The 56,321-nt window shown below is 67.7% G+C and carries 51 protein-coding genes and 1 tRNA gene (2 of these 52 cut by a window edge); 33 read left to right on the top strand and 19 right to left on the bottom strand.

Annotated elements, in window-relative coordinates:
* The 7 genes from BSY19_RS21810 to BSY19_RS21780 all read left to right on the top strand — a co-directional run.
* Positions 1-620: the 3' portion of a lytic murein transglycosylase gene (locus BSY19_RS21810; protein WP_069055984.1), read on the top strand. 565 nt of this gene lie to the left of the window's left edge; only the last 620 of its 1,185 coding nucleotides appear in the window; its start codon lies beyond the left edge, outside the window; its stop codon occupies positions 618-620.
* A 93-nt stretch (positions 621-713) separates the two neighbouring features.
* Positions 714-1,103, top strand: coding sequence for a RidA family protein (locus BSY19_RS21805; protein WP_069057300.1), 390 nt, complete (start codon positions 714-716; stop codon positions 1,101-1,103).
* A gap of 85 nt (positions 1,104-1,188) precedes the next feature.
* The gene (leuB, locus tag BSY19_RS21800; RefSeq protein WP_069055983.1) at positions 1,189-2,298 is read left to right on the top strand and encodes a 3-isopropylmalate dehydrogenase; all 1,110 of its coding nucleotides are present in this window, start codon (positions 1,189-1,191) and stop codon (positions 2,296-2,298) included.
* A gap of 105 nt (positions 2,299-2,403) precedes the next feature.
* On the top strand, positions 2,404-5,310 hold the full coding sequence (locus BSY19_RS21795; protein ID WP_069055982.1) for a tetratricopeptide repeat protein: 2,907 nt from the start codon (positions 2,404-2,406) through the stop codon (positions 5,308-5,310).
* 64 nt (positions 5,311-5,374) lie between these two features.
* A complete protein-coding gene (msrP, locus tag BSY19_RS21790; protein ID WP_069055981.1) occupies positions 5,375-6,331 on the top strand; it encodes a protein-methionine-sulfoxide reductase catalytic subunit MsrP in 957 nt (318 codons plus the stop codon).
* A gap of 40 nt (positions 6,332-6,371) precedes the next feature.
* Positions 6,372-6,944, top strand: a complete 573-nt coding sequence (locus tag BSY19_RS21785) for a methylated-DNA--[protein]-cysteine S-methyltransferase (RefSeq protein WP_069055980.1) — start codon at positions 6,372-6,374, stop codon at positions 6,942-6,944.
* A 70-nt stretch (positions 6,945-7,014) separates the two neighbouring features.
* Complete coding sequence (locus tag BSY19_RS21780) at positions 7,015-7,569, top strand: NADPH-dependent FMN reductase (protein WP_069055979.1); 555 nt, start codon at positions 7,015-7,017, stop codon at positions 7,567-7,569.
* Positions 7,570-8,023: 454 nt separating this feature from the next.
* Here the strand turns inward: BSY19_RS21780 and BSY19_RS21775 are convergent, their stop codons facing one another.
* From BSY19_RS21775 to BSY19_RS21765, 3 genes are all read right to left on the bottom strand, one after another.
* Positions 8,024-8,914, bottom strand: coding sequence for a LysR family transcriptional regulator (locus tag BSY19_RS21775; RefSeq protein WP_069055978.1), 891 nt, complete (start codon positions 8,912-8,914; stop codon positions 8,024-8,026).
* A gap of 143 nt (positions 8,915-9,057) precedes the next feature.
* Entirely contained in the window at positions 9,058-10,023 is a 966-nt protein-coding gene (gene trxB, locus BSY19_RS21770) for a thioredoxin-disulfide reductase (protein WP_069055977.1), read from the bottom strand.
* A 72-nt stretch (positions 10,024-10,095) separates the two neighbouring features.
* On the bottom strand, positions 10,096-11,079 hold the full coding sequence (locus BSY19_RS21765; protein WP_069055976.1) for a mitochondrial fission ELM1 family protein: 984 nt from the start codon (positions 11,077-11,079) through the stop codon (positions 10,096-10,098).
* A gap of 100 nt (positions 11,080-11,179) precedes the next feature.
* On the opposite strand from BSY19_RS21765, the gene BSY19_RS21760 reads away from it, so the two are divergent.
* Entirely contained in the window at positions 11,180-11,644 is a 465-nt protein-coding gene (locus tag BSY19_RS21760) for an Lrp/AsnC family transcriptional regulator (protein ID WP_069055975.1), read from the top strand.
* A 22-nt stretch (positions 11,645-11,666) separates the two neighbouring features.
* Here the strand turns inward: BSY19_RS21760 and BSY19_RS21755 are convergent, their stop codons facing one another.
* From BSY19_RS21755 to carB, 3 genes are all read right to left on the bottom strand, one after another.
* Complete coding sequence (locus BSY19_RS21755; protein ID WP_069055974.1) at positions 11,667-12,161, bottom strand: hypothetical protein; 495 nt, start codon at positions 12,159-12,161, stop codon at positions 11,667-11,669.
* 95 nt (positions 12,162-12,256) lie between these two features.
* Positions 12,257-12,733, bottom strand: a complete 477-nt coding sequence (gene greA / locus BSY19_RS21750) for a transcription elongation factor GreA (protein ID WP_069055973.1) — start codon at positions 12,731-12,733, stop codon at positions 12,257-12,259.
* 100 nt (positions 12,734-12,833) lie between these two features.
* Positions 12,834-16,196, bottom strand: a complete 3,363-nt coding sequence (gene carB, locus BSY19_RS21745) for a carbamoyl-phosphate synthase large subunit (protein WP_069055972.1) — start codon at positions 16,194-16,196, stop codon at positions 12,834-12,836.
* A 277-nt stretch (positions 16,197-16,473) separates the two neighbouring features.
* On the opposite strand from carB, the gene BSY19_RS21740 reads away from it, so the two are divergent.
* On the top strand, positions 16,474-17,781 hold the full coding sequence (locus tag BSY19_RS21740) for a hypothetical protein (RefSeq protein WP_069055971.1): 1,308 nt from the start codon (positions 16,474-16,476) through the stop codon (positions 17,779-17,781).
* Between the two features lie 164 nt (positions 17,782-17,945).
* Here the strand turns inward: BSY19_RS21740 and BSY19_RS21735 are convergent, their stop codons facing one another.
* Positions 17,946-19,415, bottom strand: coding sequence for a putative bifunctional diguanylate cyclase/phosphodiesterase (locus BSY19_RS21735; protein ID WP_150129689.1), 1,470 nt, complete (start codon positions 19,413-19,415; stop codon positions 17,946-17,948).
* A gap of 226 nt (positions 19,416-19,641) precedes the next feature.
* On the opposite strand from BSY19_RS21735, the gene BSY19_RS21730 reads away from it, so the two are divergent.
* Complete coding sequence (locus BSY19_RS21730) at positions 19,642-20,046, top strand: GtrA family protein (RefSeq protein WP_069055969.1); 405 nt, start codon at positions 19,642-19,644, stop codon at positions 20,044-20,046.
* Between the two features lie 274 nt (positions 20,047-20,320).
* Positions 20,321-21,067: a carbonic anhydrase gene (locus tag BSY19_RS21725; RefSeq protein WP_069055968.1), complete on the top strand. Its 747-nt coding sequence runs from the start codon at positions 20,321-20,323 to the stop codon at positions 21,065-21,067.
* Between the two features lie 86 nt (positions 21,068-21,153).
* On the opposite strand, the gene BSY19_RS21720 is transcribed toward BSY19_RS21725, so the two are convergent.
* From BSY19_RS21720 to BSY19_RS21700, 5 genes are all read right to left on the bottom strand, one after another.
* Entirely contained in the window at positions 21,154-22,512 is a 1,359-nt protein-coding gene (locus BSY19_RS21720) for a sensor histidine kinase (RefSeq protein WP_069055967.1), read from the bottom strand.
* The gene (locus BSY19_RS21715; protein ID WP_069055966.1) at positions 22,512-23,183 is read right to left on the bottom strand and encodes a response regulator transcription factor; all 672 of its coding nucleotides are present in this window, start codon (positions 23,181-23,183) and stop codon (positions 22,512-22,514) included. The genes BSY19_RS21720 and BSY19_RS21715 overlap by 1 nt, the downstream gene beginning before the upstream one ends.
* A gap of 311 nt (positions 23,184-23,494) precedes the next feature.
* On the bottom strand, positions 23,495-24,187 hold the full coding sequence (locus BSY19_RS21710) for a class I SAM-dependent methyltransferase (RefSeq protein WP_069055965.1): 693 nt from the start codon (positions 24,185-24,187) through the stop codon (positions 23,495-23,497).
* Positions 24,188-24,278: 91 nt separating this feature from the next.
* Positions 24,279-24,503: a hypothetical protein gene (locus tag BSY19_RS21705; protein WP_069055964.1), complete on the bottom strand. Its 225-nt coding sequence runs from the start codon at positions 24,501-24,503 to the stop codon at positions 24,279-24,281.
* 115 nt (positions 24,504-24,618) lie between these two features.
* Complete coding sequence (locus BSY19_RS21700; RefSeq protein WP_069055963.1) at positions 24,619-24,882, bottom strand: PilZ domain-containing protein; 264 nt, start codon at positions 24,880-24,882, stop codon at positions 24,619-24,621.
* A gap of 180 nt (positions 24,883-25,062) precedes the next feature.
* On the opposite strand from BSY19_RS21700, the gene BSY19_RS21695 reads away from it, so the two are divergent.
* Positions 25,063-26,277, top strand: coding sequence for a cyclopropane-fatty-acyl-phospholipid synthase family protein (locus BSY19_RS21695; protein WP_335622310.1), 1,215 nt, complete (start codon positions 25,063-25,065; stop codon positions 26,275-26,277).
* A gap of 7 nt (positions 26,278-26,284) precedes the next feature.
* On the opposite strand, the gene BSY19_RS21690 is transcribed toward BSY19_RS21695, so the two are convergent.
* The 5 genes from BSY19_RS21690 to carA form a co-directional block, all read right to left on the bottom strand.
* A complete protein-coding gene (locus BSY19_RS21690) occupies positions 26,285-26,803 on the bottom strand; it encodes a GNAT family N-acetyltransferase (RefSeq protein ID WP_069055961.1) in 519 nt (172 codons plus the stop codon).
* Positions 26,804-26,849: 46 nt separating this feature from the next.
* The gene (locus tag BSY19_RS21685; RefSeq protein ID WP_069055960.1) at positions 26,850-27,278 is read right to left on the bottom strand and encodes a group III truncated hemoglobin; all 429 of its coding nucleotides are present in this window, start codon (positions 27,276-27,278) and stop codon (positions 26,850-26,852) included.
* A gap of 244 nt (positions 27,279-27,522) precedes the next feature.
* Complete coding sequence (locus BSY19_RS21680) at positions 27,523-29,145, bottom strand: ABC-F family ATP-binding cassette domain-containing protein (RefSeq protein WP_069055959.1); 1,623 nt, start codon at positions 29,143-29,145, stop codon at positions 27,523-27,525.
* Complete coding sequence (locus tag BSY19_RS21675) at positions 29,142-30,011, bottom strand: prephenate dehydrogenase (RefSeq protein ID WP_069055958.1); 870 nt, start codon at positions 30,009-30,011, stop codon at positions 29,142-29,144. Before BSY19_RS21675 ends, BSY19_RS21680 begins: the two co-directional genes overlap by 4 nt.
* Positions 30,012-30,253: 242 nt before the next feature.
* Positions 30,254-31,462 (bottom strand): glutamine-hydrolyzing carbamoyl-phosphate synthase small subunit, encoded by a 1,209-nt coding sequence (gene carA / locus BSY19_RS21670; RefSeq protein WP_069055957.1) that lies wholly within the window; start codon positions 31,460-31,462, stop codon positions 30,254-30,256.
* Between the two features lie 154 nt (positions 31,463-31,616).
* On the opposite strand from carA, the gene BSY19_RS21665 reads away from it, so the two are divergent.
* From BSY19_RS21665 to rpoD, 3 genes are all read left to right on the top strand, one after another.
* Positions 31,617-32,078 carry a GatB/YqeY domain-containing protein gene (locus BSY19_RS21665; RefSeq protein ID WP_069055956.1) on the top strand — a complete coding sequence of 154 codons (462 nt, stop codon included), beginning with the start codon at positions 31,617-31,619 and terminating at the stop codon, positions 32,076-32,078.
* Positions 32,079-32,386: 308 nt separating this feature from the next.
* Positions 32,387-34,294: a DNA primase gene (gene dnaG, locus BSY19_RS21660; protein ID WP_069055955.1), complete on the top strand. Its 1,908-nt coding sequence runs from the start codon at positions 32,387-32,389 to the stop codon at positions 34,292-34,294.
* 200 nt (positions 34,295-34,494) lie between these two features.
* A complete protein-coding gene (gene rpoD / locus BSY19_RS21655) occupies positions 34,495-36,522 on the top strand; it encodes an RNA polymerase sigma factor RpoD (protein WP_069055954.1) in 2,028 nt (675 codons plus the stop codon).
* 54 nt (positions 36,523-36,576) lie between these two features.
* On the opposite strand, the gene BSY19_RS21650 is transcribed toward rpoD, so the two are convergent.
* Complete coding sequence (locus tag BSY19_RS21650) at positions 36,577-37,059, bottom strand: SRPBCC family protein (RefSeq protein WP_069055953.1); 483 nt, start codon at positions 37,057-37,059, stop codon at positions 36,577-36,579.
* Positions 37,056-37,400 carry an ArsR/SmtB family transcription factor gene (locus tag BSY19_RS21645; RefSeq protein ID WP_069055952.1) on the bottom strand — a complete coding sequence of 115 codons (345 nt, stop codon included), beginning with the start codon at positions 37,398-37,400 and terminating at the stop codon, positions 37,056-37,058. Before BSY19_RS21645 ends, BSY19_RS21650 begins: the two co-directional genes overlap by 4 nt.
* 136 nt (positions 37,401-37,536) lie before the next feature.
* Here BSY19_RS21645 and BSY19_RS21640 point away from each other — a divergent pair, with 136 nt between their 5' ends.
* The 18 genes from BSY19_RS21640 to BSY19_RS21555 form a co-directional block, all read left to right on the top strand.
* Positions 37,537-38,148 carry a LysE family translocator gene (locus BSY19_RS21640; protein WP_069055951.1) on the top strand — a complete coding sequence of 204 codons (612 nt, stop codon included), beginning with the start codon at positions 37,537-37,539 and terminating at the stop codon, positions 38,146-38,148.
* Between the two features lie 5 nt (positions 38,149-38,153).
* Positions 38,154-38,576: a secondary thiamine-phosphate synthase enzyme YjbQ gene (locus BSY19_RS21635; RefSeq protein WP_069055950.1), complete on the top strand. Its 423-nt coding sequence runs from the start codon at positions 38,154-38,156 to the stop codon at positions 38,574-38,576.
* Between the two features lie 90 nt (positions 38,577-38,666).
* Entirely contained in the window at positions 38,667-38,954 is a 288-nt protein-coding gene (locus tag BSY19_RS21630; RefSeq protein ID WP_069055949.1) for an HlyU family transcriptional regulator, read from the top strand.
* 97 nt (positions 38,955-39,051) lie between these two features.
* A complete protein-coding gene (locus BSY19_RS21625; RefSeq protein ID WP_069055948.1) occupies positions 39,052-39,627 on the top strand; it encodes a type 1 glutamine amidotransferase domain-containing protein in 576 nt (191 codons plus the stop codon).
* 201 nt (positions 39,628-39,828) lie between these two features.
* Complete coding sequence (locus tag BSY19_RS21620) at positions 39,829-41,070, top strand: MFS transporter (protein WP_069055947.1); 1,242 nt, start codon at positions 39,829-39,831, stop codon at positions 41,068-41,070.
* Between the two features lie 83 nt (positions 41,071-41,153).
* Positions 41,154-42,179, top strand: a complete 1,026-nt coding sequence (locus BSY19_RS21615; RefSeq protein ID WP_069055946.1) for a methionine synthase — start codon at positions 41,154-41,156, stop codon at positions 42,177-42,179.
* Positions 42,180-42,270: 91 nt separating this feature from the next.
* Positions 42,271-42,678, top strand: a complete 408-nt coding sequence (locus tag BSY19_RS21610; RefSeq protein WP_069055945.1) for an acyl-CoA thioesterase — start codon at positions 42,271-42,273, stop codon at positions 42,676-42,678.
* Between the two features lie 333 nt (positions 42,679-43,011).
* Positions 43,012-44,178, top strand: coding sequence for an ABC transporter substrate-binding protein (locus BSY19_RS21605; protein ID WP_069055944.1), 1,167 nt, complete (start codon positions 43,012-43,014; stop codon positions 44,176-44,178).
* A gap of 34 nt (positions 44,179-44,212) precedes the next feature.
* Positions 44,213-46,618 carry a methyl-accepting chemotaxis protein gene (locus BSY19_RS21600; protein ID WP_069055943.1) on the top strand — a complete coding sequence of 802 codons (2,406 nt, stop codon included), beginning with the start codon at positions 44,213-44,215 and terminating at the stop codon, positions 46,616-46,618.
* Between the two features lie 507 nt (positions 46,619-47,125).
* The gene (locus tag BSY19_RS21595) at positions 47,126-49,531 is read left to right on the top strand and encodes a methyl-accepting chemotaxis protein (RefSeq protein ID WP_069055942.1); all 2,406 of its coding nucleotides are present in this window, start codon (positions 47,126-47,128) and stop codon (positions 49,529-49,531) included.
* Between the two features lie 127 nt (positions 49,532-49,658).
* Positions 49,659-49,734, top strand: a tRNA-Ile gene (locus BSY19_RS21590).
* Positions 49,735-49,790: 56 nt separating this feature from the next.
* Positions 49,791-50,546, top strand: a complete 756-nt coding sequence (locus tag BSY19_RS21585; protein WP_069055941.1) for an SDR family NAD(P)-dependent oxidoreductase — start codon at positions 49,791-49,793, stop codon at positions 50,544-50,546.
* Between the two features lie 105 nt (positions 50,547-50,651).
* The gene (gene hemN, locus BSY19_RS21580; RefSeq protein ID WP_069055940.1) at positions 50,652-52,001 is read left to right on the top strand and encodes an oxygen-independent coproporphyrinogen III oxidase; all 1,350 of its coding nucleotides are present in this window, start codon (positions 50,652-50,654) and stop codon (positions 51,999-52,001) included.
* A gap of 91 nt (positions 52,002-52,092) precedes the next feature.
* The gene (locus BSY19_RS21575) at positions 52,093-52,812 is read left to right on the top strand and encodes a cupin domain-containing protein (RefSeq protein WP_069055939.1); all 720 of its coding nucleotides are present in this window, start codon (positions 52,093-52,095) and stop codon (positions 52,810-52,812) included.
* Complete coding sequence (locus BSY19_RS21570; RefSeq protein ID WP_083247759.1) at positions 52,812-53,672, top strand: GNAT family N-acetyltransferase; 861 nt, start codon at positions 52,812-52,814, stop codon at positions 53,670-53,672. The genes BSY19_RS21575 and BSY19_RS21570 overlap by 1 nt, the downstream gene beginning before the upstream one ends.
* A 10-nt stretch (positions 53,673-53,682) precedes the next feature.
* Positions 53,683-54,609 carry a 2-hydroxyacid dehydrogenase gene (locus tag BSY19_RS21565; RefSeq protein ID WP_069055938.1) on the top strand — a complete coding sequence of 309 codons (927 nt, stop codon included), beginning with the start codon at positions 53,683-53,685 and terminating at the stop codon, positions 54,607-54,609.
* 166 nt (positions 54,610-54,775) lie between these two features.
* Positions 54,776-55,210 (top strand): helix-turn-helix transcriptional regulator, encoded by a 435-nt coding sequence (locus BSY19_RS21560; RefSeq protein WP_210184391.1) that lies wholly within the window; start codon positions 54,776-54,778, stop codon positions 55,208-55,210.
* Positions 55,211-55,252: 42 nt separating this feature from the next.
* Positions 55,253-56,321, top strand: the 5' portion of a protein-coding gene (locus tag BSY19_RS21555) for an aminotransferase class III-fold pyridoxal phosphate-dependent enzyme (RefSeq protein WP_069055937.1). It continues 326 nt past the right edge of the window; 1,069 of the gene's 1,395 nt are visible here — the first part of the coding sequence; its start codon is at positions 55,253-55,255; the stop codon falls past the right edge of the window.

Raw genomic sequence — 56,321 nt, 5'->3', positions numbered from 1 at the left:
TGCGGCTCGCGGTGGACGGCGACGGCGACGGCCGGCGCGACCTCGTCGACTCGATTCCCGACGCGCTGCATTCCACCGCCAACTTCATGGACAAGGCGGGCTGGGTCACCGGCGCGACCTGGGGCTACGAGGTGCGGGTGCCATCAGGCTATTCCGGCCCGACGGGGCGCAACCCGAAGCAGCCTGTGTCGTCCTGGGCGGCGCGCGGCATCGTCAAGTTCGACGGGTCCCCGCTCAACGGCACCGGCAATGCCGGGCTCCTGATGCCGGCGGGGCGCAACGGCCCGGCCTTCCTCGTCTTCAAGAATTACGATGCGGCTTTCAGCTACAATGGCGCGGATTCCTACGCGCTGGCGATCTCGCTCCTCTCCGATCGGCTGCGCGGCCGGCCGGGCGTGCAGGGGCAATGGCCGACGGACGACCTGCCGCTGTCGCGCGAGCAGCGCCGCGAACTGCAGCGGCTCCTGATCGCGCGCGGCTACAATGTCGGCGAGCCGGACGGCGCCGTCGGCTCGCTGACGCGCGCCGCGATCCGGGAGGTCGAGGCCAAGATCGGCATGCCGCAGACCGGACGGCCGGGCGAGAAGGTGCTGCGCGCGCTGAAGAGCGGGCGGGTTTAGCTCCGGCGTCATGCTCGGGCTTGACCCGAGCATCTCCTGCACGGGATTCTCGGGTCTGCGCTTCGCTTCGCCCGAGAATGACGGAAAATCATGATGACCCGCCGCCTGATCTCCACCGGCTCGCCCTTCGAGACCGCCTTCGGCTATTCGCGCGCGGTGATCGATGGCGACCTCGTCTTCGTCTCCGGCACCACCGGCTATGACTACGTCACCATGACCCTGCCGGAGGATGCGGCCGAGCAGGCACGCAACATCTTCCGCACACTGGAGGCGGTGCTGAAGGAGGCCGGCGCCTCGCTCGCCGGCGTGGTGCGGGCGCAGTATTTCGTCACCGACCGGGCCTATTGCGAGCCGGTGCTCGCCGTCTGCGGCGAGGTCTTCCGCGAGGTGCGGCCGGCGGCGGGCATCTATGTCGTGGCCGGGCTGCTGAAGCCCGAGATGAAGGTCGAGATCGAGGTGACCGCGCGGCTGGCGCGGCCCTGACATCGCGTCCGCGCCGCTTGCATGCGGGGGACGTGCGCCCTAATCAGCCGCCATTGCAGGTTCAAGAAACGGCGAGGCGACGACCATGGCGACCCACAAGCTCCTGATGCTTCCCGGCGACGGCATCGGCCCCGAGGTGATGGGGCAGGTCGAGACGATCGTCTCCTGGTTCGGCAAGCAGGGGCTCGCCTCCTTCGAGATCGAGAAGGGCCTCGTCGGAGGCTCCGCCTATGACGCCCACAAGCAGGCGATCTCGGAAGGCGACATGAAGCTCGCCCAGCAGGCGGACGCCGTGCTCTTCGGCGCCGTCGGCGGCCCGAAATGGGCGGATGTGCCCTATCAGCACCGGCCGGAAGCCGGGCTGCTGCGCCTGCGCAAGGATCTCGGCCTGTTCGCCAACCTGCGCCCGGCGATCTGCTATCCGGCGCTGGCCTCGGCCTCCTCGCTGAAGCCCGAGGTGGTCGAGGGGCTCGACATCCTGATCGTGCGCGAGCTCACCGGCGGCGTGTATTTTGGCGAGCCGAAGGAAATCGTGACGCTGGAGGACGGCTCCAAGCGCGGCGTCGACACGCAGCTCTACACGACGCCCGAGATCGACCGGATCTGCCGCGTCGCCTTCGAGCTGGCGCGGACGCGCCGCAACAAGGTCTCCTCGGCCGAGAAGCACAACGTCATGAAGACCGGCGTGCTCTGGAAGCAGACGGTGACCGCGCTGCACGCCAAGGACTATGCGGATGTCGAGCTCGAGCATGTGCTCGCCGACAACTGCGCCATGCAGCTGGTGCGCTGGCCCAAGCAGTACGACGTCATCGTCACCGACAACCTCTTCGGCGACATCCTCTCGGATGTGGCGGCGATGCTGACCGGCTCGCTGGGCATGCTTCCTTCCGCCTCGCTCGGCGCCGAGGATCCGGCCACCGGCAAGCGCAAGGCGCTCTACGAGCCCGTCCACGGCTCGGCGCCGGACATCGCCGGCAAGGGTCTGGCCAACCCGATCGCGATGATCGGCTCCTTTGCGATGGCGCTGCGCTACTCCTTCGGCGCGATCGAGGCCGCCGACCGTCTCGAAGGCGCGATCGCCGACGTGCTGGGTTCCGGCACCCGCACCAAGGACATCGCCGCGCCCGGCGCCAACGCCGTCTCGACCAGCGAGATGGGCCAGGCGATCGTCAAGGCGCTGGAGGCGCGCGGCTGAGGGCGCCTCCTCTGACGACGGTCTTGCAAACCGCTTCCAGCCGCTCGACATTAACCTTGGGTTGTGCGGCTGGGGCGATGGGGCGTGGCGGGGCTTGAATTTGGAGTGCTGACGAAGCTCGCGGGCATCGCGCTCGCGGCCGGCGGTATCGTCACTGGCGGGCTCGGCAATGCCGGGTTCAAGGACATCTCCGATCTCGGCGGCAAGATTGCCGAGGCTTTCGGTGGGCCGTCGGCGGCCGGGCCATTTTCTGCCTTTGCACGCAGAATCGCCCATCAGGTCGAACAAGCCATCGACGAGCGCGCACGCTCGCCGCGCAATCGCGATCCCGCCATCGTCCAGCAGAACCTCGATCATGCGCTGCAGTGCTTTGCGGCCGGTCTCGACCGGATGCTGGTTTCGCCCGGAGACTTCGCGCGCGGCGACTTGGCCGCAGACAAGATCGCCGATTATCTCGTCGCGTCGCTCGCGCGCTTCGAACCCTGCTTTCGCGAGGGGGACGAGAACCGCGAGGCGCGGCCGCTGGCGCGTGAGATCTTCTTTCGCGCGGTCGAAACGGCGCTCTCTGACAAAGCGTTTTTGGCCAGTCTCGGTGGCGCGGTCGATCGGGAGTTGCTGAGGCGCACGACCGGGTTATCTGTTGAGATTGCCGTTCTCGGCGACAAGATCGACCGGGCGGCCGACGAATCCCGCGCGGCGCATGGCGTATCACAGGCGATGCTGGCCGAGGTTCTGGCGAGGCTGCCGGACCCCTCCGCCATCAAGGCTGAGGCCTTGAGATCGATCGTCGAGGCTTTGCAGATCGCGCATGTTCCGCAGGCTGAATGGCCGGCAAAGGCACTCGAGGCCATTGAAGGCCTGCTCGCCAAGCAGCACGAACCCGTTGTGCCCACCAACCAGGGCGCGGATGTCGACGCCACGATCCGTCAGGCGCGTGATGTCGCGCCCGATGTGCAAAGAGCCGTCGGCATATTGCGCGAGGGACGCGCGCATCTGCGCGAGGAGCGGCTGGCGCGCCAGCGCGCTGAGGCTGCGCTTCTCAAGGAGGAAGCGGATTTCCTGTCGCTGACCTATCGCCATACCGAAGCAATCGAGGCGTTGGCGGAAGCAATCAGGCTCGACCCGGACGATCCGTGGCTGTGCTTCCAATGCGGCGATAGTTACCTTTTGATCGGCAGCACGCAGGCGGCCCTGTCCCGTTATCGCGCGGGCGGTGAGGCCGCAGAACGCACTGGCGACGAGCGCGACCTCTCGGTTTCCTATAACAAGATCGGCGACGTTCAGGTGGCGCAGGGGGATCTCGCCGGGGCGCTAACGAGCTTTTGCAAGGGGCTGGAGATTGCCGAGCGGCTGTCCGCGTCCGATTTGGGCAACGCCGTCTGGCGGCGCGACCTCTCGGTCTCGTTCGACAGGATCGGCGACGTGCAGGTTGCGCAGGGTGACCTCACCGGGGCGCTGGCGAATATTCGGGCGGGGCTGACGATCACGCAGGCCCTGTCGGACTCCGATCCCGGCAACGCCGTCTGGCGGCGCGATCTCTCGGTTTCCTACATCAAGATCGGCGACGTGCAGATTGCGCAGGGTGACCTCGCCGGGGCGCTGGCGAATTATCGGGCGGGGCTCACGATTCGGCAGGCCCTGTCGGACTCCGATCCCGGCAACGTCGGCTGGCGGCGCGATCTCTCGGTCTCGTTCGAGAAGATCGGCGACGTGCAGTTTGCGCAGGGTGACCTCACCGGGGCGCTGGCGAGTTATCGGGCGGGGCTGACGATCGCGCAGGCCCTGTCGGGCGCCGATCCCGGCAACGCCGTCTGGCGGCGCGATCTCTCGGTTTCCTACATCAAGGTCGGCGACGTGCAGATTGCGCAGGGTGACCTCGCCGGGGCGCTGGCGAATTATCGGGCGGGGCTCACGATTCGGCAGGCCCTGTCGGACTCCGATCCCGGCAACGTCGGCTGGCGGCGCGATCTCTCGGTCTCGTTCGACAAGATCGGCGACGTGCAGTTTGCGCAGGGTGACCTCACCGGGGCGCTGGCGAGTTATCGGGCGGGGCTGACGATCGCGCAGGCCCTGTCGGGCGCCGATCCCGGCAACGCCGGCTGGCGGCGCGATCTCTCGGTCTCGTTCGACAAGATCGGCGACGTGCAGTTTGCGCAGGGTGACCTCACCGGGGCGCTGGCGAGTTATCGGGCGGGGCTGACGATCGCGCAGGCCCTGTCGGGCGCCGATCCCGGCAACGCCGGCTGGCGGCGCGATCTCTCGGTCTCGTTCGACAAAATCGGCAACGTGCAGGTTGCGCAGGGTGACCTCACCGGGGCGCTGGCGAATTATCGGGCGGGCCTCACGATTCGGCAGGCCCTGTCGGACTTCGATCCCGGCAACGTCGGCTGGCGGCGCGATCTCTCGGTCTCGTTCGACAAAATCGGCAACGTGCAGGTTGCGCAGGGTGACCTCACCGGGGCGCTGGCGAATTATCGGGCGGGGCTCACGATCGCGCAGGCCCTGTCGGGCGCCGATCCCGGCAACGCCGGCTGGCGGCGCGATCTCTCGGTCTCGTTCGACAAAATCGGCAACGTGCAGGTTGCGCAGGGTGACCTCACCGGGGCGCTGGCGAATTATCGGGCGGGGCTCACGATCGCGCAGGCCCTGTCGGGCGCCGATCCCGGCAACGCCGGCTGGCGGCGCGATCTCTCGGTCTCGTTCGACAAAATCGGCAACGTGCAGGTTGCGCAGGGTGACCTCACCGGGGCGCTGGCGAATTATCGGGCGGGCCTCACGATTCGGCAGGCCCTGTCGGACGCCGATCCCAGCAATGCCGGCTGGCAGCGCGACCTGATTGTCAGCCATGCGAAATTGGCGCAGGCTGGCGATGACCCGCGTCGGAATTGGGCAGCCGCCCACGCCATCGCGCTTCGTCTGGCCGAAGAAGGCCGCCTCGCGCCGCGCGATACAGGAATGGTCGAGGTGACTCGCCAGCAGCGTGACCTCGCCTTCAACCTCTCCCCCTCGTGAATTGCGTGCGGCGTCCGGCCGTGCGCTAGAGTGGCGGCATCCGAAACGGAGCGATGCCGGTCCGATGCTGATCAAGAACCGTCCGAGCTGGGAAATCCCCGAGAGCGAGGCGACGCCGGAATCGGTGTTCTTCAACCGCCGCGCCTTCATGGCGGGCGGAGCCGGGCTGATCGCGGGGGCGGCGCTTCCCGGCGCGGCCGCGGGCCAGGGCGCCGATCCGACGCTCGATCTCTACCCCGCCAAGCGCAACGCCGCCTATACGCTCGACCGGGCGGTGACCGACGAGGCGCTGGCGTCGACCTACAACAATTTCTACGAATTCGGCACGTCCAAGGACATCGTTGCTGCGTCGAAGCGGCTGGTCAGCCGGCCCTGGACGATCGCGATCGACGGGATGGTCGAGAAGCCCTTCGAGATCGGCTTCGACGATCTCGTGCGCAAGCTGCCGCTGGAAGAGCGGCTCTACCGCTTCCGCTGCGTCGAGAGCTGGTCGATGGCGGTGCCGTGGACGGGCATCCCGCTCAAGGCTTTCGTCGACTACGTCAAGCCGCTGTCGGGGGCGAAGTACATCCGCTTCGAGACCTTCCTCAACCCGCGCATGGCGCCGGGCCAGTCGGCCCGCTGGTATCCCTGGCCCTATACCGAGGGGCTGACGCTGGCCGAGGCGACGAACGAGCTGCCGCTCCTGGTGACGGGCATCTACGGGAAGCCGATTCCCACCCAGCATGGCGCGCCGGTGCGGCTGATCGTGCCGTGGAAATACGGGTTCAAGTCGGTGAAATCGATCACCAAGATCAGCTTCGTGGCGGAGCGGCCCAAGACGTTCTGGGAGGGGCTGCAGCCCGCCGAATACGGCTTCTGGGCGAATGTGAACCCGGCCGTGCCGCATCCGCGCTGGACCCAGGCGAGCGAGCAGCTGCTCGGCTCGCGCGACCGCCGGCCGACGCTGCTCTACAACGGTTATGAGGAGCAGGTCGCCGGGCTCTACAAGGGGCTGGATGGCGAGAAGCTGTTCATGTGAGCGGGTGACGGCGCGGCCGGCGATGGCCTAGGATCGCGCCATGCCGTCCTTCTGCCTCTTCCCGACGCCGATCGGCCGCTGCGCCCTGGTCTGGCGTGGCGAGCGCATCATCGGCGCGCAGCTCCCCGAGCCCGACGAGGACACGGCCCGCCGGCGGCTGGCGCGGCGGTTCCCGCAGGCCAGCGAAGCCACGCCGCCCGCCTTTGTCGAGGCCGCCATCACGGACATCGTGGCGCTGCTGGCGGGCGAGGCGCGCGATCTCTCGCATCTGCCTGTCGATCTCGATGCGGTGCCGGCCTTCGAGCGGCGCGTCTACGAGGTCGCCCTGAGCATTCCGCCCGGCGAGACGATGACCTATGGCGCGGTTGCGGCCCGGCTCGGCCAGCCCGGCGCGGCGCGGGCCGTCGGGGTCGCGCTCGGCCGCAACCCGGTGCCGATCATCGTGCCCTGCCACCGGGTGCTCGCCGCCGGCGGCCGGACCGGCGGCTTCTCGGCCGAGGGGGGCGTCGAGACGAAGCTGCGCCTCCTGACCATCGAGAGGGCGCGCACGGATGCCTTTCCCGGTCTCTTCGGGGCCCTGCCGCTGGTCGCGCGGCCCTCGCGGGCCGAGTGAACGCGGTGAGGCCCCTGCGCGTTGCCTTGCCTGAGACCCTTTCCGAACCCCAACCCCAGGATCCCCCTTCATGGCCCCGTTCAAGCTCGCCATCGTCGTCGGCAGCAACCGCAAGGCGTCGATCAACCGCAAACTGGCGCAGGGGCTGGCGACGCTGGGCGAAGGGGCCTTCGTGGCGAGCTTCGCGCAAATCGACGACCTGCCGATGTACAATCAGGACCTCGAGGCCGAGGCCTGGCCTGCGAGTGCGACGCGGCTGAAGGAGGCGATCGCGGAGGCCGATGCGGTGCTGGTGGTGACGCCGGAGCACAACCGCTCGATCCCCGCCGTGCTGAAGAACGCGATCGACTGGGCCTCGCGGCCCTCGGGCAAGGGCGTCTGGGGCGGCAAGCCCGCCGCCATCATCGGCACCAGCCCCGGAGGCGTCGGCACCGCCTGCGCCCAGCAGCATCTGCGCGACATCCTGGGCAACCAGGGCGCGCTGGTGATGGGCGGACAGATGTTCATCACCTGGAAGGAAGGCCTGGTCGACGAGGCCGGCACCGTCACGGTCGAGGCGACGCGCGGCTTCCTGCAGGGCTTCATGGACAGGTTCGCCGGGCTGGTCGGGAAGCTGGCGGCCTGACGTCACCACTGAGGGCGCCCCGCGTCGCGCCGCAGCCAAAAAAAGGGCCGGCGTCCCGCGAGGGAGCCGGCCTTTAAAGTTTGAAACATCCGGCTCAAACGCCAAACATCTCAGAGGGGAACGGCTGAAACGAACTCGATGCCGGGAGGAGATAGCAGAGCCCGTTCCGAACAACCGTGTCTGCTATATCGGTCGCCATATGCCTTTTCGCAATGCAGCATAGGTTGGGTCCGCCATGCGCAAATTGCATGAACCGAAGTCATATGGCGCAATTTGAACCTAAATCATTGATAAATATGCGCACAGCGCAGTTGCGGTGTCGCGCCGCCGCAAGCATTCGGAAGTGATTTTCTGCGGCGCAGCATAAAATCGCGGCAGCCGGCGGCCAGTAATGAAGGCGCCGGGCGTTGCAGATGCCCGGCGCGGTGCGAATCAGCAGGTGGCGAGGCGCCGGTCAGTAGGTCCAGCGCTGGGCCTTCTGGATCAGGAAGTCGCGGAAGACCTGGACGCGGGCGACCGACTTCATCTCCTCGGGATAGACGAGATAGCTCTCGAGCTGAGGCATCTCGGTCTCGCGCATCAACTGCACCAGCGGCGAGCCCGTCTCGATCAGGTAATCGGGCAGGACGGCGATGCCGGCGCCGGAATCGACGGCCCGCTTCATCGCGGTGATGTTGTTGACGGTGAGATGGATCGGACGCGGGTTGCGCTGGTCGCGACCCAGCGAACCGAGCCAGTGCACGGCCGTCAGATAGGACGGAGAGGTGCCGCCGAAGGAGAGGATGCGGTGGTTGTCCAGATCCTCATGAGTCTTGGGCTCGCCGAAGCGCTTCACATAGGCCGGCGAGCCATAGACGTGGAAGTGGACGGTGAAGAGCTTGCGCTGGATCAGGTCCGGCTGCTGCGGCTGGCGCAGGCGGATGGCGATGTCGGCCTCGCGCATCGACAGGTCGAGTTCCTCGTCAGTGAGGATGAGATCGACCTTGATGTCGGGGTACAAGTCGAGGAACTCGGCCAGCCGCGGGGTCAGCCAATGGCCGCCGAGGCCGCGGGTGGCCGTGACCTTGAGCTCGCCGGAGGGGTGCTCGCGGGTTTCCGAGAGCTGAGCCCGCGTCCGCTCGAGGCGCTGCGTCATCTCGCGTGCCGCGCGCCACAGCAGTTCACCCTGCTCGGTCAGGATCAGACCGCGGGTGTGGCGGTGGAACAGCGGCGCGCGCAACTCGCGCTCCAGAGCGCCGATCTGCCGGCTGACGGCGGATTGGCTCAGGCCGAGAACATCGCCAGCTTTGGTGAAGCTGCCGGACTCGGCGACGGTATAAAAAATCCTGATGCGGTCCCAATCCACCGCGCTTCCCCCGTTATGCGTTGAGCGCATGTTGGAGGCTAAAATCCTTGAACGTCAACGCCCGTGTCGCATTACGGCGTTCTTTTCACACTGAATTTGGTTACAAAGGCGATCAATTTTCGTGATGAATGGCGGCGGGCTGCCTATTCAGCCGCCCTGAGTTGTTCAAGCTCGGCCGCCTGCAACCAGCGCTCGGCATCGAGAGCGGCCATGCAGCCCATGCCGGCGGCGGTCACCGCCTGGCGATAATGCTCGTCGGTGACGTCGCCGGCGGCGAAGACGCCCGCGATATTGGTGCGGCTGGTGCCGGGCTCGACGTCGAGATAGCCGGTCTCGTTCATGGCGAGCTGGCCGGCGAAGAGCTCGGTCGCCGGCTTGTGGCCGATGGCGATGAAGACGCCGTCGGCCTTCAGGTCGCGCTCCGCGCCGGTCTTCAGGTTGCGCAGCCGCAGATGGGTCACGTTGGGGGGCTGCGTCCCGCCGCAGATCTCCGCCACCTCGGAATCCCAGACGACCTCGACCTTCGGATGCTTGAACAGCCGATCCTGCATCACCTTCTCGGCGCGCAGCGAATCGCGACGGTGGACCAGCGTGACCTTGCTGGCGAGGTTGGCGAGATAGAGCGCCTCCTCGACCGCGGTGTTGCCGCCGCCGACGACCGCAACCTCCTTGTTGCGGAAGAAGAAACCGTCGCAGGTGGCGCAGGCCGAGACGCCGAAGCCCTGAAAGGCCTGTTCGGAAGGCAGGCCGAGCCACTTCGCCTGGGCACCGGTGGCGATAATCAGCGCATCGCAGGAATAGGTCGCGTCGCCGTCGCCCCAGAGGCGGAAGGGACGCTGCGAGAGGTCGACGCGGGCGATGTGGTCGGAGACCATGCGCGTGCCCATGTGCTCGGCCTGGGCGCGCATCTGCTCCATCAGCCACGGCCCCTGGATGACGTCGGCGAAGCCGGGATAGTTCTCGACGTCGGTCGTGATCATCAGCTGGCCGCCGGCCTGCATCCCGGAGATCAGCACCGGCTCCAGCATGGCGCGGGCAGCGTAGATCGCGGCGGTGTAGCCGGCAGGGCCTGAACCGACGATCATCACGCGGGCATGGGTGTGGGCCATGGTGGTTTCCTCTCGCTTTCCCTCCCGACATACGCCGCCGGATCGACGATGCAAGCGCACGGGCTTTCAAGATCAGGCGAGGCGCAGCTGCTGCCTGTGCATAAGCCAGCGCTGGCGGACGGCGTCGGCGATCACCTGGGTGGAATCGACCGGCGCATAGCGCTCACCCTCCAGCCGCCCCTCGAAGTGATGGACCATGCCCTGCCGCTTCAGCGACTCGAGGAACTTCGCCAGCTTGCCGTGCCCGCCATGCGGCTCGAACACCAGGATCGGGGCGCCGCTGGCGGTCGCCTCGCCGATCATGTTGGTCGAATCCGCCGTCGTGACGATGGCGTCGGCATGGGCGAGGAGCGCGACATAGGGGTTCTCGCCGCTGCCGTCCCACCACCAGCCACCATGACGGGCGAAGACCGCGGCGACGGCGGCGTCGAGCGCCGGCGAGGTGCGGCGCGAGCGCGAGCCCATCAAAGCGACGCCCGAGCGCGCGAGCGCCTCGAGCCCCTCGGCAAAGCGGGCGATGTCCTCGGGTCTGAAGCGGTGATGGCGGCTGTCGCCGCCGACGAGGACCGCGGCGCGCGGCGCGGGCAGGGCGGCGATGGCGGCGGGCGGGGCGCGGCGCGCCGCCTCCAGGCGCTGCGGCGCCAGTCCGTGCGGGGAGGTCGTCGTCACCAGGACGTTCTCGCCGCGCAGGCGGTCATGCTCGGCGACCCAGAGGAAATCGGCCGAGCCCGCGCCGGTGCGCGGATCCTTGAGGATGACGGTGAAGGTGGCGCCGTTCGAGGCCTTCTTCACCGCCCGGACATAGGCGATCGCCCGGCGCCCCGAGGCGATGATGATGTCCGGGAACGGCGGGCGGATCGGGCTGCCGGGCCGGTCGGGGGCCTCGCGCGGATCGATCGGGCCGCGCGGCATCAGCCAGGCGAAGGGTTTTCGCGGCGCGATCCGCCGGATCTCGGGGGTGACGCCCAGCCGCTCGGCGACGCCCAGGCACTGGACCTCGTCGCCGGCCTTGCCATCGGTCAGGACCCAGACGATCGGTGTGGGGTCGGCTTGCAAGGCAGGCTCCTGCGGTGGCTCGCCGGCTTCGGCACGGCACGTGCCTTGTATCGCCAAGACGCTGCGTCTACACCAGCGCAACCTTGATCCGGGACCCCTCGTGCGCTCCAAACTCGACGATATCGACCTGGCGATCCTGCGCGAATTGCAGGGGGACGGGCGGATGACCAATGTCGAGCTGGCGAGCCGGGTCGGCATTTCGCCGCCGCCCTGCCTGCGCCGCGTGCGGGCGCTCGAGGAAGCAGGGCTGATCACGGGGTACCGGGCCCAGCTCGACGAGGGCAAGCTCGGTTTCGAGGTGGTCTGCTTTGCCTTCGTTCATCTGGCGAGCCAGGCCGAGGCCGATCTCGAGGTCTTCCAGGCGCGAATCCGGGGCTGGGCCGCAGTGCGCGAGTGCTGGAAGCTCTCCGGCGACATCGATTTCATGCTGAAATGCGTCGCGCCGGACCTGAAGGCCTTCCAGGATTTCGTCGGCGAGCTGACGGGCATGCCCAATGTCCGCAACGTCCGCACCGCGCTGGCGCTCGACCGGGTCAAGGACGAGCCGATCGTGCCGTTCGGGTGAGGCGCAACGTCAGGAACCCGGCTCAGCCGCCGAGATAGCGCCTGATCCAGAGCGCGTTGTTCTCGATCAGCGCGGCGACGCGGCGCTGGTCGACATCGGGCCGGTACCAGGCGCCGCCCGAGTCCGAGCCGATCGTGGACAGGATCGTCCATTGGCCGAGGACCTCGCCGCGCGGGCCGGTCAGGACGTAGTCGGCATCGAAATTGTCCATGCTGGCGCCGCCGGCGCCCGGCTTGCCGCCACCACCGCCGCCGGCCCAGCTCGCCAGCCAGACGCCCTTGACGGTAACGGTGAGAACCGGTCCGCCCCGGCGGATCATCGGGGCGAGCGTGGTCGCGAGCTGGCGCTCGAGGTCACGCTTGATCTCCTGCGATCGCGGCCCCCAGCCCTGCGCCGCAAGGCGGGCGGTGTCGACGCGGATCGCGCCGACGGTGCGGGCCTGCGCCAGCGCCGGGCCGGCCGTGGCCAGCATCGCACCGGCCATGGCCTGAAGGATCAACGAGCGGCGGGTGGTCATGGCTGATGCTCCCAGGGGATCGCGATCCATGTGGTGTCGCGAGCCGGCCACGCCAAGGATCCGGGCGTGCGCCGCCGGCGTCGAAGCGGTCGCGCCTAGCGGAAGACGACGCTGACGACCTCGTAGGACTTGCCGCCGCCGGGCGTGTTGACCTGAACGGAATCGCCGACCTTCTTGCCGATCAGCGCGCGCGCGATCGGCGAGCCGATCGAGACCTTGCCGGACTTCACGTCCGATTCGGGCTCGCCGACGATCTGGTAGCTCTTCTCTTCCTCGGTATCGTCGTCGATCAGCTTGACGGTGGCGCCGAACTTGATGGTGTCGCTGCCGGCGAGCTTCGAGACGTCGATGATGTCGGCCCGCCCGATCAGGGATTCAAGCTCCTGGATGCGGCCCTCGTTGAGAGCCTGGGCTTCCTTGGCGGCGTGATACTCGGCGTTCTCCGAGAGATCGCCATGGGCGCGGGCCTCCGAGATCGCTGCGATGATGCGCTGGCGCTGGACCTGCTGGCGGTCCTTGAGTTCGGCCTCCAGAGCGGCGAAGCCGCCGGGGGTCATCGGAACCTTTTCCATCGTCTCGTCCCATCATCCGAAAGCAGATGCCCGCCGGCGGCTGCTTCGCCGCCCGCGCCCTGCTCGTCGTTGTCTCTAGAACCTCGTCTGCGCGCCGCCTTCAGGCTGCGTGCACGAAGTAGGATTGCAGCGACCTCACTTCGAGATCGCCGCTGCAGTAGGCCTTGATGCCTTCCGCCGCCGCGATCGCTCCGGCCAAGGTGGTATAATAGGGCACCTTGTGCAAGAGGGCCGTTCGGCGGAGCGAGCGGGAATCCGCCAGCGCCTGCGGGCCGTCGGTGGTGTTGAAGACGAGTTGGATTTCGCCGTTCTTGATCGCGTCGACGACGTGCGGGCGGCCTTCCAGAACCTTGTTGATCTTGGCGGCCGGGATGCCCTCCTCCTGGAGCAGGCGCAGGGTGCCGCCGGTCGCCAGAACGCGGAAGCCGAGATCGGCCAGCATGCGGACGCTCTCGACGATGCGCGGCTTGTCCTCGTCGCGCACCGAGACGAAGACCGTGCCCTTGACCGGCACCTTCGAGCCGGCGCCGAGCTGGCTCTTGGCGAAGGCGATGTCGAAGGAGCGGTCCAGCCCGATGACCTCGCCGGTCGAGCGCATCTCCGGCCCGAGCAGCACGTCGACGCCGGGGAAGCGGGCGAAGGGGAACACCGCTTCCTTTACGCCGACATGGCCGAGCGTCTGCGCCTTCAGGCCGAAGCTGGCGAGGCTCTCGCCGGCCATGATGCGGGCGGCGATCTTGGCGACGGGGATGCCGACGACCTTGGCGACGAAGGGCACCGTGCGCGAGGCGCGCGGGTTGACCTCGAGCACGTAGATCTCGCCGTCCTTGATCGCGTACTGGACGTTCATCAGCCCGCCGACATCGAGCGCGAGCGCCATGGCGCGGGTCTGGCGCTCCAGCTCGGCGATGGTCTCGGGGCTCAGCGAGCGCGGCGGCAGCGAGCAGGCCGAATCGCCGGAATGGATGCCGGCCTCCTCGATATGCTCCATGATGCCGGCGATGAAGGCATCCTTGCCGTCGGCCAGGCAATCGACATCAACCTCGATCGCGTCCGACAGATAGCGGTCGAACAGAAGCGGGTTCTTGCCCAGCACCGTGTTGATCTGGCCGGTCTTGTCGTTGGGGTACTTGGCCTTGACCTCGGAGGGGATCAGCGACGGCAGGGTGCCGAGCAGGTAATCCTCGAAGGTCGCCTCGTCGCGGACGATCGCCATGGCGCGGCCGCCGAGCACGTAGGACGGGCGCACGACGAAGGGCAGGCCGAGCTCGGCCACGATCATGCGGGCCTGCTCGACGGAGTAGGCGATGCCGTTCTTGGGCTGCTTGAGCTGCAGCTTGTCGAGCAGGCGCTTGAAGCGGTCGCGATCCTCGGCGAGGTCGATCGCGTCGGGCGAGGTGCCGAGGATCGGGATGCCGGCCTCTTCGAGCGCGTTCGCCAGCTTCAGCGGGGTCTGCCCGCCGAACTGGACGATGACGCCGTGCAGCGTGCCGTTCTGCTTCTCCGTCTCGAGGATCTCGAGCACGTCCTCGGCGGTCAGCGGCTCGAAATAGAGCCGGTCCGAGGTGTCGTAGTCGGTCGAGACCGTCTCCGGGTTGCAGTTGACCATGATGGTCTCGTAGCCCGCATCCTTCAGCGCATAGCAGGCATGGCAGCAGCAATAGTCGAACTCGATGCCCTGGCCGATGCGGTTGGGGCCGCCGCCGAGGATGACGACCTTCTTGCGGTCCGTCGGCTTGGCCTCGTCGGCGGCCTGGCCGGCGAAGGGCATGGCGTAGGTCGAGTACATATAGGCGGTGGGCGAGGCGAACTCGGCGGCGCAGGTGTCGATGCGCTTGTAGACCGGGCGCACGGCGAGCGAACGCCGGAGCGCCCGCACCTCGGCCTCGGTCTTGCCGGCGACGGCGGCGAGCCGCTTGTCGGAGAAGCCCATCGCCTTGACCTGCCGGAAGGCGCCCGGGGTCTGCGGCAGGCCGTACTGGCGGATCTTCTCCTCGGTGTCGACGATGCCGCGCATCTGCTCGAGGAACCAGGGATCGATCTTGCAGCTCTCATGAATCTGCGCGTCGGTGAAGCCGAAGCGCATCGCCTGCGCGACCTGGAGGATGCGGTCGGGCGTCGGCGTCGAGAGCGCGGCCTTGATCGCGTTCTTGTCGTCGCCCTTGCCCATGCCGTCGACCTCGATCTCGTCGAGGCCGTCGAGGCCGGTTTCCAGCGAGCGCAGCGCCTTCTGCAGCGATTCCTGGAAGGTGCGGCCGATCGCCATGGATTCGCCGACCGACTTCATCGCGGTGGTCAGCGTCGGCTCGGCGCCGGGGAACTTCTCGAAGGCGAAGCGCGGGATCTTGGTGACGACATAGTCGATCGTCGGCTCGAAGGAGGCCGGGGTCGCGCCGCCGGTGATGTCGTTCTCGATCTCGTCGAGCGTGTAGCCGACCGCCAGACGTGCCGCGACCTTGGCGATCGGGAAGCCGGTCGCCTTGGAGGCCAGCGCCGAGGAGCGCGAGACGCGCGGGTTCATCTCGATGACGATCATGCGGCCGGTCTCGGGATCGACCGCGAACTGCACGTTCGAGCCGCCGGTCTCGACGCCGATCTCGCGCAGCACCGCCAGCGAGGCGTCGCGCATGATCTGGTATTCCTTGTCGGTCAGCGTCAGCGCCGGGGCCACGGTGATCGAATCGCCGGTGTGGACGCCCATCGGGTCGAGGTTCTCGATCGAGCAGACGATGATGCAGTTGTCGTTCTTGTCGCGAACGACCTCCATCTCGTACTCCTTCCAGCCGAGCACGCTCTCCTCGATGAGGATCTCGCTGGTCGGGGAAGCGTCGAAGCCGCGCTCGCAGATCTCGATGAACTCGCCCTTGTTGTAGGCGATGCCGCCGCCGGTGCCGCCCATGGTGAAGGACGGGCGGATGATGGCGGGCAGGCCGATATCCTCGAGCGCGGTCAGGGCCTGGCCGAGATTCTTGACGTGGTGCGAGCGCGGGGTGTCGAGCCCGATCTTGGTCATCGCCTCGCGGAACAGCTCGCGGTCCTCGGCCTTGTCGATCGCCTCGGCGGTCGCGCCGATCATCTCGACGTCGAACTTCTCGAGCACGCTGATCTTCTTGCCGTTCTCGTCGGTGAGGCTCTTCTGGTTGAGCGAGAGCGCGCAGTTCAGCGCGGTCTGGCCGCCCATGGTCGGCAGCAGGGCAAAGCCGCCGGGGAGCACGTTGCGCTCCTTCTCGATGATCTTGGCGACGATCTCGGGCGTGATCGGCTCGACATAGGTCGCATCCGCCAGCTCGGGATCGGTCATGATCGTGGCCGGGTTCGAATTGACCAGGACGATGCGGTAGCCCTCGGCCTTCAGCGTCTTCACGGCCTGGGTGCCGGAATAGTCGAACTCGCAGGCCTGGCCGATGATGATGGGGCCGGCGCCGATGATCAGGATGGTCTTGATGTCTGTGCGCTTGGGCATGGGGCTCGACTTCGTCTTGAGGCAGGCGCGCGCACTCGCTGCCGTCCGTTCACGAGAGCGGGCCGGTGCTAGCGCCTGAGATGAATGCTAGGCGCTCGCTATAGAGGGGAGGAGCGGCTCAGGGAAGCGGAAAGCGTCAGGCGCGGCCCGCGGCGCACAGGCCGTCCTGCCCGTCGGCGGAGGCGGGGCCTTGCCGATTGGCCCGATTAATGTAATAATATAACATAACAAATCTGTTCGGTGTCCCTTTCCGATGCGTCCCGGAGATGTCTTCTGCATGAACCGTCTATCCTTCGCCGCTGGCGCCGCGCTGGCCTGCTTATCCTGTGCGCTGGCCCAAGCCCATGATCACGCGGTTCTGCGCGGTCGTCTGATCTTCGCCGATCACGAGAAGCCGGTGGTTCGTGTCCTGGATCTCGATACCGGCGAGGTGACGCATGAATTCTCGGTGCCCAAGGCCAATCCCGGCTTTGCTGGGGTCGAAGGCGGGCGCCACATCGTCATCAAGACAGGAGACGAAGCGGGTTCGCTGCGCATTCTCGACACCGGATTGACCTACGAGCCCCATGGCGATCACGTCGATCTGAGCAAGGGCACGCCGCGTCTTCTCGATCTCGTCGTCACGGGCGAGCGGCCGGGGCATGTCGTGTCGGGCCAGGGGCAACTCGCCTTGTTCTATGACGGCATCCGCCCCTGGGAAGGCAAGAGCACGGCGAAGGCCGTGCTGATCTCGCTGCGAAGCCTCGACCAAGCCCGGCCGGCAGCGATCGAATGGCTCAGCCCGGGGCCGCAGCACGGCATCGCCGTCCCCCTCGGCAGGCAGCACTGGCTGATGTCGGTCCCCAATCCGGCTTATGTGAAGGGCGATGACCGCAGCGCATCCTCCCGACCCAACGGTTTCGAGATCCTGCGGGCCGACAAGGGCAAAGGCACCGGATGGACGCGGGTCGCCTCCTTCAACGATCCCACCAGGGCCGACGCGTCCTGCCAGCTCTATCACGGCCATGCAGCGGCCGGCGGCCGCTTCATCTTCGGCTGTGCCGAGGGCGAGACGGGTGGCATTCTGGTGCTGTCGCAGACCAAGGGCCGCTGGGGCGCCCGCAGGCTCGCCTATCCGGACGCGCGTCGCATCAGCGCGATCAAGGCACGTGACGGAGCCCGCTACATGGTGGCCAATTATGGTCTGAAGGCACCCTACGACGCTCTGCTGCGCGTCGATGCGACCGCGCCTGCGCTGACGACCGCGGATGTGCTGCCGGTGCCAGACGGACAGGGCGCCTGCCAGTTCGAGCTCGCGGGCGGCGGCAAGCGCGTCGCCAACCTGACCGCCGACGGTCAGCTGCGCATCTATGAGATGGCGCCGTCGTGGAAGGAGGTGGCCGCATTCGACGCCGTGCCGGCCTTCGACTGCGCTTACGGCGCGCGCACGCCAACCCCCAGTCTGGCGGTCATCGGCAGCAGCGCCTTCGTCAGCGATCCCATCCATGGCCGGATCCGCGAGTACCATCTCGATACGCTGAAGCAGGGGCTCGACATGCCGGTCGGCGGCCAGCCTGCCAATTTGGCCGGGAGCGACGCGGGCTGAACCCTTCAGGGCGGGCCAACGATCATCTCCACAGGTCGGCGAACCGCCGCGCGTGGCCCGAGGGGCGATGGTGGCGGTCTCGTCCGGAGAGAAGCGTACCGGCCGGGCGAGATGCAGTCGGCCTCGGCGAGTGCCTGGCCTTCCGAGACCCGATGGCGGCGCGGTCAGGCCCAAGCCGCGGCGGCGACGGGGGGCTCGCTCTGCGCGGCCGCCTCGAGCCACTCGTCGAACGCAGGCAGGGACATGGGCCGGCCGAAGTGGAAGCCTTGAAACCCGGTGCAGCCACAAGCTCGCATGATCCGCAGCTGTTCTTCCGTCTCGATCCCTTCGGCGAGAACGTCGAGGCCGAGATCGTGGCCGATCTGGACGATGGTCTTGGCCAGTGCGGCCGCGCGGCGGCTCTCCGCGACGCTGCGCACGAAGCTGCGGTCGACCTTGATCTGATTCAGGGGAAGCTGGCGCAGATAGCTCAGTGACGAATAGCCCGTGCCGAAATCATCGAGCGAGATGGCGAAGCCCGCGCGGCGCAGGAGCCCGAGCTTGGAGACGATGGCGTCGACGTCATGGACGAAGACGGTCTCGGTCAACTCGAGCTTCAGCAGGGCCGGGCTGATCCCGCTCTTGTCCACGGCCTGCAGCAGCGCGTCACAGAAGTCCGGCTGGATGAACTGGTCGGCCGCGACGTTGACCGACAGCGTCAGGTTTCGCCTGGCCGCATCCTCGCGCCAGGCGGCGAGCGTCCGGCAGGCCTCGGTGATGACCCAGCTGCCGAGCTGCGGCATCAGCCCCGCCCGTTCCGCCACGGGGATGAACTCCGATGGCGAGACCTCGCCTCGCCTGGGATGCGTCCAGCGCAGCAGCACCTCCGCCCCGAGCGCCCGGCCGGCTGCATCGACCTGCGGCTGATAGACGAGATGAAACTGCTGCTTCCAGAGCGCCTTCTGCAACTCCTTGGCTCGCTCTGCGTCCCTGGAGAAATCGACATGCATGGCGACGATGCAACCGCCGAGCATGCAGATCGCATACCCTGCATTGATCCATGTCCCGATGGCTCTGATGTCGTCGGACATCGGCATGGTGAACGGCACCGCGAGATGACGTGCGCTGAGGGTGACGAAGGCGGCCAGACTGAGCGCGATGAGCGGCACCTGGAGCCACGAGGGTTCCCGCCGGTAATTGATGAAGCCGACGATGGCGATGACGAGGAAATAGAGATGCGTCGTTCGCGGATAGGCCTCGTTCGGGACATCGAAGACCAAAGAGAAGCCGAACAGGAAGATGCCGCAGACGATCTGAGCCAGCATCAGACCGAGGGAGAACTGCCCGCCCCGGGCGATCAGCCAGCACGGGATGGAGGCCAGCCCCAGCGCCAGGAGGGCGAGCGCCGCCGGCCAGTTGGCCGCCAGCAGAAAGGCCGCGAGCCAGAGCAGGCCGAACGCCAGCGACAGCAGGCTGCCATAGATGCAAACCGCCATGAGATGGTCGGTTCGCAGAACCTTCAGGAGGCGGGTCTCTGGAGGTATCAACGCGTCGTTACCGGGCATCGTCTTACATCGTCGGTCGATGCGACTGCGGGGTGCCGGAGCCGCCAAAGGGGGCGGTCTGAGGGGCTTGGCGCCGGGCGAATCGCACATTCATCATCAGGTGGTGACAGGTCGCTTCACCGACCGGGCATCCGAACAAGTGAGCGCGAGCGGCTCTACTCGCAAAACGTGAATTTTCCATCTGGAGTTTATGGACATTCCATCTGGATCTTGTTGAGCATGGTAGCGGAGACGGCGAGCGGCCCGCGGCGAGGTCGCCTTGGCCTTGCGGCCATGCCGTAGGCGCGGCATGCGGGCTGGTCTATAGGCATCGGCCATGCCGTTTCGCCGTCTTCCGCGCCAGTCCCGCCAGCTCATGGCCTATGTCCTCGCCGGGGGCCTCACCGCGGTGGCGCATTACGGCGTGCTGATCGGTCTGGTCGAGCTCGCGCAGGTCGATCCGGTGCGGGCGACGCTGGCGGGCTTCGTGGTCGGTGCGGTCGTGTCCTATGTGCTCAACCGCTGGATGACCTTCGAGGCCACCCGCAGCCACGCCCAGGCCGGCTGGCGCTTCGGCCTGATCGCCGTCGGCGGGTTCGGGCTGACCTGGATGCTGATGCATCTGTTCGTGACGCGGCTGGGCCTGCCCTATCTGCCGATGCAGTTCGTCACCACGGGATTCGTGATGGTGTTCTCGTTCCTGGGGCACAAATTCTTTTCATTCGCCGATCGCGCCGGGTGAACCGCGCCGGCGTCGCAGGCCGCGCCCCGTAGAGGGCGCCGGGACCGGACCCACGCCCCGTCTGCCGGCGGAGCTCGGGCGGACAGGCCCTGCGAAAGCGCGTCTTCGGACATTCCCGAACATCACTTCAGGGCTGCCCACGCAACCGGGTCAACGCCGTCAGCCCGTGTCAGCGACCTGTAAGGTCAGCCCCATTAAGCGTTCGTCCTTCCGATGAATGTCCCCCCGCATCAACGGAACTCGACGTGCAGGGGCAGCACAGGGAGACGACTCCATGGATCGCAGAAAGTTTCTTTTCTCACTGGCCGCCTGTCCTGCTTGTGCCTCGGCCGCCATGGCTGAATCCGCCGCTCCGCATTGGGAGTATGAAGGCGAGCGCGGCGTGGCGAAGTGGGGAGAGCTGGACAGCCGGTTCAAGGCTTGCGCCGTCGGCAGCGAACAATCGCCGATCGATCTGACCCGCGGCATCCGCGCCAAGGTCGAGGACCTGTCGTTCAACTGGAAGCCACAGGCCTTCGACGTGATCAACAATGGTCACACGATCCAGGCGAACGTCCAGGATGGCAGCGCGCTGGCTATCGGCAAGACCACGTATGGCCTGAAGCAGTTCCACTTCCATACACCCAGCGAGCATGCGATCGGCGGCAAGCGCACCGCGATGGAAGCGCATTTCGTGCATGCGACGAACGATGGACGACTGGCCGTGGTCGGCGTGCTCATGATTGCCGGCGCCAAACACAAGGCGTTTTCGGAGATCATGCAGGTCGCCCCGAAGAAGGAGGGCGAAGCAAAGCTGAAGGCTGCGCTGGATCCGCGCAGCTTTCTGCCCAAGAGCCGTCATTTCTACCGCTACGAGGGCTCGCTCACGACACCGCCCTGTTCGGAAATTGTCGACTGGAACGTCTTTGAAAAGACGATCGAGGTGGCCGCGGCTGACATCGAAGCCTTCAGGGCTGTCTTCCCCATGAATGCGCGGCCTCTCCAGGAGATCAACCGCCGCTTCCTGCTCAGGGGGCTATAGACATCCACCGAGTATCGGCAGGAGAAAAGTCCCGGCTGGCCCGGGATTTTTCAATGCCCCGGGGATCGGACCAGTGCCGAACGCCATCATTGCGCGGCTGGCAGAACCAGGCTGGCGACGAGTCCGCCACGCTGGCCGTCGCGGGCGATGCGCAATTCGCCGCCATAGGCTTTTGCGAGTTCGCGCGTGATGCCGAGGCCGAAGCCGTGGCCCGGCACCTGCTCGTCGAGGCGGACGCCTGGGCGCATGGCGGCTTCGACGTCCGATGCGGCCATGCCGGGGCCGTCATCCGCCACCATGATCAGCACCGTGCCGTCCGGCGCGGACGACGCCTCGATATGAACAGCCGACTTCGCCCATTTGGCCGCATTCTCGATCAGGTTGCCGACCATCTCGAGAAGGTCGGTTTCATCGACCCGTGCCTTCAGCCCAGCAGGGAGCACGCTCTCAAAACAGATCGTGTCATGCGCGGCGAGGTGGCCCAGTGCGCGGCAGATGCGTTCGATGGCCGGCGCGATCTCGGAGGCCTGGGCCTGCCGGCGCGACTGGAGGTTCGCCCTGGCCCGAGCCAGTTCGCGCATGATCACGCCCTGCAGTCGCTCAACCTCACGGCCGATCTCGCTGGCGATATCTGATTCACCGCTGGCTTCGAGGGTCCGGACCTGCGCCGAGATCACCGCCAGCGGGGTCTTGAGCGCATGGGCCAAGTCGCCCGCGCGTGCCCGCGCGGCTTCGAGATCGGCATGGCGGGCCGCCAGCAGCGCGTTCGTCTCGGCGACCAGGGGCTTGATCTCTTCGGGATAATCGCCCTCGATCCGGCTTCTGGCGCCGGCCCTCACGTCAGCAAGCGCTGACTTCAACCTTTCGAGCGGACTGAGCCCAAAGCGCAAGAACAGCCAGGCCCCGCCGATCAGCGCGAGGCCGATGGCCATCAGCGACGGAATGAGGGCCTCGAAAAAGCCCAGTCTCGCTTCCAGCAGCTCGCTGTCGTCGAGGCCGACCACGAAGCGCACGGGAATCGCGCCGTCCACGCTGTCGATCATCGCCTGCCGCTCGACCGCGATCAGTTCCTGTCCGGACGGACCCGGCATGTAGCTCCAGGTGGTCGCGCCGGACCGCAGTGGTGTTGCAGACCACGGCAGTGCGGCGTTCCCGAGCGAGGGTGAACGCAGTTCGGCGCGGCCACCGCGGCCAAGCTGCCAGTAGAAGCCCCCATTCCGGCGCTCGAAACGTGGATCAGGCGGCTCACGGCCCAGTCTCAGCGTTCCAACCGCATCGAGCCGCAAGCCCTGCACCAGGAGGTCGACCTGATCGCCAAGATCGGCCACCACACGCGCCCTGACGGCCCGCTCGAAGACAAAGGTGAGCGCTACGCCTGCGAGCCCCAACGCCAGCGTCAGGGCCACCAATGCCGCCAGCAGCAGGCGTTTGCGCAATGAGCGCATCAACGTTGTGCGTCCTCGGCGACGATGACGTAGCCATGCCCCCGCCGCGTCTGGATGACATCCGATCCGAGTTTGCGCCGCAAGCGCGAGATGAGGACCTCCAGCGCATTGGAGTCGCGCTCGATGTCCTGATCGTAGATGTGCTCCGACAACTCGCTCTGCGATATGATGCGACCACGATGGTGCAGCATGTAAGCGACGAGCCTGTATTCCAGCGGCGTGACGGGGATTGCGGTGTTGCCCACCGAAACGGTGTGCAGCCGGGTGTCGACCTGGAGCGCACCATTCACCAGGAGCGGTGAGGCCTGGCCCACGGCACGGCGTGTGATGGCCCTGATCCGCGCCAGCAGTTCCTCCATGCGGAAAGGCTTGGCGAGATAATCATCTGCGCCCGCGTCGATGCCATCGACCTTGTCGATCCAGCCATCACGCGCCGTGAGCACGACAACCGGCATGCTGCGCCCCGCAGCGCGCCAGCGCCTGAGAACGGTCAGTCCGTCGATCAGCGGCAGGCCAAGGTCTAGCACCACGGCGTCAAACGTCTCGCTGTCGCCGCGAAACCAGCCGTCCTCGCCGTCCAGACAGTGTTTGGTGACGTAGCCCGCGCCCTCAAGGCCCTTGATGATGTCTTTGGCGATACGGCGCTCATCTTCGATCACCAAAATGCGCAAGGTGCATGTCTCCTTCGGCTGCATGCATGTTGACGTGGCGGCCCCGGAAATCCCGGCTCGGCTCGTCTGAACCGTTGGCGAACGGCCGCTCAGTGGATTGCGGCCCTGATGATGCCGCAACCGGGATTGGCTGCAGCGCATTGACGCCCGATGCAGAAGGCCGGGTATCGACCGAGCGAAGCGCGCGCGTCGGACACATGTCCCCGCGCCAGCTCCACCCGGAATGACATTCCGGCCGACTTTGTCGAAGCAGTCAGCTACAATAGTTCGGGTGATCTCGGCCAGACCCGGGGTATGAATTTCGCCCGGTCTTAGCCTGCCTTGCGCCCCACCAGCGTCAGGCGGTGCGGATTGTGGCCGAAGTTCTTCGCTGCCGTTACGTCCTCGAAGCCCGCTGCCGCGATCAGGCCGGTGATGTCGTCGATGCGGTAGGTCGAGAGGCCGTATTGGGCCCTGAGCTTGCGGTAGTCCGAGAAGGCGGTGCGGACGAGCCCGGCCAGCGCCGCCGTGAGGAACCCGCCGCGCCAGGCGAAGGCCAGCAGCTGCGAAGCGTCGGTCAGCGGGCTTACATCGGGCGGGATGATGTCGGCGACAACGAGCCTGCCGCCGGGCCTAAGCTTGCCGCGCCAGGTGGCGAGCAGGGCGACCAGTTCGTCGCGCGAGAGGTATTGGATCAGCGAATTGGCGACGACGAGATCGAGCGTCTCGTCGGGCAGCGCCTCGACCTCCTCCGGCGAGACCACGGCGACATTCGTCTTGCCGCCCAGCATGGCGCGCAGCTTGTCGCGGACGCTGGGGGCGGCCTCGCAGAGATAGAGCTTGCCGCAATGGCCGGCGACGCGGCCGGCGTCGAGCGCCTCGCCGCAGCCATGGTCGAGCACGACAGCGTCGGGCGCCGGGATATGGCCGATCAGGTCAGTCGCGATCTGGCGGTAATGGAGGGCCTTGTGGCGCGGCGAGACATAGATCGCGTGGTCGCCGTTCCAGAAATCGCGCCAGGACATGCTTCGTCGTTCCGCCGGGATGCGCGGTTGCCTCCGCGCGGGTGGCGAGCACTATGCCGCCGGCGACCCGCTTAGCAAGCGCAAGGACGCTTCAGAGCGGCGCGACGATGCGCTCCTCATGGGCCTGGATGAAGGTCAGCGCGGCGCCACGAAACATCGTCCAGGCGGGGACCGCACGGCCGCTGACCTGGCCGCGCACATCGTGGCGCAGGAGCTCCGGATCGGTGTCTTCACCCGGCAGGATGCCATCGGGATCGATCCGCGCGGAGCGGCAGAGCGCGCGTGCGATGCGGTTGATGCGGTCGTCGTCCATCATGGTCCCGTCACGCGGCAAAGGCGTCCTCGAGCCGTGGAACGCGCATGGTCGTCTCGGGTTCCCCGAGGCGTCCCGATCCTGCGAGGCGTGCGAGCGAGCGGTCATGGCACGAGGCTCAGCCGGCATCGGCATCGGCCGCGAAGCGGATGCCGATCTCGCCGCGCTGGATCCAGACGATGGTGGCGCGCTTCGAGACCGCCATCACCTCGTCCTGGAGATGCAGTTCGAGCGGCAGCGGGCGGTCGCTCTGCGGTTTCAGCCGCGCGCCCGTCGCCGAGAGATCGAGGATGCGGCATTCGACGAGGAAGCGCTGCGAGCGGTCGAACAGCTTCGCCATCCTCAGATGCGAGCGCCAGCGCTTCGAAAACCGCTTGTCCATGCCGTATCGTCCGCTCCCCGCCATCCTCGGGAGGCATGATCCGCAACCAGGATGGAGTGGGGCTGACGTTGCTGTTGTGTTGCCGGAGGTTTCGCCGAATGCTTCGACATGCTCTAAATCGCAGTAGGGTGAGGGCTGCGAATGTTGTTGCTACCGCGTTTGCTGAAGAATTTCGTCAGGATGGGGCGCCTGACGGTGATCACGCCGGATGGACGAAACCATGTCTTCGGGCCGGGGCCGGGCGACATCCGCTTCGCCGGCGTGGTCAAGACGGCGCCTGCGGTGACGGTGCGCTTCCATGACGACCGGATCGAGCGCGAGCTCTTCCTCAATCCGGAACTCGCCCTCGCCGAAGGCTACATGGACGGGCGGATCGACTTCGAGGAGGGCTCGATCCACGATCTGCTGACGCTGTTCTGGCTGCAGCGCAAGGAGCTGCGCAAGCATCCGATCCAGAAGCTGATCCGCTCGGTGCGCTTCAAGATCCGGCGGTTCCGGATGCACAACCCGCTCGGCGTCGCCGGCAAGAAGGTCAAGCACCACTACGACATCCCGACCGACTTCTATCGGCTCTGGCTCGACGAGACGATGACCTATTCCTGCGCCTACTGGCACTCGCCGGAGGTCGGGCTGGAGAATGCGCAAAAGGCGAAGCTGCGCCACATCGCCGCCAAGTTGAAGATCGAGCCGGGGATGACCGTCCTCGATATCGGCTCGGGCTGGGGGGAGCTGGCGATCTATCTGGCGAAGGCCTGCGGCGCGAAGGTCACCGGCCTCAACGTCTCGCCCGACCAGATGGCGGCCGCCCAGAAGCGCGCCGATGCCGCGGGCGTCGGCGACGCCGTGACCTTCGTCAACAAGGACTATCGCGAGCTTGGCGGGACCTTCGACCGCGTCGTCTCCGTCGGCATGATGGAGCATGTCGGCGTCGCGCATTATCTCGAATACTTCGAAAAGATCCGCGACCTGCTGACGACGGACGGGATCGCGCTGGTCCATTGCATCGGCCGCGTCGGCCCGCCGGGCTTCACGGGTCCGTTCTTCGACAAGTACATCTTCCCCGGCGGCTATGCGCCGGCGCTGTCGGAGGTGTTCGCGGCGGTGGAGCAGACCGGGCTCTGGCATTCCGACTGCGAGTTCTGGCGGCGGCACTATCACTGGACGCTGGAGGCCTGGCGCGAGCGCTTCATGGCGCAGCGGCCGCAGGTGGTCGCGATGCTGGGCGAGCGCTTCGCGCGGATGTGGGAGTTCTATCTCTGCGCCTGCTCGATCTCTTTCGACATCGGCGGCGACATGGTCTTCCAGCTCCTGCTCGGCCCGCACAAAAGCGCCGTGCCGGTGATCCGGGACTATATCCAGGACGACGAGAAGGCGCTGGCGGCGCGGGGGTTTTGAACGGCGCTCAGGTGTCGCCAGCAAAATCCAGCACGATCAGCGCCTCGTCGACGAAGACTCCGTCGACCCGCAGCGCCTTGTCTTCCAGCCCGTATTGCCGGAAGCCGAGGCTCTCATAGAGCCGCAGCGCCGGCGTATTGGCGACGCCCACGCCCGCCTGCAGCAGCACGACATGGGCGCGCGCATGGTCGATGACGGCCGCCACCAGCCTGCGGCCCAGCGCACGGCCGCGATGGGCGGGCGAGACATGGACGCCGACGAGCAGGCCCTTGTGGCGGGATTTCGCGGAGCGGTCCGGCACGATGAAGCCGGCGGTGCCAACGAGATCGTCTCCGGCAAAGGCGCCGAAGACGCAGTTCAGCGGGCCGCCATCGAGGCGCCTAGCGGTCATATCCAGGCTGCGGGCCACCTCGTCCTCATAGCTCGCACCGAAGGCCTCGGGGTGGTCGCGCAGGGCCTGCAGGCGGAGCGTGCGATAGGCGCCGGCATCGTCGGGGCGGAGAAGGCGGATGATGGGCGCGTCCATGCCTCATCCCATCACGGCGAGCGTCGTCGCGGCAAGGCGCTGTGCCTCAGCCCCGGCTGTGGCGCGGGCGGGCGATTTCGCCTGTGACCGAGGCGCGGCCCATTTCGAAGCTGTCGGCGATGCGGCGGGCGCGGATGATGAACTCATTGGCGACGTCCGGCTCACCGCAGATTTCCGCCGCCGTCTCCTCGAACAGGCTGAGCCAGCGGTCGAAATGCTGCGGTTCCAGCGGCAGGATCAGATGCGGACGCATGGGCCGGCCGTGATAACGCCCGGTGCGCAGCATCACCGAACTCCAGAAATCGGCGATGTTGGCGATGTGCTCGTCCCAGTCCGCGACGGCACCCATGAAGATCGGGCCGATCACGGCGTCCTCGCGGGCCTTCGCGTAGAAGCGCGCGACCAGTGTCGCGATCATCGCCTCGGTGATGGCGGGGTGGGCGGCGCCGGGCCGGGTGAGGGGATTGTCGGTCATGGATGGGGGGCTCGCGGCTGATCGTCAGGCCGGGTGTTTAGCGTGTCGGGCCGACCCGCCCCTTGATCTGGATCGCGTCGTCATCCCGCGACGCTTCTGCCCCAAGGCAGACCGTCATTGCGAGCGAAGCGAAGCCATCCAGAGGACGTCGAGCGCTGCCGCTCCTGGATTGCTTCGTCGCTGACGCTCTTCGCAATGACAGAGGGCAAGAGCATCCAGAGCACAGCCTTGCCCGCCGACGTCGTTAGCTCCGCAGGCCCGGCGCTTCCTGGCCGGTGCGGGCGACGTATTCGGTGTAGCCGCCGCCATAGGCATGGACGCCGTCCGGCGTCAGCTCCAGCGTGCGGTTGGAGAGCGCGGCGAGGAAGTGCCGGTCGTGGCTGACGAAGAGCATCGTGCCCTCGTACTGCGCCAGCGCATTGATCAGCATTTCCTTGGTCGCGATGTCCAAATGGTTGGTCGGCTCGTCCAGCACGAGGAAATTCGGCGGGTCGTAGAGCATCAGCGCCATCACGAGGCGGGCCTTCTCGCCGCCCGACAGCACGCGGCAACGCTTCTCGACATCGTCACCCGAGAAGCCGAAGCAGCCCGCGAGCGCGCGCAGCGAACCCTGGCCGGCCTGGGGGAAGCGGTCCTCCAGCGACTGGAAGATGGTGCGGTCGCCGTCCAGCACCTCCATGGCGTGCTGGGCGAAATAGCCGAGCTTGATCGAGCCGCCGAGCGCGACGCTGCCGGAATCGGGCTCGGTCGAGCCGGTGACCAGCTTCAGCAGCGTCGACTTGCCGGCGCCGTTGACGCCCATCACGCACCAGCGCTCCCTGCGGCGGATCTGGAAGTCGAGCGCCTCGTAGATGGTGCGGCTGCCATAGCGCTTGTCGACGCCCTTGAGCGTGACGACGTCCTCGCCCGAGCGCGGGGCGGGCGGGAAATCGAAGGAGACGGTCTGGCGGCGCTTGGGCGGCTCGACCTTCTCGATCTTGTCGAGCTTCTTCACTCGGCTCTGGACCTGGGCGGCGTGCGAGGCGCGCGCCTTGAAACGCTCGATGAAGGCGACCTCCTTGGCGAGCATGGCCTGCTGGCGCTCGAACTGCGCCTGCTGCTGCTTCTCGGCGAGCGCGCGCTGCTGCTGGTAGAACTCGTAATCGCCGGAATAGGAGGTCAGCGCGCCGGCATCGATCTCGACGATCTTGCCGACGATGCGGTTCATGAACTCGCGGTCGTGCGAGGTCATCAGCAGCGCGCCCTCATAGCCCTTGAGGAAGGATTCCAGCCAGATCAGGCTTTCCAGATCGAGATGGTTGGAGGGCTCGTCGAGCAGCATCGCGTCGGGGCGCATCAGCAGGATGCGGGCGAGCGCGACGCGCATCTTCCAGCCGCCCGAGAGCGCGCCGACATCGCCCTCCATCATCTCCTGGCTAAAGCCGAGGCCGTCGAGAACCTCGCGGGCGCGGCCGTCGAGCGCATAGCCGTCGAGCTCCTCGAAGCGCCCCTGGACCTCGCCATAGCGGGTGATGATCTCGTCCATCTCGTCGGCACGGTCGGGATCGCCCATCGCGGTCTCGAGTTCGCGCAATTCGGCCGCCACGGCGCTGACCGGGCCGGCGCCCTCCATCACGGCGGCGACCGCGCTCATGCCCTGCATCTCGCCGACATCCTGGCTGAAATAGCCGATGGTGATGCCGCGATCGACCTGGACCATGCCCTCGTCGGGCTGCTCCTGACCGGTGATCATCCGGAACAGGGTGGTCTTGCCGGCGCCGTTGGGGCCGACGAGGCCGACCTTCTCGCCCTTCAAGAGCGAGGCGGAGGCCTCGATGAAGACGATCTGCTGACCGTTCTGCTTGCCGATGTTTTCGAGGCGGATCATGTTTTCGCGTGACGCTCAGTGATGATATTGCGCTGCAATAGGGCAGGATGGCCCGGTGCGGAAGAGCCGGGTTCCGGTTCATCGCTGCAGGCGGATGCAGGATCGGGTTGATCGGGCCGTTCCAGCGCCTGGGTCAGCGCCTGGGCATGGGCGAAGAATCGCTCCCGCACGGCGCGCGCATGCGGGTTGGCCCGCTCGATCGCCAGGAAGACGCCGGGCGCGTCGTGGCGCACCATCTCGGTCGCCTGCATCAGCAGTTCGAAGCTGCGCGTCGTCATCCGGCGCGGAACGGGCTCCATCCGGACGAGGATCTTGGCGACGAGATGGGTCAGGCCCTGGACGAGCGCCATGTCGCGGTCATGCGCGTCCGGCGTGGTCAGGATCACGTCGAGGGCGAAGGTCCGGCGCAGGAAGGCGGCGATGCGCCCGGTGCTGCGGCCGCGGATCGGGCAGAGCGCGATCTTCAAGCCGGCCAGCCCGTCGCGCGCGCTCTGCGGGCCAAAGAGCGGATGTGTGCCGATGATCTCGACATGCTCCGGCAGTCCCTCCAGCAGCAGGCGGGCGGGCTCGATCTTCACCGAGCCGACATCGAGCACGACGGTTCCGGCGCGCAGATGCGGGCGCAGGCTGGCGATCGCCTGCGCCATCGCGTCGACCGGGACGGCGAGCACGACGATGTCGCAGGCCGCCACGGCGGCGACGTCCCCCGGCACGAGCCCCTGGCCCGAAGGATCGGGCTGCGGTGGCCGGGCGGGATCGCAGACGACGAGGCGAAGATGCGGCTGGAGGCGACGTGCCATCAGCTGCCCGAAGGCGCCGAAGCCGAGCAGGCCGAGGGAGGAAAAGGATTTGCGCTGGCGTGGCATGGTCGGGTTCCCTGGAGGGGGCCGCGATGCCGGGTGACTGCCTGAGTTCAACCGCCAGCGCGGCGGTTGAAGCATGAGAATGCGACCCGCCTTATGAGGACGGGGCGTAATAGGTCCGGGCGAGGCAGGTCGCTGGGGTCATGAGCCGCTTCAAGCGCAGGCGGCAGGGGCTGTCAACCCGGATGCAGCCAAGCGCAGGTCCGGGTTGATGGCGGAGGTTGAGGAGATTGACGACGGCAGCCTCAGGCCGCCGTCTTGGCCTTCTCGGCGTCCATCATCTCGACGAAGCGCTTGAACAGATAGTGGCTGTCCTGCGGGCCGGGCGAGGCTTCCGGGTGGTGCTGGACGCTGAAGGCCGGGCGGTCGGTCAGGGCGAAGCCGCTGTTGGAGCCGTCGAAGAGCGAGACATGGGTCTCGACCGCATGGGCTGGCAACGAGGCGGGATCGACCGCGAAGCCGTGATTCATCGAGACGATCTCGACCTTGCCGGTGGTCTTGTCCTGCACCGGGTGGTTGGCGCCGTGATGGCCCTGCTTCATCTTCATGGTCTGGCCGCCGACGGCGAGCGCCAGCATCTGATGGCCGAGGCAGATGCCGAAGGTCGGGACCTTCTTCTCCAGCAGCTCCCGGATCACCGGGACGGCGTATTGCCCGGTCGCGGCCGGGTCACCCGGGCCGTTGGAGAGGAAGATGCCGTCCGGCTTCAGCGCCAGGATCTCCTGCGCCGAGGCGGTCGAGGGCACGACGGTGACGTCGCAGCCGGCCTTGGAGAGCAGGCGCAGGATGTTGCGCTTCACGCCGTAGTCGATGGCGACGACCTTGTGGGCGGCGCCGTTGCGCTTGCCGTAGCCGGCGGGCCACTGCCAAGGCGTCTCGTCCCATTCATAGCGCTGGGCGGAGGTGACCATCGGCACGAGGTCGAGGCCCGCCATGTCCGGCAGTTCGGCGGCCAGCTTCTTCAGGCGCGGAATGTCGAAGACGCCATCGGGCGCGTGGGCCAGGATCGCGTTGGGCATGCCGTTGTCGCGGATCAGGGCGGTCAGCGCGCGGGTGTCGACGCCGCAGATGCCGACGATGTTGCGGGCCTTGAGCCAGGCGTCGAAATGGCGGCTGGCGCGCCAGTTCGAGGGCTCGGTGATGGCGGCATGGAGCACGATCCCGCGCACGCCCGAGGCGGCGGCGGCATTCACCGTCTCGATGTCCTCGTCGTTGACGCCGACATTGCCGATATGGGGGAAGGTGAAGGTGACGATCTGCCCGGCATAGGAGGGGTCGGTCAGGATTTCCTGATAGCCCGTCATCGCCGTGTTGAAGCAGACTTCGCCGGGCGCCTCGCCGGTGGCGCCGAGGCCGAAGCCCTCCAGCACCGTGCCGTCGGCAAGGACCAGCAAGGCGGTCGCGCGCGGTTCGCTCCAGCCGCTCGTGGCGGGGTTTCCTTCGTGTGCGGTCATGTCTATGTCTCGGTCCAGGCCGCGAGAGCGCGGCAATGCATGGGCGGCAGGGGCTCGACCTCGCCGTCGTCTGGAGCGCGAGCCTTAAAGACGCGCTCCCATGCCGTCAATCGATGCGGGTGCACTGCCCGCTGCACAACGAAGGAATACCCGCATGACCAGCCTGCGCGAGCGCTTCACGGCCGATCTCAAGGAAGCGATGAAGGCCGGGGACAAGGGCAAGGTCTCGACCATCCGGATGATCACCTCGGCGCTGAAGGACAAGGACATCGAGGCGCGCGGCCTCGGCAAGGGCGAAACCACGCCCGACGAATTGCTCGCCCTGCTGCAGAAGATGATCAAGCAGCGCCAGGAATCGATCGCGATCTACGAGGCCAATGGCCGCCCCGAACTCGCCGCCGGCGAGACGGCGGAGGTCGAGGTCATCGCCTCCTACATGCCCCGGCAGATGTCGGACGACGAGGTCAAGGCCGCGATCGCCGACGCCGTGACCGAGAGCGGCGCGGCGTCGGTCGAGGACATGGGCAAGGTCATCGCGATCCTGCGCGCCAAATTCGCCGGCCAGATGGATTTCGGCAAGGCGAGCGGGTTGGTGAAGGCCGCGCTGGCGGGGTGAGGCCTGGTTGGCGCGATCGCGCCACATCGGCGGATGAGTTTTCCGGCAGAGGAGCGATCCGATGCCGCGACCCCGATTCCGTCTCGCGGCGGCCCTGCTGATGCCGTGCGGCGGCGTGGAGCGGCGAGGGCGGTCGTCGTGGCCAGGCGGCGGGCCGCTGCCGTCTCGATGCGTGCCGGCGCCGCGGAGGCGCCAGGAGAGGATCCGCCGCGCTGCCGCTCGACGCGGCTTGTGGATAGCCGGGGCAAGCGTGCGGGGATCACGATCTGTTCTTGGCTTGTGCTGCGAGAGGGGCCACATAAGAAGCGATGAAGTTCCCGCCCTCCCTTCTGGAAGAGATCAAGGCGCGGCTGCCGGTCTCGGCGGTGGTGGGCAAGCGTGTGCGCCTGGCCAAGGCCGGCCGCGAATGGAAAGGGCTGTCGCCCTTCAACGCCGAGAAGACGCCGTCCTTCTTCGTCAACGACCACAAGGCCTCGTTCTTCGATTTCTCGTCGGGCAAGAACGGCGACATCTTCAAATTCGTGATGGAGACGGAAGGTCTGTCCTTCCCCGAGGCCGTCGAGAAGCTGGCGGCCGAAGCCGGCGTGACGCTGCCGAAGATCACGCAGGAAGCGCAGGTTCAGGAGGAGCGGCGCAAGGGCCTGCATGAGGTCGTCGAACTGGCGGCGCGCTTCTTCGAGGTCGAGCTGATGGGCGACCGCGGCGGTCAGGCACGGCGCTATCTCGCCTCGCGCGGGCTCGATGGCGAGGCGCGGACGCGCTTCCGCCTCGGCTACGGGCCGGCGGAGCGGTTTGCGCTGCGCGACCATCTCGCGGGGAAGGGCGTGTCTGCCGAGCTGATGATGGAGGCGGGGCTGCTCGTGCATGGCGAGGAGATCGCCGTGCCCTATGACCGCTTCCGCGACCGCATCATGTTCCCGATCCATGATTCGCGGGGACGCGTCGTCGCCTTCGGCGGGCGGGCGATGAGCGCGGAGGTCTCGGCGAAATATCTGAACTCGCCGGAGACGCCGCTCTTTCACAAGGGCTCGCTGCTGTTCAACCACCACAATGCCCGCAAGGCCGCCCACGACACCGGGCAGGCGATCGTGGTCGAGGGCTATGTCGACGTCATCGCCATGGCGCTCGCCGGCTTCCCGCAGACGGTCGCCCCGCTCGGCACCGCCCTGACCGAGGACCAGCTCACGCTGCTCTGGCGCATGGCCGACGAGCCGGTGATCTGCCTCGACGGCGACAAGGCCGGCCGCAAGGCGGCGAGCCGCGCGATCGACCTCGCCTTGCCGCTGCTGGAGCCCGGCAAGTCGCTCTCCTTCGCGCTGCTGCCGGAGGGGCAGGACCCCGACGATCTCGCCCGCTCCGGCGGCAAGGCCGCGATCGCCGATGTTCTGGCTGAGGCGCGACCGCTGGTCGACATGCTCTGGACGCGGGAGGTCGAGGCCGGGCCGCTCGACACGCCCGAACGCCGCGCCGCCTTCGAGCGGAGGCTGAAGGAGCCGCTCGGGCAGATCCGCGACGAGACGACGCGCAAGCATTACCGCCGCGAGATGGACGAGCGGCTGGGCCAGCTCTTCGCCAGCGCGGCCCCGGCGCGGGCCGAGCGGCGCGAGGGCGGCTACCCGCGCGGGCGCGGGCAGGGGGGCGGCGCGGTGCGCGGCGGCCGCGGCGGATTCCCGCAGGTCTCGCCCTGGTCGGTCGGGCCGCTCAAGGCGTCGAGCCAGCTGACGCGGACCAAGATCATGGCGCGGGGCCGCGGCGAGGACACCCGTGAGGCCTTCATTCTGCTCGCGCTCGCCAGCCATCCGGCGCTGATTCTGCGCTGCGCCGACGAGATCGCCGATCTGTCGCTCGACGGCCCTGCCGCCGAGCGCTTCCGCCAGGCCCTGCTCGACGCCGCGATGGAGGGCGTGCTCGACGAGGAGGCGCTGGCGACCCGCCTGCAACAGCCGCGCGTGCAGGAGGCGCAGGCGCAGCTGATGGCGGTGACGGGCCCGGCCGAGCGGCTGAAACTGGCGCAAGCCGCTGATCCGGAATCGGTTTTCGACTCGATTCGTCAGGCTATCGTCTTGCATCATCGCGCGCGGACGCTACATAGCGAGTTGAAGGCAGCCGAGCGCGCATTGGCTGACGAAGCGACCGAAGCCAATTTCGCCTGGATCAAGGACGTCAAGGCTCGCCTCGAGACGATCGAGGGGACTGAAGCGATGTCCGAGGATTGAGCGGGTTCCAAGGGTCCTTCCGGTCAGGTCTGCGTGTCGGCGGGGTTTGGTTTACGGTTCATCAAGGATGAGCGGTGCCATCTCGCCTGTGTGATTTGGGTGGGGTGAGCGCGCCGGACCTGCGGCCGCGCCGCCCTTTTATGCGTCCGCAAATGGCTTCTCCCGAGCCGTGGCGGCCTTGAGAGTGCGGAGCGCTATTGATGGCGACGAAAGTGAGCGAACGGGACAAGGCCGATCAGGCCACGCCGGAAGCCCCCCCGACCTCCGACGGTCCGTTGCTCGATCTGACGGATCAGGCCGTCAGGCGCATGATCAAGCTCGCGAAGAAGCGCGGCTATGTCACCTATGACGAACTGAACGAGGTCCTGCCGTCGGAGGAATTCTCCTCCGAGCAGATCGAGGACGTGCTCGGCCAGCTCAGCGAGCAGGGCATCAACGTCGTCGACAACGAGGATCCGGAAGCCTCCGGCGAGGAACGCGCCGCGGCCCGCACCGGCACCAACGGCCCCGACGAGGAAGAGGTCGAGGGCGGTGATCTGGTCGATGCCTCGCGCTCGGCCCTGCCGGTCGAGACCAAGCGCAACCTCGAGCCGACCGAGCGCACCGACGATCCGGTGCGGATGTATCTGCGCGAGATGGGGTCGGTCGAGCTGCTCTCCCGCGAGGGCGAGATCGCGATCGCCAAGCGCATCGAGGCTGGTCGCGAGGCGATGATCGCCGGGCTCTGCGAGAGCCCGCTGACCTTCCAGGCGATCATCATCTGGCGCGACGAGCTGAACGAAGCCAAGGTTCTGCTGCGCGACATCATCGACCTCGAAGCGACCTATGCCGGCCCCGACGGCAAGAACCCGACGCAGATTCCGGGCGAGGGCGGCGAGGCGGAGGCCGCGCCGGCCGCCGAGGGCGAGGCGCCCGAAGGCGACCTGCCGCCCGATCTCGACGAAGACGACATGGAGAACAACGTGTCGCTCTCGGCCATGGAGGCCGAGCTGAAGCCGCGCGTGCTCGAGACGTTCGATTCGATCGCCGACAACTACAAGAAGCTGCGCCGCCTGCAGGATCAGGACATCGCCAACCGGCTGGAGAACACCAAGCTCTCGCCGTCGCAGGACCGCAAATACAAGAAGCTCAAGGACGACATCATCACCGCGGTGAAGTCGCTCTCGCTCAACAACAACCGCATCGAGGCGCTGGTCGAGCAGCTCTACGACATCAACAAGCGCCTGATCTCGCATGAGACGCGCCTGCTGCGCCTGGCGGAGAGCTATGGCGTCGGCCGCGAGGACTTCCTCAAGCAGCATGTCGGCGGCGAGCTCGATCCGAAATGGATCCTGCGCGTCTCCAAGCTGGGCTCGCGCGGCTGGAAGGAGTTCGTCGCGGCCGAGCTCGAGCGCATCAAGAGCCTGCGCGACGAGATCCACACGCTGGCGAGCGAGACGGGCCTGGAGATCCAGGAGTTCCGCAAGATCGTGCTGATGGTCCAGAAGGGCGAGCGCGAGGCGCGTCAGGCGAAGAAGGAGATGATCGAGGCAAACTTGCGCCTCGTGATCTCGATCGCCAAGAAATACACCAATCGCGGCCTGCAGTTCCTCGACCTGATCCAGGAAGGCAACATCGGCCTGATGAAGGCGGTCGACAAGTTCGAGTACCGCCGCGGCTACAAGTTCTCGACCTATGCGACCTGGTGGATCCGCCAGGCGATCACCCGCTCGATCGCCGACCAGGCCCGCACGATCCGCATCCCCGTCCACATGATCGAGACGATCAACAAGATCGTGCGGACCTCGCGCCAGATGCTGCACGAGATCGGCCGCGAGCCGACCCCGGAGGAGCTGGCCGAGAAACTCGCCATGCCGCTGGAGAAGGTGCGCAAGGTCCTCAAGATCGCCAAGGAGCCGATCTCGCTGGAGACCCCGATCGGCGACGAGGAAGACAGCCATCTCGGCGACTTCATCGAGGACAAGAACGCGATCCTGCCGATCGATGCGGCGATCCAGAGCAACCTGCGCGAGACCACGACGCGCGTGCTCGCCTCGCTCACTCCGCGCGAGGAGCGCGTGCTGCGCATGCGCTTCGGCATCGGCATGAACACCGATCACACGCTCGAAGAGGTCGGCCAGCAGTTCAGCGTCACCCGCGAGCGCATTCGCCAGATCGAGGCGAAGGCGCTCCGGAAGCTGAAGCATCCGAGCCGCAGCCGGAAGCTGCGGAGCTTCCTGGACAATTGACGAAAAAGCCGGCCGCTAGGCCGGCTTTTTTGTTCGTGATGGACGGCTTGTCCCTCACATCCCCCTCACCAGCGCCACCAGCTGGTCGAGCGCCGTGCCCCAGCCCTGCTGGAAGCCCATCTCCTCGTGCTGCTTGCGGCCGGCCTCGTCCTTGTGCAGGGCGCGGGCGGTGTAGAGCGTTCCGGTCGCCGTCGGCTCGATGGCGATCGAGGCGGTCATGAAGCCGGAGCCGAGTGGGCGGTAGCCGGGGCCGAGGGCGTCGGTGAAGACCAGCAGCGTCTCGGGGACCACAAAGAGAAAGCAGCCGGTGCTGTCGTTCTTCTCGCCGTTGGGGCCTTCCATCACGGTGCGGAATTGGCCGCCGGGGCGCAGGTCGATCTCGCAATGCGTGGTGCGCCAGGGGGCGGGCGTGAACCACTGCGTGAGCAGGGCCGGCTCGGTCCAGGCGCGCCAGACCAGATGAGGCGGCACCGCGACCTCGCGCTTGAGTTCGAGATCGAGCGCCGGGTCGAAGGCGGCGGCGGGCAGGGTCGTCATGGGCGTTCCTCGTCGTTTTTCAGGGTCAGGACGAAGGCGTCGAGCTGGTCGAGGCGCTGCGTCCAGAGGCTGCGCTGCGCCTCCAGCCAGGTTTCGGCGGCGGCGAGAGGTTCCCGGCGCAGGGAACAGGTGCGCACGCGCCCGGATTTGGCGGTGGTGACGAGGCCGCTCTCCTCCAGCACCTTGAGGTGCTGAAGGAAGCTCGGCAGCGCCATCTCGAAGGGCCGGGCGAGGTCGCTGACCGAGGCCGGCCCTCGCCCCAGCGCCTGCACCACCGCCCGCCGGGTCGGATCGGCCAGGGCACGGAAGGCGTCGTCGAGGGTGGGGGGCGTCGCGGACATGGCGCGATCCAAGTGCAAAACAATACTTAGGTCAATACCTAAGTATTGTGGCCGGACGCGGATGGGCGGTGAGACGGGCTTGATCCCGGCGGCGGCTTGCGGCTTGCTGGCCGCTGCTCCGCGGAGGCTTGTGCCCATGTCGCCCGAATTCCTGCTGACCTCGCTGATCGTCGTCGCCTCGCCGGGGACGGGCGCGATCTACACCATCGCGGCGGGGCTCACCCGGGGCTCGCGCGCGAGCGTGCTCGCGGCCTTCGCCTGCACGCTCGGCATCGTGCCGCATCTCTTGGCGGCGATGCTGGGGCTGGCGGCGCTGCTGCATGCCAGCGCGCTCGCCTTCGCCGTCGTGAAATATGCCGGCGTCGCCTATCTCTTGTTCATGGCTTGGCAGACGCTGCAGGAGCATGGCGCTCTCAGCGTCGAGGCCAAGGCCGATCCGCGCTCGGCCTGGCGGGTGCTGCGCGACGGCGTCGCGATCAACGTGCTCAATCCGAAGCTCTCGATCTTCTTCGTCGCCTTCCTGCCGCAGTTCATCGCGGCCGGCGAAGCGGCGCCGCTGGCGCGCATGCTCGAACTGTCCGGCGTGTTCATGGCGATGACCTTCGTGGTCTTCGCGCTCTACGGCCTCTTCGCGGCGGCGATGCGCGACAGGGTGGTGACGCGGCCGGCGGTGATGGCCTGGCTGCGGCGGGGCTTCGCGGCGGCCTTCGTCGCGCTGGGCGCCAAGCTCGCCGTCACCGAGCGCTGAGCGCCATGGCAGCGCAGACGCCGCTGGCGATCGCCACGCGCGGTCCGGGGCTCTACGAGTTCACGCGGGAGGCGGAGGCCTTCGTCGCCGGGGCCGGAATCGAGACCGGGCTGCTGACGCTCTTCGTGCGCCACACCTCCTGCTCGCTGCTGATCCAGGAGAATGCCGATCCGGACGTGCGTGTCGATCTCGAGGCCTTCTTCCGCCGGCTCGTGCCCTCCGCCGACGATCCGGCGATGGACTATCTGGTCCACCGAGCGGAGGGGCCCGACGACATGCCAGCCCATCTTAAGGCGGCGCTGACGCCGGTCTCGCTGTCGATCCCGGTGATGGCGGGGCGGCTGGCGCTCGGCACCTGGCAGGGGATCTACCTGTTCGAGCATCGCGCCCGCCCGCATCGCCGCGAGGTCGTGCTGCACCTCGCCTGAGCGGGGCCGCGTCGTCGCGCGCCTTGGCAGGGCGGGGCGGTGCGGGTAGTTCTCGCTGCGGCCGCGCACCCGCTGTGGAGGAAAAGCCCGATGTCGTTCCTGAAATCCCTGTTTGGTGGCCGCAAGCCGGCTGATGCCGCTCCGGCCGGCCCGCTGAAGACCATCGAGCACAACGGCTTCACCATCCATGCGACGCCCTATCAGGAGGGCGGCCAGTGGCAGCTCTGCGGCGTCGTCGAGAAGACGATCGAGGGGGAGCTGAAGAGCCACCGCTTCGTGCGGGCAGACCGTTTCCCCGGTCAGGCGGAGGCGGTCGACTTCACCCTGGTCAAGGGCCAGCAACTGGTCGACCAGCAGGGCGAGGCGGTGTTCCGCTAGGCTCCCGACCAACGCAGCGACGTTTTCGCACGGGAACGGACCGTCCCTTGGCGGGTTGTCGGGTCATCACCCTCAACCCGAACACGGAGGCCGCCCCATGAGCGCCCAATCCCCGACGAGCCTTGCCGGCAAGACCATTCTCATCCTCGCGACCAACGGCTTCGAGCAGTCGGAGCTGGATGTGCCGCACGCCAAGCTGAAGGAAGCCGGCGCGACCGTGCACATCGTCGCGCCGCAGGCCGGCGAGATCACCGGCTGGGACCAGAAGGATTGGGGCCGCGCGGTGAAGGTCGACAAGACGATCGCCGAGGTCAGTGCCGATGCCTATGATGCGATCGTCCTGCCCGGCGGGCAGATGAATCCCGACACGCTGCGCGGCATTCCCGAGGCGCTGGCGTTGATCAAGCGCTTCTTCGAGCAGGGCAAGGTCGTCGCGGCCGTCTGCCACGCGCCCTGGCTGCTGATCGACACCGGCATCGCCAAGGGCCGGCGCCTGACCTCTTACGGCACGATGAAGCAGGACATGATCAATGCCGGCGCGCTGTGGGAGAACAGCGAGGTCGTGGCCGACAAGGGCATCGTGACGTCGCGCAAGCCTGAGGATCTGCCGGCCTTCGTCGCCAAGATCATCGAAGAGATCAACGAGGGCCGCCACGAGCGCCTGGCCGCCTGACGCCAGGAGCCGGGGCCACGGGTTGCTCCCGTGGCCCCGGCTCCGACTCCCGGCCCCACAGACCCGTTCAGGGCATAGCCGCGGCATGGCTGCGCCCTGAACGCCGATGGGGTCCGCCTCGCGCGCGCTTGCCGCCGCGCGGGCGACTGCCTACTCCTCGTGTGCAGAACGCCGCGCCTAAAGCCGGCGCACCGAGGAAACATGTCCAGCGACGAAGCCCGTTATGCGCCCGATTCCTCCTATGCCTGGCTGCGGCTGGCGGTCTCGCTGCTGGTCGGCACGGCGGCCTGCGTCGGCACCTGGTCCGTCGTCGTCGTGCTGCCCTCGGTGCAGACCGAGTTCGGCACGCTGCGGGCCGGGGCGGCGCTGCCCTATACCTGCGTCATGCTCGGCTTCGGCTTCGGCAACATCGCCATGGGCCGCATCGCCGACCGCTACGGCATCATCGTGCCGATCGTCGGCGGCGCGCTGCTGCTCGGCAGCGGCTACATCCTGGCCGCGATGGCGCAGTCGCTCTGGCAGTTTGCGCTCGTCCATCTCTTCCTGATCGGCGTCGGTGGCGGGGCCGGCTTTTCACCGCTGATCGCGGACCTCTCGCACTGGTTCCGCAAGCATCGCGGGCTCGCCGTCGTCTTCGGGGCCTCGGGCAGCTATCTGGCGGGGGTGATCTGGCCGCAGGTCATCACCTGGGGTGTCGCCAGCCATGGCTGGCGGGCGACGCATATCGGCATCGGGCTCGCGGTGATGGCGGTGATGCTGCCCTTCGCACCGTTCTTCCGCCGCCGGCCCTCGGCCGCGAGCATCGCGGCGCAGGAGGCGGCGAGCACGAGCGCGCGCGGCGATCTCGGATTGTCGGCCAGCCAGCTGCAATGGCTGCTGGCGATCGCGGGCTTCTCCTGCTGCGTCGCCATGGCGATGCCGCAGGTGCACATCGTCGCCTATTGCAGCGATCTCGGTTACGGCGTGGCGCGCGGCGCCGAGATGCTCTCGCTGATGCTGGCACTCGGCATCATCAGCCGCATCGCCTCGGGCTTCGTCGCTGACCGGATCGGCGGCACGGCGACGCTGGCGATCGGCTCGTTGATGCAGGGGCTCGCGCTCTTCCTCTATCTCTGGTTCGACGGGCTGACCTCGCTCTTCATCGTCACCGGCATCTTCGGCCTGTTCCAGGGCGGCATCGTGCCGATGTATGCGGTGATCATCCGAGAATACCTGCCGGCGCGGGAGGCGGGCGTACGGATCGGCCTCGTGATGTCCTCGACGATTCTCGGCATGGCCGTCGGCGGCTATGTCTCGGGCGCGATCTTCGACGCCTTCGCGTCCTATCGCGCCGCCTTCCTCAACGGGCTGGCCTGGAACCTCGTCAACCTCACGGTGGTGTGCTGGCTGATGATGCGGGCGCGGCGGCGGCCGGAAGGACCTGCGGCGACGGCGGCCGTCTGACGCAGGCTTACCATCCCTATCACGCTTGACGTCGCCGGCCCGTGCAGACGATGTCCGCGCAACCATAACCAAAGGACACGTCCATGCTTCGCACCACCATTGCCGGCAGCCTGCCCAAGCCGACCTGGCTCGCCGAGTCCGAGCGGCTCTGGGCGCCGTGGAAGCTGGAAGGGGTGGCGCTGCAAGAGGGCCGGCGCGACGCGACGATCCTGGCGGTGAAGCTGCAGGAGGATGCCGGCATCGACATCGTCGGCGATGGCGAGCAGGCGCGGGTGCATTTCGTCCATGGCTTCCTGGCCAATCTCGACGGCATCGACTTCGACAAGAAGACGATCATGGGCATCCGCAACAACCGCTACGAGGCGGAGGTGCCGACGGTCACCGGCGCGATCCGCCGCAAGGGGCCGGTGCACAGCATGGAGGCGCAGGCCGCCCGCGCGCATACGACCCGCAAGCTGAAGTTCACGCTGCCGGGGCCGATGACGATCGTCGATACCATCGCCGACGAGCACTACGGCCGCCGCGAGGACCTCGCCATGGCGTTCGCTGCCGTGCTGAACGAGGAGGCGCATGAACTGCAGGCGCTCGGCGTCGACGTCATCCAGTTCGACGAGCCCGCCTTCAACGTCTACATGAAGGAGGTGCCGGACTGGGGCATCGCCTGCCTCGAGCGCGCCGCGCAGGGGCTGACCGCGACCACCGCCGTCCACATTTGCTACGGCTACGGCATCAAGGCCAATATCGACTGGAAGGCGACGCTCGGCGAGGAGTGGCGCCATTACGAGCAGACCTTCCCGGCGATCGCGAAGAGCTCGATCCAGCAGGTCTCGCTGGAGTGCCGCAACTCGAAGGTGCCGCTCGACCTGATCAGGCTGCTGGACGGCAAGGACGTGCTGGCGGGTGCCATCGACGTCGCCTCCAACACGATCGAGACGCCCGAGGAGGTTGCCGCCACGATCCGCGCCGCGCTCGCCTTCGTGGCGCCCGAGAAGCTCTTCCCCTGCACCAATTGCGGCATGGCGCCAATGACCGCCGAGGTCGCCTATGGCAAGCTCGCGGCGCTGTCGGCCGGTGCGGCGCTGGTGCGCAAGGAACTCGGCGCGGCCTGAGCCGGGCGCCTCTTACCCCCCACCCGTTCCATCTGGCGCAGGCGCGGTGGCGCGTGCTCCAATGGCCGGGGATTCGACGGGGGGTGAGCGCATGACGAAAGAAGCGGGCGTGGCGCAGGACGAGGCGCCGCGTGGCAACCTGACGGTGCGCATCAATGCCATGCCGGCCGACACCAACGCGAATGGCGACATCTTCGGCGGCTGGGTGATGTCGCGCATGGACGCGGCCGGCGGCATCGCCGGCGTCGACCGGGCGCAGGGCCGCGTCGTCACCATTGCGGTGGATGCGATGACGTTCATCCGGCCCGTGAAGGTGGGGGACGTGCTCAGCGTCTATACCGAGGTCGAATCCGTCGGCCGGACCTCGATGAAGATCCATGTCGAGGCCTGGGCGCGGCGCTTCCGCACCATGGTCCATGAGAAGGTCACCGACGCGACCTTCACCTTCGTCGCCATCGACGAGGAGGGGCGGCCGCGCCCGGTGCCCCAACCGGCCTGACCCGCCTAAGAGCCCCCGACGGCCTGGCTGATATGGAATGGCATGGCCGCCGTGGGCGGCCGGCGCGCGCACATCGCAGCGTCATGATGGCCGTGCCGATCTTGACCAAGATCTGAAGGTCGCGGCGCGATGATCTTCCCGACCATTCACTCGCCTCACGGGAGGCGCGCCAACAAGTGGTTAAACGCTAACGAATTCTGAATCCTCGAAATCGCAATTGATTCAGAAGAATCCAGTCACTTAACCCTTCGTTAGGTGCCTTCCCCACATTCTTCCAGTCGGCTGGCCTAACCCGACTGACCACTGAAGAAGAATTATTGGGGGAATCCTTTCATGATCCATCGTCGTGATGTCCTGACTGGCCTTGCCTGCGCCTCCGCCGCCTCGCTCCTGCCGGGACGCGCTTTCGCCGAAACCGGCGTGATGGCCGACAAGATCGTGCTGGGCCAGGCGGCCGTGTTCGAGGGGCCCGCCAGCGCGCTGGGTCTGGGTATGCGCGATGGCCTCACCGCCGCCTTCGCCGAGGTCAATGCCAAGGGGGGCGTCGGGGGGCGCAAGATCGAACTCCTGACGCAGGATGACGGTTACGAGCCCGGCAAGTCGATCGATGCGACCAAGGCGCTGATCGCCAAGGACGTCTTCGCGCTCGTCGGCCCGGTCGGCACGCCGACGTCGATGGCCGCGCATCCGATCGCGAAGGAGGCCGGCCTGCCCTTCATCGGCGCCTTCACCGGCGCCGAAGGCCTGCGCGATCCCTACCTGCCGCATGTCGTCAATGTGCGCGCCTCCTACTTCCAGGAGACCGAGGTCTGGATCGAGCGCCTCGTCAAGGACAAGGGCTTCTCCAAGATCGCGATCTTCTATCAGGACGACGCCTTCGGCCGGGCCGGCCTCGCCGGCGTCAAGAAGGCGATGGACGCGCGCAAGATGAGCCTCGTCGCGGAGGGCACCTTTGAACGCAACACGGTCGCGGTCCGGTCCGCCCTGCTCGAGATCCGCAAGGCCAATCCGGAAGCCGTGGTGATGGTGGGCCCCTACAAGCCCTGCGCCGAATTCATCAAGCTGTGCAAGCAGGTGAAGTTCGCGCCGGTGTTCATGAACATCTCCTTCGTCGGCTCCGATGCACTTGCCGCCGAACTCGGGGATGCGGGCGCCGGCGTCTATGTCACGCAGGTCGTGCCCCTGCCGACCGACGCGTCGATCCCCGTGGTCAAGGCCTACCAGGCGGCTCTCGCGGCCAGCGACGCCAAGGACAAGAAGCCGGGCTTCGTGTCCCTGGAAGGCTATCTCGTCGGCCGCACCGTCATCGCCGCTCTCGAAAAGGCCGGCAAGGACCCGACCCGCAAGGCCGTCATGGAGGCGTTGACCAATGGCTCCTATGACTTCGGCGGCTTCAAGATGACCTTCGGGCCCAACGACAATCGCGGCTCCGACGCTGTCTACCTGACCGTGATCGGAACCGACGGCACGTTCAAGTCGGTCAGCTCCGTGTCGGCCTGAGCTGCATCTGCCGCGTCGCAATTCGGAGAGTGATATGACGAAGGCCAAGAAGCCGGCGCGCCCGCGCGCGCCGCTGCGCATCGGCATCGCCGCGCGCATCTATGCCGCGCTCGGCGCTCTGACCACGCTGACGATCGTCGCCTCCGCGGTGGCCTGGCTGTCCTATGACCGCATCAGCGCGACCGTCGGCGAAATGGTCGAGCACAAGATGCCCACTGTGGAACTCGTGCTCGAACTCTCCCAGGTCGGGACGCAGTCGACCGCGCTGGCACCGCGCTTCATGAATGTGCAGACGGTGCAGCAGCGGGCCCGTCTGACCACGGAACTGGACGCGATCGAGGCCAAGCAGTTCGAACTGATCCGGGCCGTCGGCAAGATCGGCGGCGTCGACATGAAGCCGGTTCAGAAGGCGGTCGACGATCTCTCGCTGCGGATCAACGACATCAACGACCTGACCGGAACCCGGCTGCGCAACGCCGCGCAGATGGCGGCCACCGTTGAGCAGCTGAACAAGGCGCGCGAAGACTTCGTCAAGGTGGTCGGCGGAGAGGCCGACGAGCGCCAGTTCAACGTCGTGCTCGGCATCGAGAGCGTCAAGGGCCAGGAGGGCGCGGGGATCGACGAGGCCCTGAAGGCCATCAACGACGTCGAGTTTCCGGCCTTCGATCTGGCACGCAAGCTGGAGGCACAGGTCAACGAGCTGATAGGCCTGCTGCGCGAGGTCGGCCAGATCGCGGATCAGTCGCTGCTGGGCCTCGCGCGCGAACGCCTCAACGCCGTCGTGCTGCGGATCGAGAAGGACATGGCCGCCGCCGACAAGATCATGCCCAACAAGGAGCGGTCCCGCGTGATCGACGCGGTCATCGCCTTGGGCGAAGGGCCGCGCGGCGTGGTCGCGATGCGCCAGCGCGACATCGAAACGCAGGACGCGATCAATGCCCGCGTCGTCGACATCGACCAGGCTGCGGCGGCGATGCGTGCGGAAATCGACAAGCTCGTCACAGCGGCTCGCTCCGAGGCCGTCGCCGCGAACGCCTCGACGGCGAATCTGATCGAGCAGAGCAAGATGTGGCTGGGCGCGATCGGCATCGGCTCGCTGCTGATCGCTCTCGTGCTGGCCTTGCTCTATGTCCGTCCTGCGATCATCGGGCGCCTGAACCGGCTGTGGGCGGCGACGCGGGCGATCGCCGACGGCGCCCTGGAGACGGTGGTCGACACGCGGGGTAACGACGAGATCTCCGACATCTCGAAGAGCGTGCTGCTGTTCCGCGACAATGCGGTGGCGCTGCGCGCCGCCGAGGCCGCCAAGGTCGAGGACGATGCCCGGGCCCAGGAGCAGCGCCGCGCGATGATGGCGGAACTCGGCGACGCCTTCGGCGAGGTCGTGGCCGCGGCCGCCGCCGGCGATTTCAGCCGCCGTGTCCAGGCGAACTTCACGGACGCCGAGCTGAACGCGCTGGCGGGTTCGGTCAACGAACTGCTGGAGACGGTGCAGGGCGGTCTCTCCGAGACCTGCGACGTGCTCGCCGAACTCTCGGCCGGCCATCTCTCGACCCGCATCGAGGGGATGTATCAGGGCGCCTTCGCCGAGCTGAAGAACGGCACCAATGCGCTGGCCGAGGAGTTCGAGAGCACGCTCGCCAAGCTGTCCGAGACGGTCGCTGCCGTCCGCAGCGCCACGACCGAGATCCTCGACGGCGTCACCGATCTCGCCGAGCGCACCAGCGAGGAGAGCAACGCCGTCTCGATGGCGACCAACCAGCTCGGCGCCTTCGCCGGCACGGTCAAGAAGACGGCGAGCGAGGCGGCCCAGGCGACGGGCATGGCCGAGGGCGCCGAGAGTCAGGCCCAGCAGGGCGAGAAGGTCGTGGCATCCGCGCTCGAGGCGATGCAGCGCATCCGCACCTCCTCGGACAAGATCTCCGAGGTCATCGCGATGATCGACGAGATCGCCTTCCAGACCAATCTGCTGGCGCTGAACGCGGCCGTCGAGGCGGCGCGGGCCGGCGACAGCGGGCGGGGCTTCGCGGTCGTCGCCACCGAGGTCCGCAGCCTGGCCAAGCGCTCGGCGGATGCTTCCAACGACGTCAAGAAGCTGGTCGAGGCGGCGCATGGCGACGTCAAGGTCGGTGTCGGGCTGGTCGAGGAGACCGCCCAGATGTTCGAGGCGATCGTCTCCTCGGTGAACGACCTGACCGGGCTGATGAACGGCATCTCGCAGACGGCGAAGAACCAGGCCAGCGATGTCTCGGCGATCAACACCGAGATCGACGGCATCGGCTCGATGGCGCATCAGAACGCAGCCCTGGTCGAGGAAACCAACGCCGCGCTGGCGCTGACCGACGAGCAGACCCGCGCGCTGAGCGAGCACATCGCCCGCTTCCGCTTCCGCGAGGGCCACGGCTCCGACAAGGCCCATGCCATGGCCCACGCCGCCTGACCGTCCAGAGACCAAACGGCACGACATCGAAAGGCCCCGCCATCCCGCAGATGGCGGGGCCTTCGGCTTTGGGGCGACGGCTTGCAACCCTGGACGGGGCGGCGCCCAGACGCCGCCAGCCCCGGCGCCGTCAGCGCGCGCGGTGGCGGGCATGGCTCCGCAGGGGATGACAAAAAGGCGCTCCCGCAATTGCCGAAAACCGGTCGCGAAGAGCAAACAAGCGAGTCACATTCCCTAACGGTAGCTGAATCGGGGTCCTGAGCGACTGATTCAAAAGAATCCGCAAGCTTAAACGTTCTTTAAGCGCATCCGGACGATTTGTCGTTTGAACAAGGTTCCCGCCTAACGACAGTTGAGGTGCGGAGCGGTTCGGGGGCTCGTCTTCGGTTGCCGAATGTCGCGGCGCTGATGGCAGTCTTGCGTTTGGCAGCCTCCCTCGGAGACTTCCAAAAGCCCCGCACCAGCTTCCTCATCGACACTGTCGCGTTGCATACCGGAGAGCGATCGATGACGAAGGCCAGCAAGCTCCCCCGCCAGCGCAAACCGCTCCGCATCGGCATCGCCGCGCGGATCTATGCAGCCGTGGGATTGATGACCGCGCTGACGATCGTGGCCTCGGCCGTCGCCTGGCTCTCCTTCGGCCGGGTCGACAAGACGGTTCAGGACATGGCGGGACAGAAGATGCCGATGGTCGAGCTCGCGCTCGAACTGTCGCAGGCGGCGACCTTGTCGACGGCGCTGGCGCCGCGCTTCATGGATGTCGAGAACGTCCAGCAGCGCGCGGCCCTGACCAGTGAACTCGACCGGATCGAGGCGCGCCAGTTCGACCTGATCCGCCGGATCGGTGCGCTCAGCGGGCTCGACATGAAGGCGACCCAGCAGGCGGTCGACGAGCTCTCGCGCACCATCAACGAGATCAACGACCTCACCGGCGCCAGGATGCGCAACGCGGCGGCGATGAACGGCCTGCTCGAGAATCTCGGGAAGGCGGGGCGCGTGTTCAGCGGCGTCGTCGGTTCCGAGGCCGACGAGGCCCGCTTCAACGTCACCATGGGCATCGAGAGCATCAAGGGCCTGTCGGGCGAGCAGCTCGATGCGGCGATGAAGACGCTGAACGACCGCGACTTCCCCGTCTTCGACTTCGCCCGCAAGCTCGAGGCGCAGGTCAACGAGATGATGGGCATGCTGCGCGAGACCGCGCAGATCCCCGACAAGGCGCGCCTCGACATCGCGCGCGAGCGCTTCAAGGCCACCGCCATGCGCATCCGCATGGAGTTGCAGGCCGCCGAGGCCGCGTCCTCCAATCCCTTCCGCGGACAGGTCGTCGAGGCCGTCATCGCGATGGGCGAGGGGCGTTCCGGCATCGTCGAGATGCGCGAGCGCGACCTGACCACGCTGGGCGAGATCGCCACCACGCTGAAGACGGTCGACCGCGCCGCCGCAACCCTGCGCGGCCAGGTCGACAAACTGGTCGAGGGCGCCCGCGGCGAGGCCGTCGCCGCCAGTGCCTCGACGGCGAGCCTGATCCAGCAGAGCGAGATGTGGCTGGGCGCGATCGGCATCGGCTCGCTGCTGATCGCCCTGTCGCTCTCGCTCTTCTATGTCCGTCCTGCGATCATCGGGCGCCTGAACCGGCTGTGGGCGGCGACGCGGGCGATCGCCGACGGCGCCCTGGAGACGGTGGTCGACACGCGGGGTAACGACGAGATCTCCGACATCTCGAAGAGCGTGCTGCTGTTCCGCGACAATGCGGTGGCGCTGCGCGCCGCCGAGGCCGCCAAGGTCGAGGACGATGCCCGGGCCCAGGAGCAGCGCCGCGCGATGATGGCGGAACTCGGCGACGCCTTCGGCGAGGTCGTGGCCGCGGCCGCCGCCGGCGATTTCAGCCGCCGTGTCCAGGCGAACTTCACGGACGCCGAGCTGAACGCGCTGGCGGGTTCGGTCAACGAACTGCTGGAGACGGTGCAGGGCGGTCTCTCCGAGACCTGCGACGTGCTCGCCGAACTCTCGGCCGGCCATCTCTCGACCCGCATCGAGGGGATGTATCAGGGCGCCTTCGCCGAGCTGAAGAACGGCACCAATGCGCTGGCCGAGGAGTTCGAGAGCACGCTCGCCAAGCTGTCCGAGACGGTCGCTGCCGTCCGCAGCGCCACGACCGAGATCCTCGACGGCGTCACCGATCTCGCCGAGCGCACCAGCGAGGAGAGCAACGCCGTCTCGATGGCGACCAACCAGCTCGGCGCCTTCGCCGGCACGGTCAAGAAGACGGCGAGCGAGGCGGCCCAGGCGACGGGCATGGCCGAGGGCGCCGAGAGTCAGGCCCAGCAGGGCGAGAAGGTCGTGGCATCCGCGCTCGAGGCGATGCAGCGCATCCGCACCTCCTCGGACAAGATCTCCGAGGTCATCGCGATGATCGACGAGATCGCCTTCCAGACCAATCTGCTGGCGCTGAACGCGGCCGTCGAGGCGGCGCGGGCCGGCGACAGCGGGCGGGGCTTCGCGGTCGTCGCCACCGAGGTCCGCAGCCTGGCCAAGCGCTCGGCGGATGCTTCCAACGACGTCAAGAAGCTGGTCGAGGCGGCGCATGGCGACGTCAAGGTCGGTGTCGGGCTGGTCGAGGAGACCGCCCAGATGTTCGAGGCGATCGTCTCCTCGGTGAACGACCTGACCGGGCTGATGAACGGCATCTCGCAGACGGCGAAGAACCAGGCCAGCGATGTCTCGGCGATCAACACCGAGATCGACGGCATCGGCTCGATGGCGCATCAGAACGCAGCCCTGGTCGAGGAAACCAACGCCGCGCTGGCGCTGACCGACGAGCAGACCCGCGCGCTGAGCGAGCACATCGCCCGCTTCCGCTTCCGCGAGGGCCACGGCTCCGACAAGGCCCATGCCATGGCCCACGCCGCCTGACCGTCCAGAGACCAAACGGCACGACATCGAAAGGCCCCGCCATCCCGCAGATGGCGGGGCCTTCGGCTTTGGGGCGACCGGTGGATGACGCTTGCCGCAGGCTCGGCGGCGATGCTACGCGAGACACGGGCCGGTAGCTCAATGGTTAGAGCTCGCTGCTCATAACAGCGCCGGTGCCGGTTCGAGTCCGGCCCGGCCCACCACTTCCGATCAGAACCGCGAATCCGGTCTCAGACCGCAGCAAAGGTTCCTCCTGCCGATGGTGTCCCCCGAGCGCGTCCATCTCGTCACCGGTGCTGCCAGCGGTATCGGCCGGGCGACCGCCCTGCGGCTGGCTGGGCCCGGCGTCGGGCTCGTGCTGCATACGGGCTCGAACGAAGCCGGGCTCGCGGCGGTCGCGGCAGCGGCGGGGGCGGCGGGCGCCGTCGTGGCTACCCTGATGGGGGACATCGCCGAGGCCTCGACGGCGGAGCGCGCGGTGGCACTGGCCGATCAGCGCTTCGGCCGGCTCGACGCCATTGCGGCCGTGGCGGGGCATGCCCGCAAGGGCGGCATCATGGATCTGGCCGAGGCGGAGCTGCGTGGTGCCGTCGAGGATTCCGTTGTTGCCCTCCTGCGGCTGGCGCGGATGGCGCGGCCGCTGCTGAAGGCCGGCGGCAGCGGGCGCATCGTCGCGACGTCGTCCTTCACCGCCCATGCGCTGCGCACCGACATGCAGCCCTTCGCCGCCACCGCCGCCAGCCGCGCCGCGCTGGAGACGACGGTGCGTCTGATGGCGCAGGAGCTGGCGGCGGACGCGATCACCGTGAATGCGGTCGCGCCCGGGCTGATCCGCAAGGACGAGGGCAAGGGCAGCAAGCTCGCCGCCGAGGCGATCGCGCGGATGGAGGCGATCATCCCGATCGGACGGCGCGGCCGGCCGGAGGAGGTTGCGGCCGCCATCGCTTTTCTCGCCTCGACGGAAGCCTCCTACATCACGGGCCAGACGCTTCATGTCGATGGCGGGCTGGTCTGAGCCTCAGGCTGGGCGCCGCGACTTGCTCTAGCGCAAAGACGGGCGCGGCGGCGTGCCTATGGTCGTCCGCCTAAGCCGGGTCGACCGGCGCAGGGGAAAACGGCCGTGCAAGCGCCTGGGACGACTTATCTCGACGAACGTCTGCCGCGCTACACGAGCTATCCGACGGCGCCGCATTTCGCGGCCGAGGTCGATGGCGATTGCTATGGCGACTGGCTTGGGGCGCTTGCGCCGGACACCAAGGGCTCGCTCTACCTCCATGTCCCCTTCTGCCGGTCGATGTGCTGGTATTGCGGCTGCCACACCACTGTCGCGCTGCGCGACCCGCCGATCGGCGCCTATCTGAGCGTTCTCCGGCAGGAGATCGAGGCGGTCGCGGCGCGTCTGACCACGCCGCTCGACGTCCGCCATGTCCATTTCGGCGGCGGCACGCCGACCATCCTGGCGCCAGCGAATTTCGTCGACCTCGTCGCGCTGTTGCGGGAGCGCTTCTCGCTACACCCAGAAGCCGAGATCGCGGTCGAGATCGACCCGCGCCATCTCGCGCCGGCGATGATCGAGGCGCTGCGCGAGGCCGGTGTCAACCGCGCCAGCCTGGGCGTGCAGAGCTTCGATCCGGACGTCCAGCGCGCGATCAACCGGGTCCAGGGCGTCCGGCAGACCACCGCCGTGATCGCCCAGCTGCGCGAGGCCGGCATTGGCGGCATCAATCTCGATTTGATCTACGGGCTGCCGCGGCAGAGCACCGCCTCCTGCATCGAGACGGTCGAACGCTGCCTCGAGATGGCACCGGACCGCTTCTCGATCTTCGGCTATGCCCATGTGCCGGACTTCAAGAAACACCAGCAGCGGATCGCGCTGGCGGAGCTGCCTGACGGCGCGGCGCGTCACGAGCAGGCGGAGGCGATGGCGCAGCGCCTCGTCGCGGCCGGCTATGTCCGGATCGGGCTCGATCATTTCGCTCGCCCCGACGACGACATGGCGCAGGCGCTCGGCAGCGGGCAGCTGCGGCGCAATTTCCAAGGCTACACCACCGATGGCTGCGAGGCGCTGATCGGCTTCGGCGCCTCCGCCATCGGGCGGCTGCCGCAGGGCTATGTCCAGAACGAGGTCGTGACCGGCCGCTATGGCGAGCGCGTCCGTGATGGTGGGCTGGCGACGGTGCGCGGTTACCGGCTCAGCGACGACGACCGGCTGCGGGCGGATCTGATCGAGCGGCTGATGTGCGACCTTTCGGTCGATGTCGAGGCGGTCTGTGCGCGACATGGTGCCGATCCGGAGCTGTTGGCGCCCTCGCTCGCCCGGCTCGCGCCGCTGGTTCAGGACGGGATGGTGGATCAGGACGGTACCGTCATCCGCTTGCCGGAGCGGGCACGGCTCCTGGTGCGCAAGGTCGCCTCGGCCTTCGACGCGCATATCGACCAGCCGGCGCGGCGCTACAGCCGCGCCGTGTGAGGCAGGGATCGAAAAGATAGTGCAATCCCCCGGCGATGGATTGCCTTAGCGGCTGGACGCTCCGAAACGACAGCGACGGACCGCCCCGCCCATGACGACGCCCGCCCTCGTGATGCTCCACCGCGCGACGTCCGCGCCGCCCGCCTCCGCCCCGGGCCAGGGGCTCGGCCCGGCCGATCCCTTCGCGGCGGGCCGCGAGATCGCCTGGCGGTCGGAGGCTGCGGCTGCCGGCAGATGCGCCTTTTCGGGTGCCGTCGAGATCGACGCCTTCCCGCATACCGAGACGCTGGTCGTGCTGGCGGGCGCGTTGACGCTGTCAGTCGCGGGCGCCTCTGCGCTCACCGTTGCGCCCCAGACCGCCGTAGTGATCGGGCGCGGCACCAAGCTTCGGATCGAGGCGGCGCCGGGCACCTTCCTCGCCTTCCACGCGCAGACGGCCGGCACCAGCGCGATGCCCGGTGCCACGCTGATCACCCGGGATCTGCCGCTGTCGCCCTCGACGCCGCCGGCGCCGGAGGTCCTGCTCGGCCCGTCGCCGCAATGCCGCAGCCACAATGTCTTCACCGACGAGGCCGTGCAACTGCGCGCCGGCCTGTGGGACTCGACGCCCTATGCGCGGATTTCGCGTCCGCACCGTCTGGCCGAGCTGATGCACATCCTCGAGGGGGCGGTCGATCTCACCATGGCGGATGGCACCGTCGTCACCGTGGCGAAGGGCGAGACCGTCTTCGTGCCGCAGGGCGCGCCGTGCGCCTGGACCAGCCGCGTCCATGTCGCGAAGGTCTACGTCGTTCAGGAGAGCGTCGGCTGATGGGCGATACGCTGATCCGGGAAGCGGCCGTGCTGCGCGACATCGCGCCGGCCGATGCCGCAACCTGCGCCGGCCTCGCCCGTGCGGTCAGCTGGCCGCACCGGGCCGAGGATTGGGAGATGGCGATCGGGCTCGGCCGCGGCGTCGTCGCGACGCTCGGTGAAGAGGTCGTGGCGACGGCGCTGTGGTGGCCCTATGGCGCGCATCATGCGACGCTGGGCATGATCATCGTCTCGCCGGAGCATCAGGGCGGCGGCCTCGGCCGGCGGCTGATGCAGGCCCTGTTCGCGCAGGCGGAGGGGCGTTCGCTCCTGCTCAACGCCACCGTCGCCGGCCAGCCGCTCTACGAGAAGCTCGGCTTCGTCCTCTGCGGGGCGATCCGCCAGTATCAGGGGGCGGTCGGGGCCGTCGCCGAACCGATCCTTTCCGAGGGCGCAGTGCTGCGCCCGGCTACGCTTGCCGATCTGCCGGTTCTGACACAGCTGGATGCAGCCGCTACGGGCCTGCCGCGCGGCCCGCTGCTGCGGGCGGTTCTCAGCGCAGGCGAGGGCACGGTGCTGATGCGCGACGGCGAGGCCGCAGGCTTCAGCATGGTGCGCCGCTTCGGGCGCGGGCTCGTGATCGGCCCTGTGGTGGCTGCTGATCTCGCGGATGCGCAGGCGCTGCTGGCGCATGGCTTGCAAGCGCGGCAGGGGCAGTTCGTGCGGGTGGATGTCGAGGACGGCTCTCCGCTCGTCGATCTGCTGATCGGGTCCGGTCTGAAGTCGGTCGATCGCGTCAACAGCATGGTTCGCGGCACATTGCCGACCCCGACGGGCCCGGTCCGCCGCTACACGCTCGCCAGCCAGGCGCTGGGCTGAAGGGAAGACGATGGCACTGCTCTACAAGTCGGATCCGGTCCGCGGCGCCGAATGGGCGAAGATCCTCGCCGAGAAGGCGCCGGAGCTGTCCTTCCGGATCTGGCCCGATGTCGGCGACCCCGCGGAGATCCGCTATTTCGTCGCCTGGATGCCGCCGGACGATCTGGCCGAGCGCTTCCCCAATCTCGAGCTGCTGATGTCCTCGGGCGCGGGCGTCGACCATCTCGATCTGTCGAAGCTGCCGCCGGACCTGCCGGTGGCGCGCATGATCGAGACCGGCATCGTCGACGGCATGGTCGAGTATGTCTCGATGGCTGTGCTCGGCCTGCATCGCGACCTGATCGACTATGTCGGCCAGCAGCGCGCCGAGGTCTGGAAGCAGATCCGCGTGCGCCCCGCCTCGACGCGGCGGGTCGGGGTGCTCGGCCTCGGCATGCTCGGCGAGGCCTGCTGCCGGATGCTGCGCACGCTCGGCTTCCAGGTCGCGGGCTGGAGCCGCTCCGCGCGTGAGATCGAGGGCGTGACCTGCTTTGCGGGCACGGAGAGCCTGCCGGATTTCCTGGGTCGGACCGACATCCTCGTCTGCCTGCTGCCGCTGACGGAGGAGACGCGCGGCATGCTCGGCGCGGAACTCTTCGCGCAACTGCCGAAGGGCGCCCGGCTGGTCAATGTCGGCCGCGGCGGACATCTCGACCAGGAGGCGCTGCTGGCGGCGCTCGACAGCGGCCAGATCTCGGCCGCGGTGCTCGACGTCTGCACGCCCGAGCCGCTGACGCCGGGCCATCCGCTCTGGAGCCATCCGCGCGTGCTGCTGACCCCGCATATCGCCAGCATGACCCAGCCCGAGACGGCGGTGGACCTCGTGCTGGAAAACCTGCGTCGCCACAAGGCGGGCGAGCCGCTGCTGGGAGCGGTCGACCGACAGCGCGGCTACTGATCGCAGGCGCGGCGTCTTCCCTTGAGCGAAGCACGATCTGCTGCGCGGGACCGCGAAATGGGCAGGTCGTGTCGCGAGCGGCGCCGAAGGCCGTGCCGAAGCCTTCCTCGGCCGTTCTAACCTCTTCGCAGGATGGCTGATCCGTCCGCGGAGGTCGAAGAGGTCCATGCACGAGCCAGCCCCGGTCGAGCCCGCCCTTTACGAGAGCGGGATGACGATGTCCGCGCTGCCCGCCAGCCACGGGATCCGGCGCGCGCTCGGTCATATCGAACGCCATTTCACCGATGCGATCTATCTCGAGGATCTCGCGGCGCTGGCGGGCCTGAGCGTCTGCCGCTTCGTGACGGTGTTCCGCCGCCAGGTCGGGCTGACGCCGCACCGCTACATCTGCCATCGCCGGATCGGCTATGCGAAGCGGCTGCTGCGCGACGGCGTGCCGATGGCGCAGGCGGCGTCCGAGGCCGGCTTCTTCGACCAGAGCCATTTCTCGCGCCATTTCAAGAACATCTGCGGCCTCACGCCCGGACGCTACCTGCGCGAGATGGGCGGGATGCCGCGCCGGCGACCGGTGGGCGAGACCTCGCTCCAGAGCGCCGCCTGAACCCTGTCAAACCAACACCGATCTGCGCCGCAGGAGCCCGCCATGACCGTCAATTCGCTCGAAGCGCTCGACCGCCTCCATTGGGTCCACCCCGTCGCCAACTGGGCCGGGCACGAGAAGCGCGGCGTCACCATCATGAAGTCGGCCAAGGGCGCCTTCATCACGGATTCGGAAGGGCATGAGCTGATCGACGGCTTCGCCGGGCTGTGGTGCGTCAATGTCGGCTACGGGCATGAGAGCATCGTCGAGGCGGCAGCCGCTCAAATGCGCGAACTGCCCTATGCCACAGGCTATTTCTCCTTCGGCAGCGAGCCCGCGATCCGGCTGGCCGCCAAGCTCGCCGAACTCCTCCCGGGCGACCTCAACCACATCTATTTCTCGCTCGGCGGCTCGGATGCCATCGATGGCGCGCTGCGGCTGATCCAGTTCTACTACAACGTCACCGGGCGGCCGACGAAGAAGGCGATCCTCTCGCTGGAGCGCGGCTATCACGGCTCGAGCTCGACGGGTGCGGGCGTGACCGCGCTGCCGGCCTTCCATGCGAATTTCGACTTCCCGGCGCATGTCCGGCACTATGTCGCCGCGCCTTACGCCTATCGCAATCCGACGGGCTCCGACGACGCCTCGGTGATCGCGGCCAGCGTCGCCTCGCTGCGCGCCAAGGTGGCGGAACTGGGCGCGGAGAATGTCGCCGCGTTCTTCTGCGAGCCGGTGATCGGCTCGGGTGGCGTCATCGTGCCGCCGAAGGGCTGGCTCAAGGCGATGCGCGACACGGCCACTGAGCTCGACATCCTGTTCCTCGCCGACGAGGTCATCACCGGCTTCGGCCGCACGGGGCCGATGTTCGCCTGCGAGGGGGAGGGCGTCGTGCCCGATCTGATGACGATGGCGAAGGGGCTGACCTCGGGCTACGCGCCGCTGGGCGCACTCGCGATCGGCGAAAAGATCTATCGCGGCATCAAGGACAATGCCCCGGAGGGCGGCCCCATCGGCCATGGCCAGACCTATTCCGGCCACCCGGTCTCGGCGGCCGTCGCGCTCGAAGTGCTCCGGCTCTATGACGAGGGCGGCATTCTGGCCAATGGCCAGCGCGTCGGCGCCTATTTCGAAA

Source organism: Bosea sp. RAC05 (genome assembly GCF_001713455.1).
GTDB lineage: Bacteria > Pseudomonadota > Alphaproteobacteria > Rhizobiales > Beijerinckiaceae > Allobosea.
The sequence above is the reverse complement of the archived record's forward strand: the minus strand, read 5'-3'. Positions and strand labels throughout refer to the sequence as shown.

Bases quoted from the DNA above. Each gene is read 5' to 3' on its own strand.
- BSY19_RS21805 (WP_069057300.1), top strand. From the start codon at position 714: ATGACCCGCCGCCTGATCTCCACCGGCTCGCCCTTCGAGACCGCCTTC.
- leuB (WP_069055983.1), top strand. From the start codon at position 1,189: ATGGCGACCCACAAGCTCCTGATGCTTCCCGGCGACGGCATCGGCCCC.
- msrP (WP_069055981.1), top strand. From the start codon at position 5,375: ATGCTGATCAAGAACCGTCCGAGCTGGGAAATCCCCGAGAGCGAGGCG.
- BSY19_RS21785 (WP_069055980.1), top strand. From the start codon at position 6,372: ATGCCGTCCTTCTGCCTCTTCCCGACGCCGATCGGCCGCTGCGCCCTG.
- BSY19_RS21780 (WP_069055979.1), top strand. From the start codon at position 7,015: ATGGCCCCGTTCAAGCTCGCCATCGTCGTCGGCAGCAACCGCAAGGCG.
- trxB (WP_069055977.1), bottom strand. From the start codon at position 10,023: ATGGCCCACACCCATGCCCGCGTGATGATCGTCGGTTCAGGCCCTGCC.
- BSY19_RS21755 (WP_069055974.1), bottom strand. From the start codon at position 12,161: ATGACCACCCGCCGCTCGTTGATCCTTCAGGCCATGGCCGGTGCGATG.
- greA (WP_069055973.1), bottom strand. From the start codon at position 12,733: ATGGAAAAGGTTCCGATGACCCCCGGCGGCTTCGCCGCTCTGGAGGCC.
- carB (WP_069055972.1), bottom strand. From the start codon at position 16,196: ATGCCCAAGCGCACAGACATCAAGACCATCCTGATCATCGGCGCCGGC.
- BSY19_RS21740 (WP_069055971.1), top strand. From the start codon at position 16,474: ATGAACCGTCTATCCTTCGCCGCTGGCGCCGCGCTGGCCTGCTTATCC.
- BSY19_RS21735 (WP_150129689.1), bottom strand. From the start codon at position 19,415: ATGTGCGATTCGCCCGGCGCCAAGCCCCTCAGACCGCCCCCTTTGGCG.
- BSY19_RS21730 (WP_069055969.1), top strand. From the start codon at position 19,642: ATGCCGTTTCGCCGTCTTCCGCGCCAGTCCCGCCAGCTCATGGCCTAT.
- BSY19_RS21725 (WP_069055968.1), top strand. From the start codon at position 20,321: ATGGATCGCAGAAAGTTTCTTTTCTCACTGGCCGCCTGTCCTGCTTGT.
- BSY19_RS21720 (WP_069055967.1), bottom strand. From the start codon at position 22,512: ATGCGCTCATTGCGCAAACGCCTGCTGCTGGCGGCATTGGTGGCCCTG.
- BSY19_RS21710 (WP_069055965.1), bottom strand. From the start codon at position 24,187: ATGTCCTGGCGCGATTTCTGGAACGGCGACCACGCGATCTATGTCTCG.
- BSY19_RS21705 (WP_069055964.1), bottom strand. From the start codon at position 24,503: ATGATGGACGACGACCGCATCAACCGCATCGCACGCGCGCTCTGCCGC.
- BSY19_RS21700 (WP_069055963.1), bottom strand. From the start codon at position 24,882: ATGGACAAGCGGTTTTCGAAGCGCTGGCGCTCGCATCTGAGGATGGCG.
- BSY19_RS21695 (WP_335622310.1), top strand. From the start codon at position 25,063: ATGGGGCGCCTGACGGTGATCACGCCGGATGGACGAAACCATGTCTTC.
- BSY19_RS21690 (WP_069055961.1), bottom strand. From the start codon at position 26,803: ATGGACGCGCCCATCATCCGCCTTCTCCGCCCCGACGATGCCGGCGCC.
- BSY19_RS21685 (WP_069055960.1), bottom strand. From the start codon at position 27,278: ATGACCGACAATCCCCTCACCCGGCCCGGCGCCGCCCACCCCGCCATC.
- BSY19_RS21680 (WP_069055959.1), bottom strand. From the start codon at position 29,145: ATGATCCGCCTCGAAAACATCGGCAAGCAGAACGGTCAGCAGATCGTC.
- BSY19_RS21675 (WP_069055958.1), bottom strand. From the start codon at position 30,011: ATGCCACGCCAGCGCAAATCCTTTTCCTCCCTCGGCCTGCTCGGCTTC.
- carA (WP_069055957.1), bottom strand. From the start codon at position 31,462: ATGACCGCACACGAAGGAAACCCCGCCACGAGCGGCTGGAGCGAACCG.
- BSY19_RS21665 (WP_069055956.1), top strand. From the start codon at position 31,617: ATGACCAGCCTGCGCGAGCGCTTCACGGCCGATCTCAAGGAAGCGATG.
- dnaG (WP_069055955.1), top strand. From the start codon at position 32,387: ATGAAGTTCCCGCCCTCCCTTCTGGAAGAGATCAAGGCGCGGCTGCCG.
- rpoD (WP_069055954.1), top strand. From the start codon at position 34,495: ATGGCGACGAAAGTGAGCGAACGGGACAAGGCCGATCAGGCCACGCCG.
- BSY19_RS21650 (WP_069055953.1), bottom strand. From the start codon at position 37,059: ATGACGACCCTGCCCGCCGCCGCCTTCGACCCGGCGCTCGATCTCGAA.
- BSY19_RS21645 (WP_069055952.1), bottom strand. From the start codon at position 37,400: ATGTCCGCGACGCCCCCCACCCTCGACGACGCCTTCCGTGCCCTGGCC.
- BSY19_RS21640 (WP_069055951.1), top strand. From the start codon at position 37,537: ATGTCGCCCGAATTCCTGCTGACCTCGCTGATCGTCGTCGCCTCGCCG.
- BSY19_RS21635 (WP_069055950.1), top strand. From the start codon at position 38,154: ATGGCAGCGCAGACGCCGCTGGCGATCGCCACGCGCGGTCCGGGGCTC.
- BSY19_RS21630 (WP_069055949.1), top strand. From the start codon at position 38,667: ATGTCGTTCCTGAAATCCCTGTTTGGTGGCCGCAAGCCGGCTGATGCC.
- BSY19_RS21625 (WP_069055948.1), top strand. From the start codon at position 39,052: ATGAGCGCCCAATCCCCGACGAGCCTTGCCGGCAAGACCATTCTCATC.
- BSY19_RS21620 (WP_069055947.1), top strand. From the start codon at position 39,829: ATGTCCAGCGACGAAGCCCGTTATGCGCCCGATTCCTCCTATGCCTGG.
- BSY19_RS21615 (WP_069055946.1), top strand. From the start codon at position 41,154: ATGCTTCGCACCACCATTGCCGGCAGCCTGCCCAAGCCGACCTGGCTC.
- BSY19_RS21610 (WP_069055945.1), top strand. From the start codon at position 42,271: ATGACGAAAGAAGCGGGCGTGGCGCAGGACGAGGCGCCGCGTGGCAAC.
- BSY19_RS21605 (WP_069055944.1), top strand. From the start codon at position 43,012: ATGATCCATCGTCGTGATGTCCTGACTGGCCTTGCCTGCGCCTCCGCC.
- BSY19_RS21600 (WP_069055943.1), top strand. From the start codon at position 44,213: ATGACGAAGGCCAAGAAGCCGGCGCGCCCGCGCGCGCCGCTGCGCATC.
- BSY19_RS21595 (WP_069055942.1), top strand. From the start codon at position 47,126: ATGACGAAGGCCAGCAAGCTCCCCCGCCAGCGCAAACCGCTCCGCATC.
- BSY19_RS21585 (WP_069055941.1), top strand. From the start codon at position 49,791: ATGGTGTCCCCCGAGCGCGTCCATCTCGTCACCGGTGCTGCCAGCGGT.
- BSY19_RS21575 (WP_069055939.1), top strand. From the start codon at position 52,093: ATGACGACGCCCGCCCTCGTGATGCTCCACCGCGCGACGTCCGCGCCG.
- BSY19_RS21570 (WP_083247759.1), top strand. From the start codon at position 52,812: ATGGGCGATACGCTGATCCGGGAAGCGGCCGTGCTGCGCGACATCGCG.
- BSY19_RS21565 (WP_069055938.1), top strand. From the start codon at position 53,683: ATGGCACTGCTCTACAAGTCGGATCCGGTCCGCGGCGCCGAATGGGCG.
- BSY19_RS21560 (WP_210184391.1), top strand. From the start codon at position 54,776: ATGCACGAGCCAGCCCCGGTCGAGCCCGCCCTTTACGAGAGCGGGATG.